Here is a 57,671-nt window from a genome sequence, read left to right as displayed (position 1 = left end):
GCGTGAAACCAAATTACTTTATCGTGAGAAGATATTTTTGACTCTAATTCTTCAAAAACATGAGCTCTTCCTTCAACAAACAGTTTGAGTTTTGGACTAAAAAAAGCCAAAAATTTTAATACTAAAGAGGCTAAAATTACAAGTAGATTATATAAAAAAAGCATTTCATTTTATTTGTGTGGCTAAATTAATGTTTTTTATACAGATATAGTCTTTTATACTACAAAGTAATTGTTGTTTAGAACATTCATACACAAAAAAGCTTGAAGCATTCGGTACAAATTATTAGAAATATTATACTTTTGTGTTTCAAATTTCTATACAATGAGAAAACTACAAATGGTTGACCTTAAAAGTCAATACGAAAAAATAAAACACGAAGTAAACGCTTCTATACAAGAAGTTTTAGATACAACAACATACATAAACGGCCCTTTGGTACATCAATTTCAAGCCGATTTGGAAAAATACTTGGGTGTAAAACATGTAATTCCTTGTGCTAACGGAACAGATGCTTTGCAAATTGCCATGATGGGCTTAGGTTTAAAACCTGGCGACGAAGTGATTACTGCCGATTTTACTTTTGCAGCTACTGTAGAGGTTATAGCACTGTTACAGCTCACTCCGGTACTTGTTGATGTAGATTTAAACAACATGAACATTTCTATAGAGGCCATCAAAAAAGCCATTACACCAAAAACAAAAGCTATTGTACCTGTACATTTGTTTGGTCGTGCTGCCAATATGGATGCCATAATGGAAATTGCTACCGAACACAATTTGTATGTTATTGAAGATAATGCACAAGCTATAGGCGCTGACTATACAAGTAAAGATGGTTCTAAGAAAAAGGTAGGCACTATAGGTCATGTAGGAGCTACTTCTTTTTTTCCTTCAAAAAATTTAGGTTGTTACGGCGATGGCGGTGCTATTTTTACGAATGATGATAATTTAGCACATATACTTCGAGGCATTGTAAATCATGGTATGTATGAAAGATACCACCACGATGTAGTAGGCGTAAATTCTCGTTTAGATAGTATACAAGCTGGAGTATTAAAAGCAAAATTACCTCATTTAGACACCTACAACAAGGCTCGTCAAGATGCAGCAAGAAAATATTCTATGGCTTTGAGTGTAAATTCTCATATTTGGGCACCTACCATTTGTGAAACTTGCGATTGCCATGTTTTTCATCAATATGTAATTAGAATTATGAATGGCAAACGCGATGATCTATTAGCCCACTTGCAATCAAAAGGTATTCCGTGTGCTATATACTACCCTATTCCACTTCATAGTCAAAAAGCCTATGCCGATACAAGATACAACGAAGAAGATTTTGCTGTAACCAATTTGCTTTGTAAAGAAGTTATTGCCTTACCTATGCACACTGAATTGGATGATGAGCAAATTAAATTTATAACAGACTCGGTTTTAGAATATTTAAAATAAAAAAAAGAAGTAAGATAAAAAACAATACTAAATCTTGTATCATTTCTCTTGCTCTTTTTTATATGATCTTAAAAAAATGAAAATACTTGTAACAGGCGGTTTAGGTTTTATAGGATCTCATACTGTTGTAGAACTTCAAAATGAGGGCTTTGAAGTAATAATTATTGATAATTTGTCCAATTCTTCTATCGAGGTATTAAACGGAATAGAAAGTATTACAGGCAAAAAGCCTTTGTTTGAAAATATAGATTTACGAGAAAAAAAAGCAGTACAAGATTTTTTTAAAGCGCATAAAACTATAGCTGGTATCATTCATTTTGCTGCAAGTAAGGCTGTTGGCGAAAGTGTAGAAAACCCTTTGCTCTATTATGAAAACAATATAAATTCTCTAGTTTATATTTTGCAGGAATTAACTCAGCTTGATAACAAGAATTTTATTTTCAGCTCTTCATGTACGGTTTATGGTCAGGCGCAAGAAATGCCTATTACAGAACAAGCTTCTGTATTACCCGCTTTGTCACCTTATGGAAACACCAAACAAATTGGAGAAGAAATAATACAAGATGTGGCAAAAGCAACAGAATTGAATGCTGTTTTGCTTCGCTATTTTAACCCCATTGGCGCACACCCCACAGCAGAAATTGGAGAGCTACCACTTGGAGTTCCCCAAAATTTAGTACCTTTTATTACCCAAACGGCCATTGGATTACGTGAAAAGCTTTCGGTTTTTGGTAATGATTACCCAACACCCGACGGAACTGCTATACGAGATTACATTCATGTTGTAGATTTGGCAAAAGCTCATGTAATTGCGCTAAAGAGATTGCTAGAAAAACAAAATGCAACAAAAGTAGAAACGTTTAATTTAGGCACGGGCACAGGAAGTTCGGTTTTGGAAGTAATTACTGCTTTTGAGAAAGTTTCTAAACAAAAGTTAAACTATCAAATTGTGGCACGCCGTGAAGGTGATATTACTGAGGCTTACGCCGATACCGAAAAAGCAAATGTTATTTTAGGTTGGAAAGCCCAATTTACATTGGAAGATGCTTTGGACAGCGCTTGGAAATGGGAACAAAAAATTAGAAGTTAATTTTGAATATAAACAAAAAATCTTATACAAAATTTCCATTAAAAACATTTACAGCTACATGACCCAATCTAAACCCGATTTAAAATTAGTTTTTTCATTACTAATTGTTGGTATTGTTTGGGGCACAACCTATTTGGGTATTCGAGTTGCTGTAGAAACTATTCCGCCATGGTGGATTACTTCTATTAGACAAGGGTTTGCGGCGCTTATTGTTTTATGTATTTTGCTTTATAAAAAACAATTAGCTTGGATTGGCTGGAAAAACTTAAAATTTCAAATTATCCCTTCTTTATTAATGATAGTACTTGCAAATGGTTTTACCACAATTGCAGAGCAAACATTACCCAGCGGATTAACATCTATTATGAGTGCCTTATCGCCTGTAATTATTTTTATAGGAGGAATTTTATTTGGCATAGAAAAGCCCACTTTTAAAGGGCTGATAGGTGTAATGCTAGGTTTTCTTGGAGTTGTATTTATTTTTAGAAATGGACTTTCTGCAATTTTAGATCCGAATTATAAAACGGGACTATTATTTTTGAGCATTGCAATATTAAGTTGGTCTGTAGGCGTAATTTATTCTAAAAAACACACCCATAAATCAAACAATATTGCGCTAAATTTATTCTATCAATTTAGCATTTCTTCTATTATTCAATTTGTGTTGGCTATTTTATTTTCATCAAACACCGATATACATCAATGGAGTTCTCGAAGTGTTTTTGCACTACTCTATTTAGCTGTTTTTGGTTCAGTATTAGCCTTTTTTTGTTATTATTATGCTCTTAAAAGAGTTAGTGCATTACAAGTATCTATTTTAAATTATGTAAACACAATAATTGCTGTATTTTTGGGTTGGTTGTTGCTTAATGAAACGATTACAATAGATTTTATCATTGCAACAGCACTCATTATTTTTGGGGTTTTTATCATCAATTATAAAAAAACAACATCAAAAATGTAATTGTACTTCGTAGCCTTCAAAACTACGAACATTAAACACTGTTCCGTCTTCAAAAATTAGATACTGCCCTTTTATACCCGTAAGTTTACCCGAAAAATCATGCGTTTTTTCCAAATTTAAGCTCATTACTTTTTTTGGATAATGTAGCACTGGGTAATGTATTTCATAAATATCTTCTTTTTCTGGATGAAAAAATTCTTGCACTTCTTCTGGTAAAAAATATCGAATATCAAACCTCTCTTTAATTAAATCTACTTGAGGAATTTCGTTTTTTAACATTTTTTGCCAATTGGTTTTATCTGAAAAATGATTTTTTAAAGCAACTTCTGTAATACCTGCCAAATATCTATTGGGCACTTCTACTATAGGTATAGCTTGCACAGCACCCTGATCTATCCAACGAGTAGGTACTTGTGTAAACCTTGTTACGCCAACCTTTACCTCACTCGAAAGAGCTAAATACACAATATGCGGTTGCAATTGCACCTTTTTTTCATAGTCCAAATCGCGATCTTCTATATCCAAATGGGCTGTGCTTAATTCGGGTTTCATAATCCAATCGCCTGCCGAAGCACTATTCATAAAACAATCGTAACAAAAACCTTGTCTGAATATTTTTTTCTTTTTACCACATTCCAAACATTGGTAACCTACAAAATTTATCGCTATATTTTGTCCAAGTAATTGATTAAAATGAATAAAATTATTTTCAAAAACCAAATAATATTGTACTGGATTTTGATATTCAGTTTGCATTTTGGTAAGCACTCCTTGATATTGCATACGATAATTTGAATTTTAAACAATAAAATCAATTATTTTTCGTAAATATAAAACACCATTTAACAAATTACAAATTATGAGAAAAACATTCTTCTTTTTATTTAGTTCTTTAAGTCTCTTTAGTTTTAGTATTTATGCTCAAAACACTATAAAATTAGACCGTAAAATAAGTGTTGTAGGTTCTGGAACTGTAACTGCTTTTCCAGATGCAGCACAAATAACAATTTCGTTTTTACACATTAAGCCTACACTTAGGGAAGCAATAAACGAAAATCAACTTACCTCAGAACAGGTTTTAAAAATCGTAAAGAAATATGTTTCTGACTCTACAGAAATTCAAACAAGTTTAATATCTACCGATAAATCTTATAAATGGGACCAAAAGTTATCTAAAGAAGTTTTTGTAGGGTTTCAATCTTCACAAAAATTAATTTTTACTTTAAAAAACCTAAATAAATTTCAAGATTTTACAGAAGAATTATTAAAAACAAAATTTAATAAAATTGAGCGTATTTTTTATTTTAATACAAATTCTAAAAATCTTCTAATTCAAGCACAAGAACTTGCAGTACAAGATGCTATAGAAACTTCTGAAAGATTGGCTGCAAATAGCAAAGTAACTTTGGGCAAAATTATGACTATTGAAACAAAAAACAGTTCTAATGAAACTGTAGGAACCAACAGCAATAATAATTTTCAATCGTTTAGTAAAGGTATGGGAGGACGTGGAGTTTCCTCTAGCGGAGATTTAATAAATTATACCATAAAAGTATTTGTAGAAACCGAATTATTAAATTAAAAATGATTTTGTATTTTTATACTTTAAAAATTACTAAAGTATGCCTCTTCCAATAATAAATTCTATTGCTTCATGGGTACTTAAACAGCGTATCCATCAAATAGAATTGTTTTTAAAATATCCGCACGAAGTTCAAAATGAGCTACTTTTAAACCTCATTAGAAATTGTGAAAAAACAGTTATTGGAAATAAATACGACTTTGCTTCTATAAAAAATTACGAAGCTTTTGCCGAAAGAGTTCCTATATCGGCCTACGAAGATTTGGAACCTATGATAGAAGAAACTAGAAAAGGATATCAAAATATTTTTTGGCATACACCTATAAAATGGTTTGCTAAATCTAGTGGTACTACCAATGCTAAAAGCAAATTTATACCCGTAAGCAATGAAGCACTAGAAGACTGCCACTACAAAGGCAGTAAAGATTTGTTGTGTATGTATTTAAACAACAATGAAAACTCTGAAATGTTTCTAGGAAAAAGTTTACGCTTGGGCGGAAGTTCGCAAATTTATGAAAACAACAACACGTTTTTTGGAGATTTATCGGCTATATTAATTGAAAATATGCCTATGTGGGCAGAGTTTAGCAGTACTCCAAGCAACAAAACATCTTTAATGAGCGAATGGGAGGCAAAGCTTACTGCCATTATAAACGAAACAAAACAAGAAAATGTAACGAGCTTTGCAGGTGTACCTTCGTGGATTTTAGTATTAATGAATAGAATACTACAAGAAACAGGTAAAAGTAATTTAATAGAACTTTGGCCAAATTTGGAGGTCTATTTTCATGGAGGTGTGAGTTTTGAACCTTACAGAGAACAATATAAATCATTGCTACCAAAATCTGATTTTAAGTATTATGAGATTTACAACGCCAGCGAGGGATTTTTTGCCATTCAAGATTTAAATTATTCCAACGATTTACTATTAATGCTAGACTATGGTATATTTTACGAATTTATACCTATGGAAACATTTGGCACCACGCACCAAAAAACAATCCGACTAAACGATGTAGAGCTTCATAAAAATTATGCGGTTGTTATTACTACAAATGCTGGATTATGGCGTTATTTAATAGGCGATACAGTACGTTTTACCTCGCTAAAACCTTATCGAATAAGAGTTTCGGGAAGAACAAAACACTATATTAATGTTTTTGGAGAAGAACTTATGGTAGAAAATACCGATATGGCACTAGCAACAACATGCAAAAATTTTAATTGCGAAGTAAAAGATTATACCGTGGCTCCAATATTTATGCACGGAAAAGAAAAAGGAGCACACGAATGGATTATAGAATTTTCAAAATGTCCAGACGATGTTAAAGCTTTTGAACAAGAACTTGACAAAACTTTGCAATCTCTTAACTCAGATTATGAGGCAAAACGCTATAATAATATGACCTTAAATTTGCTTAAAATAAATGTGGCGCGTGAAAATTTATTTTATGATTGGCTTAAAACAAAAAACAAATTAGGCGGTCAAAATAAAATACCTAGACTTTCAAACCAAAGAGATTATTTGGAACAATTATTAGAAATGAATCAACAATAAATAGCTTTTGACAATAAAAAACTATGAAAAAACTAATCATTATCTTATATCTCGCTTGTTTTATAGCTTCTTGTGGCCCTAAACGAGCTTGTTATAAAAGATGTGCCAACACCACTACAGCACTATCAACAACTTGCTAGAAAATTCAATTCTGTAAAAGGTTCAAGCTCTTGAGGTTCTTTGTTTTGCAAAAACAAACGAGCTGTAAGGTTTCCTTTTAATACAATATGATTACCTTTTACATCAAGCCAACTACCTTCTCGTAAACCTAATACAGGCTGTTTATTGTAGACTAAAAACTCTTGTATTCTCGTTTCTCTTGTTTCGCCATTGTGTTTTAAATCTGGATTAGGATCTAAATAATGCGGATTTATATTAAACGGTACAACCCCCAATGTTTCAAAACTCGGCGGATATACAATAGGCATATCATTTGTAGTTTTTATTGAAACTCCTGTAATATTACTGCCTGCACTACAACCCAAATAAGGTGTACCATTTTCAATTACTTCTTTTAAAGTATCCATCAAATTATAGCTATACAAATCGTTTACAAGTACAAAGGTATTTCCTCCTCCCACAAAAATCGCTTCTGCTTCATACAATGCTTTTTGTTTATCTTCAAATTCATGCAAACCAATAACTTTTTTGTTTATTTTTTTTAATGCGTGAGCTACTTTTTGGGTATACTCGTTATGAGAAATACCACTAGGTCTTGCAAATGGAATAAACGTTACAACAGATACATTTGCAAAATGATGTGCCAACTCGGGCAATAAATATTCTAAATATTCTTCTCCAAAAAGCGTAGATGTACTTGCTATAATTAAATTTTTCATCGGAATACTATATTTTTATCAAAAATAAGAATTAACAAAATATTATAGCCTATTTGTGATTTTTTTTAGACCACACAAAATTATTTTTACAAAAAAAACATCTTGAACTACAAACTAATAGCTGTCTTTTTACTGCTTGCTTTTTTTGGCAACGCCCAGCAAAACGCAAACCGTCAATTTATTAGAGGAAAAATTATTTCTACTGCCAAAGATTTAGAAAACATCAATATAGTAAACAAAAATACCAATACTATTACAACTACAGAAATTGGCGGCTATTTTGAAATTAACACCAAAGAAGGCGATACTTTGCAATTTTCTTCTGTTCAATTTCAAACAAAAACAGTTATTGTAACACGAGAGAACGTTACTTCAAAGGAGTTGTTTTTTGTTGAGCTTATTTCTTTAACTAGAAATCTAGAAGAAGTAATCATTAAACAATATCCAAACATCAATGCCGTTTCACTTGGTATTTTAAATAAAAGTCCGAAAGAATATACTGTAGCCGAAAGACGCTTGTACACAGGCACCAATGGCACAAAAAATCTATATGGCTTAAACACGTCTATTTCATTTGATAGAATTTTAAACGGAATTACAGGTAAGACCAAAACACTCAAAAAAGATATTGAGGTAGAACAAAAAGAAACTGCAATAGAAAAACTAGAGCATGAATACGACGACTACATACTACAAACCAAATATAAAATTCCTAAAGACTACATTATGGGGTTCAAGTTTTTTTTGGTCGAAAATGAAACGTTTCTAAAAGCATTATTATCCAACAACAAGTTGAACACTTCTTTTTATATAACACAATTGGCAAGTGATTTTCTAGAAACCATTAAACCATAATCTATATATATTTGTATATGATATTTCGATATACATTGTGTGTTTTAATATTTGCTATTGCAACTATTCTTGGTTATTCACAAAACCAAATACACGGCATTGTGGTAACCGATAGAAATAATGCCTTAGAAAACATTAATGTAACCAATTTAATATCAAAAAAACAAACGGTAACCAATGAAAAAGGAATGTTTACTATTGCTGCAGAACTTAATGATGCTATTAAAATAAGCTCTGTACAATATGAAGATTATTATATAAAAGTTGATCAAAAAACAATAAACAACAACAATATAGTAATAAAGTTAATCGCCAAAAGCTATGAGCTTCAACAAGTAAACATTGTAAAACTCGATGCTTATAAAATGGGCATTATAAATTACAAACCCAAACAATATACGGTAGCACAACGCAGGCAATATTCAAACTCTTTTGCTGGAGGCGGACTTGTAGTAGGTCTTATCAATGCCATAAATGGAAAAAGCAAAATGCTTAAAAAAATTGTTGCCGAAGAAAAACGCTATGATATTATAATATACTTAAAAACGGTTTTTCCTGATGATTATGTTGTTCAAAATTTTAAAATTCCGTTAGAATATAGTAACGGTTTTCGATATTATGCGTCGTATAATCAAGAGGTAGTAGAACTTTGTAAACAAAAAAAAGTAATGGATTTACAATTTTTATTAACTAAACTTGCAGTAGATTACCTACAAACAATTAAAGAATGAAACTTTGGAGCTATCTAATTTTCTTGATTTCGATATCTATGTTTTCTCAACAAACCATAGCTCTTAACGGTTTAATTACTACACAACGAAATAATTCTGTAACTCAAGCCAACATTGTCAATTTATCTACCAATGCTACTGCGGTAAGCAACGAAAATGGTTATTTTACCATAGAAGTAAAACTCAATGATGCCTTAAAAATAAGCCACATACAATATGAAGAGTTTTATATAAAAATAGACGAGACAACATTAAAAAACAAAGCCATTACCATAAAACTCAACGCTAAAAATTATGAGTTGGATAATGTAAATATTGTAAAACTCGACGCCCAAAAATTAAGAATCATCAATTATACGCCAAAAAAATATACTGTTGCCGAAAGAAGATTACGCACAGCAGGTCAATTTAAACCTTATCAACTTATTTTAATTCCCTTTGGAGGAATGCCTCTAGACCCTGTATTTAATGCTATATCGGGCAGAACTGCTATGCTCAAAAAAGAAGTAGAAATAGAGAAAAAAGAAAAATTAGTAGAGCAACTCAACCAATCTTATACAGATGCTGTTTTACAAACCAAATACCATATTCCGCAAGAATACACAGAAGGGTTTCGGTATTTTTTGGCTGAAAATGCTGAGTTTTCAAACCTATACAAGCTAGGCAATTCTATAAAAACAGATTTAAAAATGAGTGAATTATCTGTAGAATATTTAAAAATTATCAATGAAAAATAAAATATTTTTACTACTATTAACATTAGTATTAAGCGGCTTTGGCTTACATAAATTTTATGTGGCTATGTACCAAGTAAGCTACAATAAACCACAAAAAAGAATAGAAATTACCACACGTATTTTTGCAGATGATATAAGTGTAGCAATACAAAATGAGTTTCATCAAAAAATAGATTTTACCAAAAATAATAGCCCACAAGAAATTGAATTTTTAAAAAAATATTTCAGTTCTCATTTAAAATTTTCGGTAAACAATAGCACTAAAAATTTGATTTTTATTTCAAAAGAAATCGAAGACAATACACTTATTTGTTATTTAAAAATTAACGATGTTACTAAAATTTCTGCCTTAAAAGTAGAAAACACTGTATTAACAGATGTATTTACCGAGCAACAAAACATCGTTCAATCAAATATTAATAATGATAAAAAAACGCTGCTACTTTCTGCAGAAAATTATAAAGGATTGTTAAAATAAATCATTAAAAAATTACTTTCGCATTTTTTAAATTATTTTTATTGCAAAAATCTGTATTACAATAACGTATGACAAAATATCTTAGCCTTGTTGTAGCTCTAAACCTATTTGTGGCTCACGCACAACAAACCCCTCAAAAAGTTTCAGAAAAAAATGTAGACAAGTTTGCCCAAATGTACGATTTGCTTGCTACTCCAAATATGTACCGTACAGCCTCTGGAGCACCTGGGCCAGAATACTATCAACAACAAGCCGATTACAAAATAAATATTGAACTTGACGATAAAAACCAAAAACTTTTTGGCGAAGAAACCATAACCTATACCAATAATGCCAAAGAAACACTCGATTATCTTTGGGTACAATTAGACCAAAACCAACAAGCAAAAAACTCATTATCTCCTTTACAAAATGGAGAAAAAACAGACCCCGCAATCTCTGCACAATCATTTTCTAGAAAATATTTAGAAGAAGACTTTGATGGTGGTTTTCGCATAGAATTTGTAAAAGATATGACAGGAAAACCAATGACTTACACCATCAATCAAACCATGATGCGTATAGAAATACCCAATGGTTTAAAACATAAAGAAAAAATAAGTTTCTCTATAAAATGGTGGTACAACATTAACAACTATCTATTAGATGGAGGTCGTTCGGGATATGAACATTTTGACACAGATGGTAACAATCTTTACATTTTGGCACAATTTTACCCTCGAATGGCGGTTTATAATGATGTAGAAGGTTGGCAAAACCAGCAATTTTGGGGCGCAGGAGAATTTGCGCTACCTTTTGGAAATTTTGAAGTAAATATTACCGTACCTGCAGACCACATTATGGAAGCAACGGGCACTTTGCTTAATAGAAATGAAGTATTTACACCTGCTCAACTTACACGATACGCTCAAGCCGAAAAATCGTTTGACAAACCCGTTGTAGTAGTTACACAAGATGAAGCTATAGCTGCCGAGAAAGGGTTTGCAACACAGAAAAAAACATGGAAATTCAAAGCCGAAAACGTACGTGATTTTGGTATTGCTACCTCTAGAAAATTTATTTACGATGCTATGGCTGTACAGCTAGGAGGTAAAACAGTTATGGCTGTATCGGTATATCCAAAAGAAGGAAACCCGCTATGGGGTGAATATTCTACTCGCGTTGTAGCACATACTTTAAAGAGTTATTCTGCACATACTTTTGATTATCCATACCCAAAAGCAGTTTCTGTACACGCACAAGACCAAGGTATGGAGTACCCTATGATTTGCTGGAATTGGGGACGACCAGAACCAAACGGAACTTACTCTGATAGAGTAAAAAACGGAATGATAAGCGTTATTGTACATGAAGTAGGGCACAACTTTTTTCCAATGATTGTAAATAGTGATGAACGTCAATGGACTTGGATGGACGAAGGTTTAAACTCTTTTTGCGAATATATGGCATTAAAAGAATGGGATGCAAACTTCCCTGCCGATAGAGGTCCTGCCAAAAAAATTGTTCCTTATATGAGTGGCGACCAAAAAGGGCTAGAACCCATTATGACTAATTCAGAAAACATTCGACAGTTTGGAAACAATGCCTATGGAAAACCAGCTGCTGCTTTAAATATTTTAAGAGAAACTGTAATGGGAAAAGAGCTTTTTGATTATGCTTTTAAAACCTATGCAAATAGATGGAAATTCAAACACCCTACTCCAGAAGATTTTTTTAGAACGATGGAAGATGCCTCTGCTTTCGATTTAGATTGGTATTGGAGAGGTTGGTTTTATACTACCGACAATAATGATATTGCAATAAAAGCAGTAAAACGCTATTTTGTAAGTAATGAACCTAGCCAAAATGTACAAGAATTTTTAAAGAAAAAAAGACAGCGAAATGCACCACAAGGCGAAATGGTTTACATGATTGACGAAACCTCAACCGACATGAAACCTCAACTTAATAAAGAGTTTCAAATAAAAGACTTTCAAGCATTAGACCAATATGTAAACCAACATTTTAGTGTAGAAGAAAAGGCAAAACTAAATCAGCCTAAGTATTTTTATCAGATAGATTTTGAAAAATTGGGAGGCTTGGTTATGCCTATACTTGTTGAACTTACTTTTGAAGATGGAACAAAAGAAACTCATAAATTTCCAGCACAAATTTGGCGTATGAACGACAAAGAAGTAAGCAGAACTTTTGCTACAAAAAAGCAAATTTCGAAAATTGTAATAGACCCACAAGAAGAAACTGCCGACGTAGACACAACCAACAATGTATGGCCTAAACAAGAAATAAAATCAAAATTTGAGTAAATTACAGTAAACAAGTCAATTTATTATAAATTTGCACTATAATATTTAAGTTATGTTTGGAATAAGCGGCGGAGAATTGGTTTTTATAATTATTGTGGGTATTATGTTACTTGGTCCTGATAAAATACCTGGTGCTATGCGTACTTTTGGCAAATTTATGGCCAATGTAAAACACGCTACCAACGAAATTAAAACCGAAATACAAAAAAGTGCCGATATACAAGACTTACAATCTTCTATAAAAAGTATTTCAAACCCTATCGAAAACGAAGTTGAGCGCATAAAATCGAGTGTTGGTTTACCCGATTTGAACAACATTACAAGCGATATTACACAACAAATAACACAAGAAGCAAAACCACTTCAAGAAAACATTGAAGACATTACTGGACCTATAAAACGACAAATGTAATGTTTGAAAAAATTATAGCACTAGACAAACAGCTTATTGTTTACCTCAATAATCTAGGTTCTAAAAATTTTGACTGGTTTTGGCTTTTGGCTACAAAGCAATTTAATTGGGCTCCAATATTTATTTTTGTTTTTTATCTTTTATACAAAAAAATAGGACTTAAAAAATTTGGATGGGCGATATTTTTTATTGCTCTCATTATACTTTTTGCCGATCAAACTGCCAATTTATTTAAAAATTCGTTTGAGCGAGTACGCCCTTGTAATGATTTATCTATTGTAAAAAATTTGAGGATTTATTGGGACAAGAGTGGCTCTTTCAGTTTTTTTTCTGGGCATGCTACCAACTCTATGGCTACTGCACTATTTGTATATTTGCTATTAAAACCATATTATAAAAATGCGTTTTTACTTTTTTTATTTCCATTAATTTTTGCATATAGCCGCATTTACCTTGGATTGCATTTTCCATTAGACATTCTTACAGGTTACTTATTTGGAGCGATTTATGGTTTTATTTTCTATAAAATATTTCAAAAGAAAATACTATTTCGTTAATTATTTTACAAAACTCTACTTACAGTAAGCCCATCTCTAATGGGTAACAACACCGTTTCTACTCTTGGATCTTCATTAACCATTTTATTAAATTCCAACAATGCTTTTGTACTCTTGTCGTTTGGTTTAATTTCTTCAAGAATTTTACCGCTCCAAAGCACGTTATCTGAAAGTATAACACCTCCTTTATTCATCATAGGAACAATTAAATTAAAATAGTTACTATAGTTTTCTTTATCGGCATCTATAAAAACCAAGTCGTATGTTTTGTTTAGGTTTGGTATAATTTCTAAAGCGTTTCCAAGATGTTGTTTAATTTGAGTTCCAAATAACGAAGCATCAAAAAAACTACGCTGAAAGTCAAACAATTCTTCATTATTATCTAACGTATCTATGATACCTTTTTCTTGAAGCCCTTCGGCTAAACAAAGTGTAGCGTAGCCTGTATAGGTTCCTATCTCTAAAATATGTAAAGGCTGCACTAGCTTTGAAATCATACTTAACACTCTTCCTTGAAAATGACCACTCAACATGCGAGGCTGTAGTATTTTTTGATGAGTTTCTTTGTTAAGTTTTGCCAACAATGCGGGTTCTGGTTGCGAGTGTTTGGCAACATAATCTTCCAACTCTTCAGATATAAAGTGCATAACGTTTATTTTAAACAACAAAAATAGTAATTTCAATTTCAATGACAATTTCAATGACAATTTCAATGGCAAACTCAATAGAAATGGCAATAGAGATTTGAATAACGAAAATGCTACAATGCTAAATTATGTAGAGAAATTGGGTATTAATATCATTAGTAGTATTTTTGCAACATGGTAGATAAAAAAGACATCAGAAGTTTAACCAAAGATCAATTGCGTGATTTTTTTGTAGCACAAGGAGACAAATCCTTTCGTGGTAACCAAGTATATGAATGGCTTTGGAGCAAAGGTGCGCATAGCTTTGATGATATGACCAATTTATCTAAAACTACCCGTTTGCAGCTAGAACAAAACTTTGTAATCAATCACATAAAGGTAGATACCATGCAACGTAGTGAAGATGGTACGGTAAAAAATGCTGTTCGCCTACACGATGATTTGGTTGTAGAAAGTGTACTAATACCTACCAACACTCGCACTACAGCTTGTGTATCGAGCCAAGTGGGTTGTAGTTTGGATTGTAATTTTTGTGCCACGGCGCAACTCAAAAGAATGCGTAACCTAAACCCTGATGAAATTTACGACCAAGTAGTAGCTATAGACAGGGAAAGTCGCTTGTATTACAACCGTCCTTTGTCTAACATTGTTTTTATGGGAATGGGAGAACCTTTAATGAACTATCCAAACGTTATAAAAGCAATAGATAAAATCACATCGGAAGAAGGGTTGGGTATGTCTCCAAAACGAATTACAGTATCTACATCTGGCATATCTAAAATGATAAAAAAAATGGCAGATGATAATGTAAAATTTAAACTGGCTGTTTCTTTACACTCTGCTATAGAGGAAACCCGAAACCAAATAATGCCGTTTACTAAAAACTTCCCGCTTATAGAACTTAGAGAAGCTTTGAGCTATTGGTATAAAAAAACAAAAAGTAAAATAACATTTGAATATGTTGTATGGAAAGATATTAACGACGATAAAAAGTCTATAGAGGCTCTTGTTAAATTTTGTAAACACGTACCTTGTAAAGTAAACCTTATAGAGTACAACCCGATAGACGATGGCATGTTTCAGCAAGCCAATCAAAACGCTTTGGAAGCTTATATTAAAGCGCTAGAAGACAATCAAATTGTAGCAAAAGTACGCCGTAGCAGAGGAAAAGACATTGATGCTGCTTGCGGACAACTGGCAAATAAATCTTAGTACAACGATAGGTTTTTTATCGTAAAAATTCAATTTCTAAAAAAAGAAATCAAACTCATTACCAAATAATTGATTTTTATACCAATAAAAAAATCCCGAAAATAATTCGGGATTTTTAGTCATTATTAAGTAAGAATATTATTGTTTTTCTGGCATTAATATACCTATCACTTTATCTTTAGATAAATATTTTTTAGCTACATCTTGCAATTCTTTTGCTGTTAGTGCTTTAATAGTATCTTCGGCTTTTAGCACCTCATCATACGATATTCCGTAAGTATATGATTTGATAAAATTACTCATCCAAAACTTATTTTCTTTTATATTCTTTTTATAGTCTTGGAGTTCAGCTTCTTTAAATTTATCCAAATCTTTAGCTTCTGGACCATTGTCTATTATTTTTTGTAGTTCATTTAATGCTGATGCTGTTAGTTTTTCTGCATTTTCTGGACCACAAGGAAAACCTATATTAAAACTGTACGAACCGTATGGCACTTTGTTCATTGAACCACGAGCTGAAATTCCATATACACCACTTTCAGACTCACGAAGTTGTTCTATCAATTTAATAGTAAGTACCTCACCTAGAGCTCGCATAGCCAAAGCTTCTTTTGCAGAGTAAGTCGTATCTCCGTAATACATTATAGTTACATTACTTTTGGGATCAGTACCTTTGTTTACTACAATTTTTTGGTCGCCTTTTAGCATTCTGTAGCCTAAATCTTTGGCAACTTCTTTAGTTGATGTACTTGGTAAAGATGCAATATATTTTTTTGAAAACTCTTTAATTGCATTTTCATCTACATTTCCAACAAAAAAGAATTCAAAATCGCCTGCATTGGCAAATCTTTCTTTGTATTTGTTGTAGGCAAATTCGTAATCTGTTGCTTGCCAAGCTTTATCATCTGGAATTAAACCTAAAAAGCGAGGATTATCTTTATTTAATTGTTTGTAAAACTCTTGCTGAAAATAAAAGCTAGGTTGCGACGCAAAGTTTTTAAACATACCATTTTGTTTGTCTTTGTAACCATTAAATGCTTCTTTATCTAAATTCAAATCTGTAAAGTACGCATGAATCATTTGAAATAAATATTCGGCATCTTTTGGTGTAGCAGAACCTTTTAAACCTTCGGTTGTTGGGTTTACATAAGGTCGAACATTTACAATTTTACCGTTTAAAAATTTATTAATGTCATTAAGTTTTAATCCTGAATACCCTGCTTCTGGCAAACCATTCATAGCAAATTGTACTTTTTTCAAATCTTCATTAGAAATCGTGTTTGTACCTCCAAAACTTATAGCTTCAAAAAGCAATTCATCATTTTTAAAGTCGGTATTTTTGTAGGTTACTTTGGTTCCATTAGACAAGATTAAAGTATTTGTACCTGCTTTTTCATTTTTTTCTTCTTTTACTATAGTTCCAGCTGTAACATTTTTGCGCAATAAACTTGTGGCTACGGCTGTATCTTCATACGGTTTAATATCGGCATCTGATACTTTTAAGGCATCCAAAACTTGTTGTTCTGTTGGCTTATTATAACCCTCTTTTTCTGGTGCTGTAAGTACTACTACTCTATTTTCGTCAGAAATGTATTTTTTTATTATTGCATTTGTTTCTTCTAGTTTAATTGATGGCAATATTTTTTTCACCATGTCATAAGTCCATTCTATACCAGGTGTTGGTTCTTTTTCTAAGAAATGCGATTGGTATTCTTGTACATAACGCTCAGATTCTGTTTTGTTTCTGTCATTGTACATGTTTTCAAAATTTACTAAAAAGTCGGCTTTGGCTCTTTCTAATTCTCCATTGGTAAATCCGTATTTTTTTGCTTTTTCGTTTTCTTTAACCAATACTTTTAATGCGTCCAATTGTTTTGTTTCGTCCATCATTGCAAAAGACTGGTAAGCTTCTTTATTTCTGGCAAATGTACCTCCGTGGTAAGAGTATCCAAATGTAAAAGGAGGTGTTGAAGAGTTGGTTAATTCTTGTAAACGGTTGTTAAGCATTGTGGTAAAAAGCCCTTCTACAAGTTCGTCTTTTAAATCGGCAAGAGTAACAGTTGGTTTTGGTGCGTCTTTATCTTTGTATAACAATTGTACTTGTGCGTTACTCTCTTCTTTATCGGTTTCTACCGCAATAAATGTTTCTTTATGGTTTGGTACATCAAATGTTTTTCTAGGCTTTTCATTTTTTGGATTTTGATAGCCCGCAAAATGTTCTTTTATTTTTTGCTCCATTTGCGCCACATCGATATCTCCAACTACAATTACTGCCATTAAATTTGGTCGGTACCAATCTTTGTAAAAACTCGTTAATTTATCGTATTTAAAATTTTCTAGTATCTCTTTTTTTCCAATAGGCATACGTTTTGCATATTGCGAATTGTACATCATTTTGGGTAAATAACGTTCCATCATTCGCTTGTCTGCACCTAGTCCGATTCTATATTCTTCAAGTACTACACCACGTTCTTTATCTATTTCTTCTGGTGTTAAATTGGCATTGAATGCCCAATCTTCTAAAATTTGAAATCCTTTTTCAATTTTTTCTGGATTATCAGCAGGAATGGGTAAAAAATAAACTGTTTCATCAAAACTTGTATAAGCATTAAGATGCTGTCCAAACTTTACACCAATGCTTTGTAAATAATCTACAAGTTGGTTTTTTGGAAAGCGTTTGGTTCCATTAAAACACATATGCTCCATAAAGTGAGCCAAACCTTGTTGGTCGTCGTTTTCCAGTATAGAACCTGCATTAACTACAAGTCGTAAATCTACTTTTTTTTCAGGCTTACTGTTTTTTCTAATGTAATAGGTAAGACCATTTTTAAGCTTTCCTGTTTTTACATTTGGATCAAACGGAATGTTGCTCTTAAGGTCTTGGGCGATCATAGCAGCCGGAATAGCTACCCATAATAATAAGGCTTTGTTAAATAATTTCATATATCTATTTTTAGAGTGGTATAAACTTAAACTATAACTCAAAAAGTTTTATTTTATTATAAAATAATTAACACATTTATTCCGTTATAACACTATTTGGCATTAAAATAGCAGTGAATTTTTTTTATCTTTACAGAAAAATACGATGAAACATTTTAAATCTTGGTGGTTATATTTATTTTGTATTTCATTCTCCATAGTGGCGCAAGAAACTGAAGTCGCTCCTCCTTTTAATATAAAAACTGTTTCTTTTGTTCAAAGCGGTCAAAATACAGTTCCTATATTTCAATTGGGTGATAGTTTTGAATTTCAATTTGACGATTTGTATGCCAATGAAGCAGATTATTATTATACTATAACCCATTGCGATTACGATTGGAATCCTTCGCAACTTTCAAAGAATGAATACATTGTTGGATTTGACGATCAGCGTATACAAGAATATATTAATTCATCGAATTGCTTGCAAGTATATTCGCATTACAGGCTTACATTTCCGAATAAATTTACTACGGGTTTTAGAGTGAGTGGAAATTATATACTTACTATACTAAACAATGATAAAGAAGTTGTTTTAACCCGAAAATTCATACTCTATGAAAATATGGTTTCTGTGCCACTGCAAATTAAAAAAGCTCGAAATGTAAATGATATTCCCTACAAACAAAATTTAGATTTTAGTATAAAAACAGAAGCTTTCACTTTTCAAAATCCATTAAAAAATGTAAAAGTAATGTTGTTGCAAAATGGCAATATAAATTCTGCAATAACCAATATAAAGCCTATGTACACTATAGGTAATGAACTCATTTACAAATATGATGCTGAAACACAATTTTGGGGCGGAAATGAGTATTTATACTTTGACAATAAAATAATTAGAAATGCAAACAATGCCATATCGTATGTAGACACCAATGGAGGCTTATACAATGCACATTTGTACACCAACGAAGCCAGAGCCAATAAACCTTATACCTATTGGCCCGATGTTAACGGAAATTTTGTAATAAACAACGTTGGTGCACAAAACAACCAAAACGAAGCAGATTACGCTTGGGTTTATTTTTCTCTATCTGCTCCTTCAAATTACAGCAAAGGCAGTGTTTATGTTACTGGAATGTTTAATAACTATGCCCTAACAGATGAAAACAAAATGGAGTACAACACAAAATCAGGACTTTACGAAAAGGCTATATTAATAAAACAAGGGTTTACCAACTATAAGTATACTCTTGTTGATAATGCAGGAAAGATCGACCATCAAAATGCTATAGACGGCAATCATTTTCAAACCGAAAACAATTATATAGTACTTACCTATTACCGAGAAAACAACCAACGATACGACAGAATAATAGGTAGAGGAATTGCGAGTTCTACCGATATGATTAATTAACATTTTTTGAAACTAAATTAACATCGGTATTGATTGCTTTTTTGTAATTTTACCAAAACAAAACAAATGATTTCGCAAATTACAAGAGGTATTAAAATTTCTGTACTTACTGGTTTTGAAGGCACTTACTTTAAAAACCACCGCTTGCATTTTGCCTTTTCTTATGAAATTACAATAGAAAACCAAAGTAAAGATTCTGTACAACTAAATGCACGGCACTGGGAAATTTACGACTCATTAAACCATTTAGAAATTGTAGATGGCGAAGGCGTAATAGGTAAAAAACCTGTGCTAAAACCAGGAGAAAAACACACTTACTCTTCGGGCTGTTTACTCACTTCGCCTATAGGCGCTATGAAAGGTTTTTATGATATGATTAATTTCACTACATCAAAAAAATTTAAGGTAATTGTTCCGTCATTCAAACTGATGGCTCCATTTGCCATGAATTAATTATTACTATCCATTCTTTCATTAGAATAAAACGAATTACAGCACCCTGTAATACAAATTCGAAAAAACCTTTGTACTTTTGTTTTCTATATTTATATACTATAAATACAGTACTCAATTGTAAAAAAAATACACCGTATAATTAACAAAAAACAACACTATGTCTAAAGGATTTTTTAATGTACCCAAAGCAGTAAACGAACCTGTAAAATCATACGCACCTGGTTCTACAGAAAGAGAAACTGTTGCTAATGCTTATAAACAAATGTGGAATTCTCAAGTAGAAGTTCCGATCTATATAGGCAATGAAGAAATCAAAACAGGAGATACTAAAACAATGTCTGCTCCACACGACCATCAACATGTAGTGGGTATATACCATCAGGCAAATAGAGAATTGGTAGAAAAAGCCATTGCATCTGCCTTAGAAGCTAGAGCAAAATGGGCATCTCTTAGTTGGGAACATAGAGCAAGTATATTTTTAAAAGCAGCCGAACTTTTAGCAGGCCCATACCGAGCAAAAATAAATGCAGCAACAATGATTGCTCAATCAAAAACAATACATCAAGCAGAAATAGATGCCGCTTGCGAATTGATTGATTTTTTGAGATATAATGTAGAATTTATGACTCAAATTTACAAAGATCAACCCAAATCAGATTCGTCGATGTGGAATAGAGTAGAATACCGACCATTGGAAGGTTTTGTATATGCCATAACGCCTTTTAATTTTACAGCAATATCTGGAAATCTTCCATCTAGCGCTGCCTTAATGGGTAACGTAGTAGTTTGGAAACCTGCAGCAACACAAGTTTATTCTGCCAATGTGATTATGCAAGTATTTAAAGAAGCTGGTCTTCCAAATGGCGTAATCAACATGATTACAGGCGATTCTGGAATGATTTCTGACGTAATATTATCAAACCCTCATTTAGCTGGGGTTCATTTTACGGGATCTACAGGCGTTTTTAATGATATTTGGAAAACAATAGGACAAAATATTGCCTCTTATAAAACCTATCCAAGAATTGTAGGTGAAACTGGAGGAAAAGATTTTATTATTGCACACCCTAGCGCTAATGCAAAACAAGTAGCTACAGGAATATCTCGTGGTGCTTTTGAATTTCAAGGACAAAAGTGTAGTGCCGCATCGAGAGTTTACCTACCAAAAAGTTTATGGGCAGATGTAAAATCGTTCTTAGAGGCCGATTTACAATCTATGAAAATGGGTTCACCAGAAGACATGAGTAACTTTATTACAGCCGTAATTTCTGAAGCTTCTTTTGACAAACTTGCTCGCTATATAGACCAAGCGAAAAATGATAGTGATGCAGAAGTGGTTATAGGAGGAAATTACGATAAATCTAAAGGGTATTTTATAGAACCTACTGTAATACTTACTACAAACCCTAAATACGCTACTATGGAAACCGAGCTTTTTGGCCCTGTGGTAACTATTTATGTGTATGAAGATGCACAATGGCAAGAAGCTCTAAAATTGGTAGACGAAACATCAGAATATGCATTAACAGGTGCGGTATTTAGCAAATGTAGATATGCTATAGAAGAAGCTACTGTAGCTTTACAAAATGCAGCTGGAAATTTCTACATAAACGATAAACCTACAGGAGCCGTAGTTGGTATGCAACCTTTTGGAGGAGCTAGAGGCTCTGGTACAAATGACAAAGCGGGCTCGGCACAAAATTTACTGCGTTGGGCTTCTGTAAGAACAATAAAAGAAACTTTTGTAACACCAGAAGATTATAGATATCCATTTTTAGGATAATATATAAATCGAGAATATAAACCAAACGCCCGAATTTTAAGTAAAAATTCGGGCGTTGTTATTTTTGTGTAATATTCTGTTAAAGCATTACTTTTTATACTTCAAAGGCAAATGCACTACTTTTTTGGTTTCAAAAAAATCATCTTCAAAAAAATCAGACAAATCGTACAAAGTGGCTTTTGGAAAATCTTTTAATTCTTCTGATAAATCCCCTCCTTTTAAATACAAAATTCCGTTGGACAACTCGTGTGTTGATTTTTTCTTTACTTTATCTTTAACCCAATTTACAAAATCGGGCATATTGGTAACGGCTCTACTTACAATGAAATCGAATTCTTCATTTACTTTTTCAGCACGCATTTGCTCTGCTTTTACATTTTGTAAACCTAAAGCTGCTGCTACTTCTTGAACCACTTTTATTTTTTTGGCAATAACATCTATTAAATAAAAATTAGTTTCTGGAAAAAGTATCGCCAATGGCACACCTGGAAAACCTCCTCCTGTACCAACATCTAGAATATTAGCGTCTTTTTGAAACGACATAACTTTGGCAATTCCCAACGAATGTAACACATGGCGTGTATAGAGTTCATCTATATCTTTTCTAGAAATAACATTAATTTTTGCATTCCAATCTTGATACAAACCTTGCAACATAGCAAATTGTTGTAGCTGATTTTCAGTAAGATTAGGAAATTGCTTATTAATTTCTTCCATAAATATCATTTTTGCAAAAATACCACTTTTAACAGATAAATATGATGTTTATCATTTTAAAAAAAATTATATTAATTACCTTTGGCAAAATTTATATTAAAAAAATGAATACAAACACACCTGTTTTTTCAAAACAAGATAGCTTAAAGTTCTTTAGAACACTAAATAAAAGAGTAAACGATTATTTTAAAGAAAATAATATTGAAAAAACTGGAAATTGGAAATTGCATTTAAAAACCATTGTTATGTTTTGCATTTTCTTAACGCCTTATTTTTTCTTGTTGGCTATGGATATGCCTTTTTGGGTGTATTTACTATTAAATGTAGTGATAGGAATTGGTATGGCTGGCGTTGGAATGAATGTAATGCACGATGGAAATCATGGTGCTTATTCTAAAAAAAGTTGGATTAATAAAATAATGGGCGGTAGCATTTACATATTGGCTGGAAATGTTTACAATTGGCAAGTACAACACAATGTTTTACACCATACTTACACCAATATATTAGGTCATGATGAAGATTTGGAAGCGGGAAGAATATTACGCTTTAGCCAAACTTCAAAATGGTACAAACATCATAAATTCCAGCACTTTTACTCTATATTTTTATATGGTTTACTTACTTTCAATTGGGCTATTACTACCGATTTTATGCAAATGAAAAGGTACCTAAAAAGAAAGTTATCGTATGGTGAATTTAAAAGTCCGGCTATTAGATGGACAACCTTAGTGATTACCAAAGCCATTTATTTTTCAATTTGGATTGTTGTACCTATTGCCATTGGAGGTATTTCTTGGTGGAAAGTAGTATTGGGCTTTATTGTAATGCATTATACAGCTGGGTTAATATTAAGCGTTGTATTCCAATTAGCTCATGTGGTAGAACATACCGAAAACCCTATGCCAAATGAAGAAGGAGAAATGCAAAATACTTGGGCAGTACATCAATTGTATACTACGGCAAACTTTGCACCAAAAAACTGGTTGATAAACTATTATACAGGCGGTTTGAATCATCAAATTGAACACCATATTTTTCCAAACATTAGTCATGTTCATTACAATAAAATTGCCGAATTTGTAAAACAAACGGCAAAAGAATGTAATTTACCTTATTACGAATTTAAAACTACTCGAGCAGCTATTGCTTCACATTTTAAACATTTAAAAGAATTAGGCAAAAAACCACAAATGGCTTAATTACAACAAACTAACCTCTACTCTATTGTTATGAATATATTGTCCGATCGTATTAATCAACTTTCTACATCGCAAACCTTAGCTATGGCTGCGTTAGCTAGAGAACTCAAAGCGCAAGGCAAAGATATTATTAGTTTAAGCTTGGGAGAACCCGATTTTAACACACCCGACTTTGTAAAAGAAGCCGCAAAAAAAGCTATCGACGATAATTTTTCTACCTATTCGCCTGTAGATGGTTATTTAGACTTAAAACAAGCTATTTGTAAAAAATTCAAACGAGATAACAACCTCGATTACAATTCTGCAAACATTGTAGTTTCTACTGGTGCAAAACAAAGTTTGTACAATGTAGCTCAAGTAATGATAAACCCAGGCGACGAAGTAATTCTTCCTGCGCCATATTGGGTTTCATATTACGAAATTATTAAAATGGCTGGTGGTATACCTGTTGAAGTTCCTACTTCGGTAGAATCCAATTTCAAGATTACTCCAGAGCAGCTTGAAAATGCTATTACACCAAAAACTAAAATGATTTGGTACAGTTCTCCATGTAACCCAAGCGGATCGGTTTACAATAGAGAAGAATTAACAGAATTATCAAAAATTATACTTAAATACCCTAATTTATTTGTAGTTTCTGACGAAATATACGAACATATTAATTTTTCGGGAACTTTTTGTAGTATTGCTTCTATCGACGGAATGTTTGAACGAACCATTACTGTAAATGGAGTTGCCAAAGCTTTTGCTATGACTGGCTGGAGAATTGGCTATATAGGTGCTCCAGAAACTATTGCTAAGGCATGTACCAAAATGCAAGGTCAAGTAACTAGTGGTGCAAACAGTATTGCACAACGAGCTACTATAGCAGCTGTAGAGGCAAACCCAAATGTATTAAACACAATGGTTGCTGCTTTTAAAAACAGACGTGATTTAGTAGTGCGATTAATGCAAGATATTCCAAATTTTAAAACAAATATTCCCGAAGGCGCTTTTTATGTTTTTCCAGATGTGTCTTATTATTTTGGAAAAACACTTCGAGGAACAACCATAAATAATGCACAAGATTTTTCGATGTATCTGTTGCAAGAAGCCAATGTAGCTACCGTAACAGGTGAAGCCTTTGGAAATGCAAATTGTTTGCGACTGAGCTACGCTACTAGTGAAGAACAACTCACCGAAGCTTTAAAAAGAATAAAAGATGTTCTACAATAAATAACTATATTAGCCTCTATAAACTAGAGGCTTTTTTTATGTAATGGAACTCATACTTCAAAACATTGACACGCATGTACACCTAACCACAGAAGAACAGCGTTTGTTTTTGTCAAAAACAGAAACACTATTTGTAAAAAGTAAAACAATAGTACAAACGCCCAACAAAGTAGCTACCGAAATTTATTTTGTAAACCACGGTTTGTTACGCAGTTTTTCAGTCACAGATGGCATAGTAGAACATGTACTTCAATTTGCGTGCGAAGGTTGGTGGATTGCAGATATGTACAGTTTTATTTCCGAGAAAAAAGGAAACCTGTTTATTGAAGTTTTTGAAGACTCAGAAGTTGTAGTTCTAAACAAAGAAAATAGGGATTTACTCTATGAAAAAATACCAAAATTAGAGCGCTTTTTTAGAATATTAGCCGAAAATTCATTAGTAACTCATCAAGAAAGATTAATAGACAATTTAAGCATTACTGCCGAAGAACGATTTGATAAATTTTGCAAAAAATACCCAACCCTTATTCAAAAAGTACCCCAAAAACATATTGCATCTTACATTGGTGTCACGCCTGAGTTTTTCAGTAAAATGAAAGCAAAAATGCTTCATAAAAAATAAGCATCTAGCTAGCCCTCTACTTTCTGCTTTTTTAAACTAAATTAAAAAGTATTCAGAGTCAATATTTTATAAAGTCATTTATATTTGAACCTTTTATTTCTTAATCTACATTAAGTAACAAAACAAATAACCTAACTTACTTTTGTATTGTAATAATAGTTAAATTTATACAATATGAAAACAATAGTTCACAAAGCATCAGAAAGAGGTCATGCAAATCATGGTTGGCTTAACGCCTATCACAGTTTTAGTTTTGCAAGTTGGTACAATCCAGATAAAATTCAATTTGGAATGTTACGTGTTTTAAACGACGACACTATTGCTAGTGGTATGGGTTTTGGAACCCATCCGCATGACAATATGGAGATTATTACCATTCCGCTAGAAGGCGATTTGGCCCACAAAGACAGTATGGGAAATGCCTCAACTATAAAAAGTGGAGATATACAGGTAATGAGTGCTGGAACAGGAATTTTGCATAGCGAGTTTAACCCAAATCATGATATGCATACCAAATTATTTCAAATTTGGGTTTTTCCAAAATACCGAAATGTAACACCACGTTACCAACAAATTACGTTAGATAAGTCTCTTCAAAAAAACAATTTTGCTCAAATATTATCTCCAAATGTCGATGATGAAGGCGTATGGATTCATCAAGATGCTTGGTTTTATTTAAGTGATTTTGACAACGGTTTTTCAAAAAAATTAAACTTGAAAAAAGAAGGAAACGGTTTTTACATCATGAATATTGAAGGTAAAATTGAAGTAAATGGTGAAAAATTAGAAAAAAGAGATGCAGTTGGAATTTGGGAAACCAATGAAATCGAAATTAAAGCAAACACAAATGCAAAATTTTTAGTTATGGAAATTCCTATGGAACAATAAATTAATCATTTCAACATTCAAAATTCCTTGTTGAATATTTGAAATTCAAAATGTTGAATGTTCAATTTTGAAAAACGAATGTTGAAATTTAAAAACGATAATTATGAACGAAGTACAACTAAAAATCAACGATAAAAACGGAGTTTTTTATATTGATGTAAATGGAAAACACGAAGCCATGATGACTTTTGTTTTTGCAGGTCAAGACAAAATAATAATAGATCATACCGAAGTAAATACAGGAAACAATGGTAAAGGATTTGGTAAAAAAATGGTAACAAAAGCCGTTGAATTTGCTAGAGAAAAAGGTATTAAAATAATTCCGCTTTGCCCTTTTGCCAAAAGTGTTTTTGATAAAACCCCAGAATTTAAAGATGTATTATAAAAATGGAAAATCTATTAGATAAAAACATAACTGCTTTTATTGGTTCCCAAAAATATCTTTGCACCGTAACTTGGAGAAATGGTATATTAATAATGGATGAACCAAATTCTATTGGAGGAAAAGACTTAGGCCCCGACCCCTATTCTACATTATTAGCATCATTAGCAGGATGTACTTTATCAACATTAAGAATGTACATAGATAGAAAAGGTTGGCAAATTCCAGAAATAAATATTTCTTTAAATTTTACACAAAATAATTCAGAGGAAATAGAAACTGTTATTACAAGAGAAATATCCTTCCCACAGCAAGTTACTGAAGAGCAACAAGAACGCTTAAAAGTTATAGCAGAAAAATGTCCTGTCTCAAAAATTTTAAAAAACAAAATAACTATTAACACAAAAATATAAAGTATGGATTCAAAAGACTTAACTAAAGAATACACAAATGGTGAAGTAACCATAATATGGAAAAACGCACTGTGCCAACATGCAGCAGAATGTGTTAAAAACAATCCTGATGTTTTTAAACCAAAAGAAAAACCATGGATACACCCAGAAAACAGTAGTACAAAAAAAATAATTGATACTGTAAACAAATGTCCTTCGGGAGCATTAACCTATAAAATGAACAATCATGAATAAAAAAATAATTGCTTTTGGAGCATCATCTAGTAAAAATTCCATCAATAAGCAACTCGCAAATTATGCTGCACATTTATTTGAAAATGTAGAGGTAGAATTACTAGACTTAAACAACTATGAAATGCCTGTTTTTTCAGTAGATAAGGAAAAAGAAAATGGCATTCCTCAAGTTGTTCAAGACTTTTACACAAAAATTAGCAATGCAGATTTGGTTGTTATTTCGTTTGCAGAACACAACGGGGCTTATGCAGCAGCTTTTAAAAATATTTTAGATTGGGCATCTCGCATTAATGCAAAAACTTTTCAAGAAAAACCCATGCTTATTTTAGCAACATCACCAGGTGCTAGAGGCGGAAGTAGCGTTTTGGAAATAGCAAAAAACCGTATGCCTTTTCAAGGAGCTGTGGTTAAAGGTAGTTTTTCATTACCAAGTTTTTATGAAAATTTTGATGTTGTTAGCGGAATTATCAATGAAGATTTAAAGAACGAGCTGTTGCATATTATAAATTCTATTGAATTCTAAAAAAATAGTATTTTTGTCATTCAAGAAAAACTTGAAACTATAAACTTGAAACAAAAATTATGAAAGCATACATATTTCCAGGACAAGGAGCCCAATTTACAGGAATGGGGAAAGATTTATACGAAAATTCACCATTGGCTAAAGAATTATTCGAGCAAGCCAATGAAATTCTAGGTTTTAGAATTACCGATGTTATGTTTGAAGGAAGCGCCGAAGAACTCAAAGAAACCAAGGTTACGCAACCTGCAGTATTTTTACATTCGGTTATTTTGGCCAAAGTTTTGGAAATAAAACCAGATATGGTTGCTGGACATTCTCTTGGTGAATTTTCGGCATTAGTAGTAAATGGAACTCTATCTTTTGAAGATGGATTAAAACTAGTATCACAACGTGCCATGGCTATGCAAAAAGCCTGCGAAATTACACCCTCAACCATGGCGGCTGTTTTAAATTTGGAAGATAAAATTGTAGAAGATATTTGTGCTTCTATTGATGGTGTTGTGGTTGCTGCAAACTATAATTGCCCTGGACAGTTGGTTATTTCTGGAGAATACAAAGCTGTAGAATTAGCTTGCGAAAAAATGAAAGAGGCAGGAGCAAAACGAGCTTTAATACTACCTGTTGGAGGTGCATTCCATTCTCCTATGATGGAACCCGCACGAGAAGAACTTGCTGCGGCAATTGAAGCAACAACATTTGCTACACCAACTTGCCCAGTATATCAAAATGTAACGGCAAATGCTGTATCTGATGCCGAAGAAATAAAGAAAAACTTAATTTCGCAATTAACAGGAGCTGTAAAATGGACACAATCTGTAAATCAAATGATAGCCGATGGTGCTACAAGTTTTACAGAAGTAGGCCCTGGCAAAGTATTGGTTGGTTTAGTAAATAAAATTAACAAAGAAGTCGAAACTTTTTCGGCTAGTTTATAAAATATAGATATGAAAAAAATAATTTTATCTTTTGCTTTAATTGCTTTCTTATTTTCTTGTAAAGAAGAAACACAACAAAAAGTTAAAGAAGCTTCTAAGGCAGTAGCCACAGATGTAAAAGCGGGTGCTAAAAAAGTAGAAAACAAAGTTGTAAAAGTTATCGATACTGCCAAAGTAAAAAAATCGGTAAAAAAAGTAGTTCGATATAGCGCTGAAAAAGTAGAGCAAGGAGCTAAAAAAATTAGAGAAAAAGCAGAAAAATAACACTGTAAATGAAAAGCGTTAGAGAATCATTTATTAAAGATGTTTGGGATGTTATTCTAGCCACATTTTCTGAATTTGGAGAACATAAAATCATGAAGATGAGTGCTTCTTTAGCATACACTACTGTATTCTCTATGGGGCCAATGCTTTTGGTTATTTTATTTGTAATAGGTTCTGTTTGGGGTAGAGATGCTATAGAAGGCGCTATCTTTAACCAAGCAAAAGATTTTGTAGGTGTAGATGCTGCCAAACAAATTCAAGAAATAATAAAAAATATTGCAATCGCCAACAATGGAAATCTCACAGCCTATATAGGTATTATTACTCTGTTAATTGGAGCCACTTCTGTTTTTGCAGAAATTCAAGATTCTATCAATACAATTTGGGGCATACGACCTAAAAAACGCTCTGGTTTTTGGATGTTCTTAAAAACACGGTTGCTTTCTTTTGGCGTAATAGGCAGTCTAGGCTTTATATTACTCGTTTCGTTATTTCTTTCGGCTATTTTAGAGAGTTTAAACTCAAAATTATTTTCTCATTTTTCCAACCATACCATTTACCTTGTATTTGCAAGTCAAAACTTAATAAATTTATTTATAATTATGCTACTTTTTGGCGTAATTTTTAAGGTTTTACCCGATGCTAATGTGACTTGGAAACAAGTAAGAGTTTCTTCTTTAACTACAGCAGTATTATTTATGTTTGGAAAATTTTTAATCAGCTATTACATATCCAATTCACATTTAGGAAGTGCCTATGGAGCGGCAGGTTCTTTAGTAATTATAATGGTTTGGGTATATTATTCATCTATAATACTTTATGTAGGAGCATTGTTTACAAAATGTTATGCTGTAGAATTTGGAGCACCAATACGTCCTTCAAAATTTGCCGAAATTGTTCAAACTGTTCACATAAAATCTGAAGCAGAAACCATACAAGAGGCTACCGCCGAAAAGAAAATTTTAAATCAAAACAACACATAATTATTTTAGAAAAAAATTAAGAAATTTTTAAGTTTTTAAATTTTTGGCATTCAATTTGTATAACACTCAAAGAAGTTTAATCAATTATTAATTCAAAAATTAAAAAAAATGAAAAAAGTATTTTTAGGTTTAGCTGTTATGGCTTCATTATTGGTTGTATCTTGTAAAGAAACTACACAAGATAAAGTAGAAGATGCTACAGAAGCAGTTGGAAACGAAGTTGAAAACGCTACAGAAAATGCAGGTAAAGAAATTGACTCTGCTGCTACTGAAGTTAAAGAAGAAGTAAAAGACGCTGCTACCGAAGTTAAAGAAGGAGCAAAAGAAGCTGCTGCAAAAACAGCTGGTGCTGTAGAAAATGCTGCTAAAGATGTAAAAGAAGCTGCTAAAAAATAAATTCCAGTTTTCTTTAAAAAACGAACCCCAAGCCTATAACTTGGGGTTTTTTATACTATTAATTCCCTATTACTACTGTATAGCTATTTCCGTTTACTGTAAACTGTGCCGTGTTATCACAATCGCCATTTCCGTAATCTAGTGTTGCTGTAGTATTGTTTCTCACAAAAGTTATTACCCCAAAAACAATAAGTGGCTTATTCACTGCCATACAATTCATTTTTATATGCAATGGTGTAGTAATACTACTGCTCATTGTTGTAGCATTTGGGTAAGTGGTAGTCCAACTACCTGTTATTTTGTAAACATTATCTAAAAGTGCTGGCGTACCAATACCTTCAATTATCTCTCTCGTTCTAGTACCTACTCTATGGTACACATTCCCATTTGGAAAAATAGCATACAAATCCATATTCATTACTACAATAGGATGTGCTAAAGTAGTAGCGGTTTCGGCAACCATAGTGCGAGTAAACGTTTTATTTCCTTCAAGTTTAATAGCATTATGATAAAAATTCACAAACTGATAATTTATAGTTTGAGAAGTTGCCGTAGGTTGGTATGTAAATGTAATTACTATTTTACCTTTTACAACATTACCGTTTGAAAGTGTACAACCTGTTCCAAAATCTATGGTTTTCGTTACCAAATCACCAGCAACAAGTGGTGTTCCAAAAGCAGGAACCCTAGTAATAACCGCACATTGAGAAAAAGGAGTTTCAATACTTTTATTTGCAAAAGTATTTGTGTTCATGTTTTCATACTGATCGTCCACAATATTGGCGACATCATCATTTGCCATATCTATTTTTGCACTTACAGAAGCATCATCTTGCGAAATGGTTTTCTCTTCTGTTTCATTTTTGTTACAACTTACAATAAGCATTGCAATGGCAACTCCCGAAATAATTTTTTTTAAATTCATATTCTATACTTTTTGGGTTTTGGTTTTTTGGTTTTTTGATTTTATATTCTAAAAATAGTAAAATTTTATCTATAAGACTCTTAAAAATTAGAAAGGTTTAATAGATCACAATTTTTTTTAAAATAACTACAAAGTTGTATCTTTGAACCTAGATGAATATTACTTCACAAATAAAACAGCCTATACAAGAAGAAATGGAACTTTTTGAAAAAAAGTTCTACGAATCTATGTCGTCTAGAGTAGCTTTACTCAACAGAATTACACATTATATTGTAAACCGCAAAGGCAAACAAATGCGCCCAATGTTTGTTTTTTTGGTGGCTAAAATGGTTTCTGAAGGAAAAATAAACGAACGAACGTATAGAGGCGCTAGTGTAATCGAGCTGATTCACACCGCCACATTAGTACATGATGATGTGGTAGATGACAGCAATCAACGTAGAGGTTTTTTTTCAATAAATGCACTCTGGAAAAATAAAATAGCGGTTTTGGTTGGCGATTATTTATTATCAAAAGGATTACTACTCTCTATTGATAATGGTGATTTTGATTTGTTAAGAATCATTTCGGTAGCTGTACGTGAAATGAGTGAAGGAGAACTTTTACAAATTGAAAAAGCAAGAAGACTTGATATTACAGAGGATATTTATTACGAAATAATTCGTCAAAAAACAGCTACGTTAATAGCTGCTTGCTGTGCACTTGGCGCCAAATCGGTTTCTGACGACGAAGTTGTTGTAGAAAAAATGCGAAAATTTGGCGAACTTATCGGCATGGCATTTCAAATAAAAGATGACCTTTTTGATTATACCGATGATGCCATAGGAAAACCTACTGGAATTGACATTAAAGAACAAAAAATGACTCTTCCTTTAATTTATGCTTTAAACAATTGTTCTGAAAAAGAAAAAAGTTGGTGCATCAATTCGATTAAAAACCACAATAAAAACAAAAAAAGAGTAAAAGAAGTAATCGAATTTGTTAAAAACAAAAACGGACTTTCGTATGCCGAGCAAAAAATGAGTACTTTTCAAAATGAAGCTCTCACGCTATTAAATTCTTTTCCTACTTCTGCTTACAAAGATAGCCTTACCCTTATGGTGAATTACGTTATTGAGCGTAAAAAATAATGTTTATTAGAATTATTATTGAAAAGCTAATTATTTTTAAAAACATCTGAATTTAAGCTTTTTACAACTTAAATCATCTTGCTTTCAAACCTTTATTGAATTTTATTTTAGAAAAAAATTACAACTCCCATGCAACCTTTCTTTTAGTTGTGTCGTCTATAAAAATAGAAGCCCTACAAAACAATCTTTTAATCAAAATGAAAGTCATTAAGCTACATACCGAAGAACAACAACTTATAGAACACGCCATACAAAACAACAGGCATGCTCAACATCAGTTGTACAACACTTATGCAGCCAAAATGTTGGGCGTATGCCGCAATTATATCAAAGATATACACGAAGCCGAAGATGTTATGATTTCTTCTTTTATGAAAGTATTTACACATTTGGCAGCATTTGAAAACAAAGGTAGTTTTGAAGGTTGGATAAGGCGGATAATGATAAATGAATGCCTATCGTACCTACGGGTAAAGAAAAAAGTAAATTTTATTGAAGACCAAACACAAAGCGAATTTAGCTACCAAGAACATGAATTACAATTTACAGCCGAAGAATTACAAGCATTAATAGACAAATTACCCGAAGGATATAAAATGGTTTTTAACTTATATGTAGTAGAAGGGTATAAACATCATGAAATTGCAGAATTGTTACATATTTCTGAAGGAACAAGTAAATCGCAACTATCACACGCAAGAAAATATTTGCAAGAATTAATAGAAAAAACAACAAACTACCAAAATGGCACCAAATAAATTTGAAAATCAAATAAAAAAAGAGCTTTCTAATAGATCGATTGCTCCTTCTGCTCAAGCTTGGGACAGGCTCGATGCCATGCTTGCTGTTGCAGAAAACAAAACAACTAAAAACAGCAACACAGTTCTATACAAATGGATTGGGATAGCTGCTCTAATTACTATTGTATTTTCTATTGTTGTATGGAACACCTCACAAACCAGCCAAAATAGTACCACACCGAACCAAAATATAGTTACCACACAAAAATCATCTATTGAAAAATACGATAGTTTGCCTAATGCAATACCTACTAAAATTGAAAACACAGTAGCAAACCCATTTTTTAAAGAAAAAAGAAAAATAGCCTATAAAACAACAACAGAAAATATAGTTCAAGAACATAATAGCCTTTCGAACACACAGCAAGAAATTAAAAATACACCCATAGCCGAAAACAATATAAACACCAATACTATAAGCACAAAAACAGTAACAGTAGATGCCGATGAACTTTTATTAAGCGTAGAACAAAACCATACAAAAAAAACAAACTATCGAGTTAAACTAAACGCCAATACACTTTTGGCTCATGCCGATAAAGAAGTAGAATTAACTTTTAGAGAAAAAATGCTACAAAAAATAAATAAAAATTATCAAGAAGTAAAAGTAGCCATCATCAATAGAAATAAGGAGTAATCAATTATCAATCAAAAAAACAAAAATCATGAGAAATTTATTTTACTACACCGTTTTCTTGCTATCATTTATGATAAGCAAAACATTTGCTCAAAACACTTTTGAAAAAAAAGTAAGTGAACTGTCCAACAAAATGGAACAAATAACCAATCAAGAAAAAGAAACACTTAAAAAAGAAATTGAAGAAGTTAATATACAATTGGACAAAGGCTTAATTACCAATGAAAAAGCAGTCGAAAGAAAAAAACAACTAGCCGAAGCACGTGCTACCATTATTGAAAATAAAATTGCCGTTGTACAACAAGAATTAAACGCATTGATACAAGATAAAATTGATGGGAAAATTGCTGAAAAAGACTCAGTATTAATTGATTATGGTTATGGCAAAATTTATAAAAAAAGAATATATGCACATAAATCAAATCTAAGAACAACCACTCAATTTGTTTTTGCTGCGGGTTTAAACAACATAATTACAGACGGCAAAGACCTAGAACATTCAGATTATCGTGTTTGGGGTTCCCATTTTTACGAGTGGGGCATAACCTACAATACCCGAATTTTTAAAAATGATAATTTGCTTCATTTTAAATACGGATGGTCTGTTATGTACAACAATTTGCGTCCTACAGACAATAGATATTTTGTAAAAAATCAAGAAATAACCAGGTTAGAAACCCATCCATTAGACCTAAAAGAATCTAGATTAAGAAATGTATATTTAGTTTTTCCAGCTCATTTAGAATTTGATTTTACACCAAAAAAACTTTCAAAAGATGGAACAAAAACTCATTTTAGAACCCACGAATCTGTTAGATTCGGAATAGGTGGATATGCAGGTATTAGAATAAAATCTAAACAAATTTTAAAATACAAATTAGACGGTGATAACGTAAAAGACAAACAAAAAGGCAATTTTAACGCCTCCGATTTTTCCTACGGATTAAGCGCCTATATTGGCCATAGAGCAACCAGTTTATACCTAAAATACGATTTGAATACTTTGTTTAAAGACAATGCCGTAAAACAAAACAATGTTTCGCTAGGTGTTCGATTTGATTTCAACTAAAAATTTGTTGAGTTATTTATACTTTAAACCTAACAGACCTTAAAACCTGTTAGGTTTTTATTATAACTTTGTATCTTAGCAAAATTTCACAAGAATTACAATTGATTTCCAAAGATACCATAGACAAAGTTTTTGAAACCGCTCGCGTAGAAGAGGTAATTGGCGATTTTGTACAACTAAAGCGTGCTGGGAGTAATTACAAAGGTTTGAGTCCTTTTTCCAACGAAAGAACTCCATCTTTTATGGTATCGCCAGTAAAACAAATTTGGAAAGATTTTAGTACAGGAAAAGGAGGCAGTGCCATTACTTTTTTAATGGAACACGAGCACTTTACCTATCCAGAAGCTATAAAATATTTAGCTCAAAAATACAACATAGAAATAGAAGAAACCATAACTACCGATGAGCAAAAAGAAATTGCCAACGAAAAAGAAAGTATGTACTTGGTTTCTGAGTTTGCTGCCAAATATTTTCATAACACCCTATTAAACACCGAAGAAGGAAAAGCTATAGGACTTAGTTATTTTAAAGAAAGAGGTTTTACTTCCGAAACCATACAAAAATTCAATCTAGGTTATTCTCCCAATATTTGGGATGCTTTTACCAAAGAAGCTTTGCAAAAAGGATATGCTTTAGAATATCTTGAAAAAACAGGACTTACTATTGTTGGAGAAGACAAACAATTTGACCGTTTTAAAGGCAGAGTAATGTTTCCTATACAAAGCATGAGTGGGCGCATACTCGGTTTTGGTGGGCGTATACTAAGTCAAGATAAAAAAGCAGCAAAATACCTCAACTCACCCGAAAGCGACATTTACCATAAAAGTAAAGTACTGTACGGCATTTTTCAAGCCAAACAAGCCATAGCCAAACAAAACAATTGCTATTTGGTAGAGGGTTATACAGATGTTATTCAAATGCACCAATCGGGTATTGAAAATGTTGTAGCTTCTTCTGGAACAGCACTTACTCCAGATCAAATAAGACTTATAAATAGATTAACCAAAAATATTACTGTTTTATTTGATGGCGATGCTGCTGGTATGAGAGCTTCTATAAGAGGTATCGACTTAATTTTGGAAGAAGGCATGAATGTAAAAGTGTGTACTTTTCCAGAGGGTGAAGACCCTGATAGTTTTGCTAAGAAAAATTCATTTGAAGATGTAAAAAATCATCTAGAAAATTCTTCTATGGATTTTATTCAGTTTAAAGCATCGTTGCTCATGAACGATGCAAAAAACGACCCAATAAAAAAAGCCGATCTTATTAGGGATATGGTAGTAAGTATTTCTAAAATTCCCGATAGAATAAAACGTGAGATTTACATACAAGAAACTTCCAAAACTATGGAAATTTCTGAAGATGTATTGTTTAACACCTTAGCTCAAATTTCTCAAAAAGAAATTCAAGAATTAGGAAAAAAACAAAAAGAAGAACAAAAAGAAAAAGCTTTTGAGGTTCACAAAAACGAACAAACAGCATTACAAAACAGTGTAGATATACAATACGAACTTGAGCATCGTATTATAGAAATTCTTTTGCTTTATGGTACCAAAACAGAAGAATTTGAAGATACAATGCTTGCTTTGAATGAAAATGGAGAAACGGTAGAAGTTACTGAAAAAAAAGAATACAAAGTTTTTGAGCGTATATTTTTGAGTTTACAAGAAGATGAAATAGAATTATCAAACCCTTCATTTAAAAGTATTTACGAACACGTAATAGAACATTTTACCCAAAATCAATCTTTTGAACTAGATGCTTATTTAAATTCTTTGTCGGTAGATATGGCACAACAAGTAACTTCTATTTTAATGAATGATGAAAAAGAAACGTTGCATAATTGGGAAACCAAACAAATTTACGTAAAAGACAAAACAAAATCTGTAAGTCAATATGTTACAGAAACTATACTTACATTAAGATGGTTTTGGGTAAACAAAATTATCGATGAATTAAAGCAAGAAATTACCCCCGAAAACGACAATTCGGAATACCTAAGTACGATTATGGATTACTTGGGGCTTACCAATGTTTTTTCTAAAAAGTTAGGCAGAGTAATTTCGAGACATAATTAAAAAATGACTCTTTCGAGTCATTCTTTTTAAACTATATCAAGCGTTTTGGCTTTATTGATAAGATCTACTATATTATTTACATCCAACTTTTGCAACAATCGAAGCTTGTAAGTACTAATCGTTTTTTCATTAAGATCTAAAATTCTAGAAATTTCATTATTTTTTTTGCCTTCACTCAAAAAACGAAGTACTTCTACTTCCCTATTAGAAAGTTTTCTGTAAACCCGTTCGCTTTTATTTTGTTTTGATATTAATGCCAAATTGCGTTTCAAGCTTTCGCTAAGCATAACTAATCCTTGATGCACTCGTACAATGCTTATGCCTAGCGACTCTAATTTGACAGATTTATGAACGTAACCTGCTGCTCCTGCTTTAATGGCATTAGGTGCATAAATTTGTTCGTTCAAACTACTAAAAACTAAGATTTTTGTAGTTGGAAATTTATTTATTATTGCTTTAATTTCATAAATACTTTTCAAACCTTCGAGCTCAAGATCAATAACTAAAACATCTATTTGTTTGTTTCGTAAAGCATCTGGAACCATATAAAAGTTTGAAACATTAGAAACAACACTTATTTCGGGATGATCTCTAAAGTAAGACTTTACACCGTAATGAACCACAGGATAATTATCTGCAAGACATACATTAATCATAATTTTTCGTATTAATAGGTTAAGTTTGGTTTAATAAGGGAGCTTAATTTGGGAAGGTATCATGCAAACAGGTATAGGTTGCATTTTATGTTGATTTATTTCGTGTAAACGTTTGTAAATTTTATATACTTGTTTTTGTCTATCGGTAAAATTTTCTTGTAACTCATGATTATTATATACATTCATGGCCCATTCTAGTTCATCGTAACTTGCACCTAGTTGGTCTTCATCGGTTCTATTATCGCCAAACAAACCGTCTGTAGGTGCAGCTTGTTGTATAGAATTTGGAACGCCTAGATGTTTTGCTAGTGCGTAAACCTCGCTTTTTACTAAATCGGCAATTGGGCTTATATCTACACCTCCGTCGCCATACTTGGTATAAAAACCAACACCAAAATCTTCTACTTTATTTCCTGTGCCAGCAACCAACAAACCATACAAACCTGCATAGTAATACAGGCTCGTCATTCGTAATCTAGCACGGCTATTGGCTAAAGCTAAATTTGTTTTCGCAACATCATCTGTGGCTTGTACTTGGCTTGTAAAAGAATTGTATACCGGTGTTAAATCTACTACAAGACTTTCTACATTTGAAAAATTATTCTTCAAATAAGCAATATGTTCTTTAGCTCTGTTCACTTGAATTTCAGCCTGATGTATAGGCATTTCTACACATATTGTTTTTAACCCTGTTTGGGCACATAAGGTAGAAGTAACTGCGCTATCAATTCCGCCAGAAACTCCTACAATAAAACCATTAACTCTTGCGTTATTAGCATAGTTTTTTAACCAATCTACTATATAGGTAGCAACTTCTTGCATTTTTATTGCAGTATTTTTAGCCATTAGTTTAATATTAATTGTGGCTAACGTATATTTGCAAAAGTAATAATTTATTGCAAATTCTAAACCAATAAACAAAAAAGACCAAATATTTTTTTATAAAATAAACCTTTTTAATAAAAATTATCAATCACTTTAACAAGAGTTCTTGTAAATATGAAAAAAATAATCGTAATTGCATCATTGGGTATTTTGCTTTTTTCTTGTAATGAAAAAACTAAAATTGAACAAAAAGTAAAAGAAATTCCTGTAAAAATAAATGTAATCCGTTTTGAACAATCTTTCTTTGAATGTAAGCCCAACGATTTACCAAAATTGAAGGAAAAGTTCCCTGAGTTTTTCCCTATTCAAACTCCAGATGCTGTTTGGCTAGACAAAATAAAAAATCCGCTTTGGCAAGAATTGTACCAAGAGGTTGAAAAAAACTACAAAGATTTTACCCCGCAACAAGACGAAATTGTTTCTATATTCAAACATATAAAATACTACTTCCCTACTGTAAAAACACCCAATATATATACTGTAATTGGCGATATGGATTATATGAACAAAACAATCTACGCCAAAGACAAACTTATCATTGCTTTAGAAATGTATCTTGGAAAAGACCATAAATTTTATGCTGATATTCCGCAATACATAAAAAATAATTTTGAAAAACGACAAATGATGCCCGATGTAGTTTCGAGCTTTGCCTTTGGCGTTGTGCCTCCTGCTTCAGACAAAACCTTACTAGCACAAATGATTACTAGCGGAAAAGAATTGTATTTAAAAGATTTATTATTACCCGAATATAATGATGCGGAAAAAATAGGTTACCAACCCGAACAAATTAAATGGTGCGAAGAAAATCAAGGCTATATATGGGAATATTTTATTCAAAACAAACTACTTTATAGCAACGATTCTAAACTAACTAATCGATTTATTACTTTGGCTCCTTTCTCTAAATTTTATTTAGAAATAGACAACGAAACACCAGGCAGAATAGGTCAATGGATAGGTTGGCAAATTGTACGAGCTTATGTGCAAAACAATCCAGATATAAGCGCTACACAATTGCTTAAAACAGATTATAAAACTATCTTTGAAAAATCGAAATACAAACCGAAAAAAGATGAGTAAAACTTCCGAAATAAAATTTGAAATCGCATTAGACGAAAATCATATTCCTGAAAATTTGCATTGGACTGCAACAGACGGCGGTGTAGAAAATGAACAAACCAAAGCTATATTAGTTTCTGTTTGGGACAATATTAATAAAGAAACCCTTCGTATTGACCTATGGACAAAAGATATGCCTGTAGATGAAATGAAACAATTTTTTCATCAAACTCTAGTAGCTATGGCAGATACGTACCAGCGTGCTACTGCCGATGATAAACTGGCCGATACGATGCGTGATTTTTGTGACTTTTTTGCAGAAAAAATAAAATCATAAACAAAGTATTAATATGAGTTGTAACATTTGATTGATTTTTGATACTAATTGAGCATCATCAATCAAAATTATTCTCATGAAAAAAATTCTATTTTTCATGTGCGGAATGGCTTTTTATTCTACACATGCTCAAGAAATTCCTCAAAAAAAGAAAGACACTATTAAAACCCTTGATGAAGTTAGTATTATTAAACAAAAAAAATACATCAAGGTAGATTCTGACAAAACAACTGTTGCCATAAAAGACAATCCTATGGTAAGCACAGGCAATAGTTTGGATGCTATTAAAAAACTTCCTGGTGTAATTACATCTCCAACAGGCGATATCACTCTCAACGGAAAAGGAGTAAGCATCTATTTTGATGGTGCACCTAGCTCTCTTTCTGGAACTGATTTGCAAAATTATTTAAGTTCTCTCCCTGCCAATGCCATAGAAAAAGTAGAACTAATATACAACCCTGGCGCTTCTTATGATGCTAATGCAAGTGGTTCTATTATAAACATCATTACCAATGCTAAACGAAAAGCAGGTGTAAATGCGAGTTTCAACATAAACTACAATTTTAATCGTTATCAAAAACCAAGCCCGCAAGTTTTACTCAACGGAAAAACTGGCAAATTAAGCTGGCAAACTATGACTGGCTATAATTATATTGATAGTGAAAACCGAACAACCACCCAACAAAATTTTACAGCGTTTAATCCAATAAAAAAATTAAATCAAGAAAATTTTGGAGTTAATACATATAGAAACTTTTATTTTAGAGGAGGAACAAACTATAGATTTAACGACAGAAGCAACTTATTATTCAATTATAATGTAAATGCCGCCAACGAACGCAATGTATTTGAAAACACATCTGTAGGAGAAAATGTTGATTATAAAAGCATAGGTACTACCAAAAACAAAAACTACAATCATGAATTAAGTTTACAATACAAACTTAAGTTGGATACCATTGGTACTTCTTTTGACATGACGGCTTACACCAACTTTTTCGACCAAACACCAAAGACAATTTCAACAGCAAAAGATTTTAATTCAGCAAATGCGTATTTTAACAACAGCGACTCTGATTTTAGCTTAAAAAATCATTATTTAAAATACGATTTTGTTTTTCCTTTTGAAAAATGGAAATTCTCATTGAGCACTGGAGGTAAGTTTAATGTACTTAACGTAACTCACAATGGAAATTATTATATAAATACCACTACACCCAATTTGATTACTTTTGATTACAAAGAAAACAATTTGGCATTTTATGCAGAGGCAAGAAAGAAAATTAAAAAATTAAATATTACAGCAGGGCTTCGTTTTGAAAATTATCATGTAGAACGTATAACTAACACACTTACAGACAAAGTAACTTTTACAAACCGCAACATTTTTCCTAATGTAAGTACTAATTACGAGTTTAACGAACAAATGAATCTTTCGGCATCTTATTCTAAAAAAATAAACCAGCCAGGTTATAATACATTAAACCCAAATAATAGTTCGAACTTTGACCAATATAATTCATCTCAAGGAAATCCGTTATTAAACCCAACTTTTGATGATAATTACGAAATAAAACTTTCTGCTTTTCAATTTGTACAACTTGGTGCTAATTATGTCGTGAGCAAAGACAGCAATTTATTTCTTTTTAGTGCAGATGCCAATGCTACAACACCTATTAGTAATGCTACTTTTCGTCAATTTGAACAATTTAGCACTTTTACAACCTTTTTAAACTTCCCTATTCCTTTGGATTATTTTTTAAAACCTAAAGATGAGTTTAAAAAACGCATGAATAATATGGATCAAATGAATTACATTTATGTAAACATTAACTATATTAAATCTGATATAAAAGGCTATACACTTCCTTATGGCAATAAAGGATTGATGAACTATGCTGCTCAATCGCAGTTTATACTTCCGTGGGGCATGAAAAATACTATGACTTATTTTATTTTACCCGCAGGTGGAAACTGGCAAATTTATAATATAAGAAAGCATATACAACAATTCGACATTTCTTTTACAAAAGATTTTATGAATAAAAAACTAAAAATGGGCTTGCATTGTTTTGATGTATTTAACCAAAATCAAGTGAGTGCATTAATTGCTGGAGAAAACTTAGATACTCATTTTAGAGAGAAAAGAGATTCTAGAACCTTTAGAATATCTTTAACATACAATTTTGGAAACAATAAGCTACAAAAAGAAGAAACTACTATCGAAACCGAGAAAGTAAAAAGTGGCGGTGGTATGATGAAATAACATTTGTTTCAAAATAAAAATCCCGATTAAAATTCTTTAATCGGGATTTAATTTTTTATGAAGCTAATTCTAAACGCTTTAATAAATTTTTATCTAAAGCATGAGCTGCATACTCTTTATCTATTTCTAATGTTTTTTCATCACTACTTGGTAGCTCATACATAGCATCTGTAAGTATAGCTTCGCAAAGCGACCGAAGCCCTCGCGCTCCAAGTTTGTATTCTAAGGCTTTATCTACAATATAATCTAAAGCTTCTGGAGTTATAGAAAAAGTAACATCATCCATAGCAAAAAGCTTTTCATACTGCTTAATTAAAGCATTTTTAGGCTCGGTAAGTATAGACCTTAAAGTGGTTCTATCTAGCGGATCCATGTGAGTTAGCACGGGTAAACGACCTATTATTTCGGGTATTAAGCCAAACTCTTTAATATCTTTTGGAATAATGTATTGCAACAAATTGTCTTTGTCTATGGCATCTAAATTTTTTGAAGTAGAATATCCTACTGCTGTTCTATTTAATCGTTTAGAAATAATACGTTCTACACCATCAAAAGCACCACCTGCTATAAACAAAATATTTTGGGTATTTACCTCCACAAATTTTTGATCGGGATGTTTTCTACCTCCTTTGGGTGGTACATTTACTACGGTCCCTTCTAATAATTTCAACAAGGCTTGCTGTACACCTTCTCCAGAAACATCTCTAGTGATAGAAGGATTATCGCTTTTGCGAGCAATTTTATCAATCTCATCAATAAAAACTATACCTCTCTCGGCCTTTGCCACATCGTAGTCTGCCGCCTGAAGTAAACGTGTTAAAATACTTTCTACATCTTCGCCTACATAACCTGCTTCGGTAAGTACAGTAGCATCTACAATAGCCAAAGGAACATCTAGCATACGTGCAATGGTTTTGGCAACCAAGGTTTTACCTGTTCCTGTTTGCCCTACCATAATAATATTTGACTTTTCTATTTCTACTTCGTTGGCTTCTGTAGGTTGCATTAATCGTTTGTAGTGATTATACACTGCTACCGACATAACTTTTTTGGTTTGCTCTTGCCCTATTACATATTCGTCTAGAAAAGCACGAATTTCTTTGGGCTTTCTCAATACCAAATCACTTCCCAATTTACTAGTAGCTTGTGTTTTTAACTCTTCTACAATTATACCATGGGCTTGTTCTATACATCTGTCGCAAATATGTGCATCAATACCTGCTATAAGCAAGTTTGTTTCTGCTTTACGTCTGCCACAAAAAGAACATTCTAATTTTTCTTTTGCCATATTTTATTTTAAAAAGTCTTAGAAATCAAAAGTTTAAAATAACGTTTTGACTCTCGACTCAAATTTATCTTCTTAAAACTTCATCAATCATTCCGTATTCTTTTGCCTCATCGGCTATCATCCAATAATCACGTTCAGAATCTTTATATACTTTTTCGTAAGGTTGTTTGGAATGATTTGATATAATTTGATATAATTCTTCTTTTAGTTTCAACATTTCTTTTAAGTTGATTTCCATGTCTGTAGCTACGCCTTGTGCTCCACCAGAAGGTTGATGTATCATTACTCTAGAGTGTGGTAATGCAGAACGCTTTCCTTCGGCGCCTGCGCAAAGTAATACAGCTCCCATAGAAGCTGCCATACCTGTACAAATTGTAGCTACATCAGGGCGTATATATTGCATGGTATCATAAATACCTAAGCCTGCATAAACACTTCCTCCTGGAGAATTAATGTAAATTTGTATGTCTTTTGAGGCATCTACGCTTTCTAAAAACAACAACTGCGCCTGAATGATATTGGCTACATGATCATCTACGCCTGTTCCTAAAAATATAATTCTATCCATCATAAGACGTGAAAACACATCCAGTTGAGAAATATTTAATTGACGCTCTTCTATAATATAAGGTGTCATGCTCGCCACAATTTTATCGTAATACATACTGTTTACGCCATGCTTTTGGGTAGCAAATTTTTTAAATTCTTTTCCGAAGTTCATATTTTTTAAATTAATTTGATAATGTTTTTGCTGTACTATTATACAGATGCTTTTTTAAGTATAATGGTTGTAAACTTACAAAATTTATTGCAATGTTTATACCATAAATAGTAGGCTGACATTATGACAAAAAACGCCAAAATCTTAGATTTTGGCGTTTTGTATTGTTATTTTTTTTGAATAATTAATTCAATTCTCCATACATAGCTTTGATAAAGTCTTCGTAGGTTACTTCTTTACTTTTTGCAGGCACTTTTTCTGCAAAAAGAGCTAAAAGTTTTTCGTTCATTACTTGCTCCGATAATCTACGTACCTCATCTTGGTTTCCTAAAACTCTCGCAACAATACCTTGAACATCCTCGTCTGTAGGATTCATTTGTCCAAACTGTGCCATTTGTTTTTTAATAAGTTCCGATGTGTAATCTTTTAATTCTTCAAACGTAATTTGTAAATTATTTTGTGTGATTATTTTAGATTCTATCAACTGAAAACGCAAACTTTTTTCAGAATTATTGTATTCTTGTTCGGCTTCTTCTGGTGTTAATTCTTTTTCTCCTGATGTTTGAATCCATTTTTTTAAGAATTCTGCAGGCAAATCAAATTTGGTATTTTCAACAAGATGTTCTGTAACATCATTTAAAAATTTTTGTTTTGTTTGTTGCTCAAATTGTTTTTCGGCATCTTCTTTTATTTTGGCTTTCAAATCTTCTACCGAAGCTACTTCGCCATTTGGAAACAATTTATCAAACAATTCTTGGTTTAAATCGGCTGGCTCATATCCTACAACCTCATCTATAGTAAAGGTTACTTCAATATCTAGCCCATGTACATCATCATGACCTATGGCTAAAACATCCATAAGTTTGTGGTCATCATTAAACAATCCTTTGGTATTAAGAGTTACTACATCACCTACTTTTTTACCTAAAAACGCTTTTGCAGTTTTTGCATCGGCAAAGGTTTCAAAGTCTAATGTAGCACGGTTGTTTATTCCTTTTTCTGCATTAGCAAAAATTCCCGAAACATCATTGCCTTCTTCTACTGTATCTTTAGAAACTACTTTACCGTATTGTTTTTGAATACGAGCCACTTGTGCATTAAGCATGGTTTCGTCTGCAATAACATTATACTGTACAAGATTATTTTTTGCAGCTAAATCTACTTCAAATTGCGGAGCTAAACCTAATTCAAAATCAAAACTAAAGTCTTCGGCATCCCAGTTAAAATCTTCGGTTACTTTTGGCAACGGATTTCCTAGTATATCTAGTTTTTCGTCTACCAAATATTTATTTAAACTTTCTTGTAATAATTTGTTTACTTCTTCCAGTAAAACAGCTTTTCCGTATTGTTTTTCAATAAGGCTCATAGGTACTGCTCCTTTTCTAAAACCTGGAATGTTTGCGTTTTTTCTGTAATCTGTTAATACTTTTGTTACTTTGTCGGCATAATCATTTTTAGAAACTTGTACCGTAACTACTGCATTTAAAGCATCTACATTGTTTTTTGTAATATTCATTGTATAGAATTTATTATATACTAAAATTGGGTTGCAAAATTATAACTTTTCTGCAACCCAACCAATTTTATTTTATTGATTTTTAAAGTATTATTTTTTATCTTCTGTTAGCTTAAAAACCAAAGATTGCGAGATTGATAATATGATGCTGAACAAAAATGCTGTAAAAAACGAATTTACATGAAATCCGTCTACCAAATAGTCGCACAACATGATTATAATGGCGTTGATTACCAGCAAAAACAAACCCAATGTAAGCACAGTAATAGGAAATGAGAACAATTTTAGTAATGGTTTTACAAATACATTAAGCAACCCCAAAACAACAGCAACAATAAGAGAGTTTGTAATGCCATCTACTGTTACGCCTGTCATAAAATGCGAAATAAGCAACACCAACCCCGCAGTAATTATTAATCTTAGTATCATAATTTATTTTTTATTAAAAGTACAAATTATTTTAAAAACGCAATGGTCTCTTCAAAAAATTGAAAAGGATTTTCTGCATGAAGCCAATGTCCAACATTTGGAATAGTTGCCAACCGAGCGTTTGGAAAATGATGTTGAATATTTTGCCAATCTGTATCTAGTATATAGTTTGAATTCCCTCCTCGAATAAACAACGTAGGCTTATCAAAATGATTTTCGTTGGGCAATGCCTCTCCAATAGATTCTTTATTGTTATTAAAAACAGGTAAATTAAAGCGAAAACCTAACTGCTCTGGAGTTTTCCAATACACACTTTTCATTAAAAATTGTCGAGTACCAAAGTCTGGAATATAAGAAAGCAATATTTTTTCTACTTCCTGACGTGTTTTTACTTCATTAAAATTTACAGCATTCAACGCCGTAAAAATAGCTTGGTGATGCGGTGCATAATATTTTGGGGCAATATCGGCTACGACTAATTTTTCAACTTTGTCTGGATAGGTCGTTGCAAACAACATAGCCACTTTGCCACCCATAGAATGCCCTATTATAGAAATATTATTCAATTGGTAATGATTGCAATATGCTAACACATCATGACACATAACTTGATAGTTAAACTCATTTGAATGAAAGCTCTTGCCGTGATTGCGCAAATCTAAAAGATGCACTTGATAACCTTGCGCAGCGTATTTATCTGAAAACGATTTCCAATTATCACTCATTCCCAAAAAACCATGAATGATGAGCAAAGGATTACCTTCTCCTTCAATTCTTGAAAACAACAAATTACTCATTATTTTAACTTACTTAAATACATATTTACTGTGTTGTCTAATCCAAAATAGAGTGCTTCAGAAATTAATGCATGCCCTATTGACACTTCTAATAAATTAGGAATGTTCTCTTTGAAAAATTTAATGTTATCTAAACTCAAATCGTGCCCTGCATTAATACCCAACTCCAATTCAAATGCTTTTTCGGCTGCTTTTGTATAAGGCTCTATTGCTTTGTAGTTACCTAATTCAAATTGTTTTGCAAATGCTTCTGTATAAAGTTCTATTCTATCTGTTCCTGTGGCTTTGGCTCCTTCTACCATATCTAGTAGAGGATCTACAAAAATTGAAGTTCTTATTCCGTTTCGCTTAAATTCGCTTATCACTTCTGTTAAATAACTCTGGTTTGCAATTGTATCCCAACCTGCGCTAGAAGTAATCGCCCCTATTGCATCTGGCACTAGCGTAACCTGTGTGGGTTTGCACTCAAGAACCAAATCTATAAAATTGTGTTTTGGATTACCTTCTATATTAAACTCTGTATAAACTACGGGCTTTAAATCTCGGGCATCTTGGTAGCGAATATGTCTTTCGTCTGGACGTGGGTGTATGGTAATACCTTGCGCTCCAAATTTTTGAATATCTTGAGCTACTTGTAATAAATTGGGTACATTTCCGCCACGAGCATTACGCAAAGTGGCTATTTTATTAATATTTACACTAAGTTTTGTCATTTTAAAAAAAATATTTCAACAAAAATAGAGAAAAACAAGCACATACAAATGATTTGCATTATTTAGAAAAATATAGCTACAAACGTGAGTTTTTTTGTTACTTTGCATATTCAAAACAAAGCCATGCAACAAATACAAGAACTCATTACTAAAGATTACAAAGCGCTACATAGTGAAGAAACTATTGGCAGCGTGCAAGATTTTTTTCTGGAAGTGCCTTTTTCTCATTTTCCAGTACTTAATGATGACGGTGTTTACATTGGCTCTATTTCTGCCGATGATATTGAAACTTTTGATACCGAAAAAAAACTGCATGATTATCGGTATGTTTTGGAAGGTTTTTATGCTCGTGAAAAAATGATATGGCTTGATGTATTGGAAGTTTTTGCAAAAAATCACACCAATATTACTCCTGTTTTAGACCAAGATAACAACTATCTCGGATATTATGAACTAGAAGATGTAGTAAAAATATTTCACGAAACTCCATTTTTAAAAGAGCAAGGCGCTATTATTGTGGTTAAAAAACCTATTGTAGATTATTCATTGAGTCAAATAGCACAAATTGTAGAAAGCAATAACGGAAAATTGCTAGGCATTTTTATTTCAGATGCTGATGCTACAGATGTTCAAATTACAATAAAAATAGCCTTAGGAGGCGTGAATGATATTGTTCAAACTTTTCGTAGATACAACTACGAAATTGTTTCTGAACATCACGAAGACAGTTATTTGGACAACCTAAAAGAACGATCGGCTTATTTGGATAAATACTTAAACATATAAGACCTATTTTATAAAAAACACTTCTATAAAAGTTGTAAAAAACATTAAAAATGAAAGTAGCAATTTTCGGACAATATTATCAAAACGACACACGTCCAATTATACGAGACATTTTTGAATTTTTCTTGAACAAAAAAATAGAACTCATTATAGAAGAACATTTTTTAGATATATTGTATGAGCAAAATTTGGTAGAAAATAAATACCAAACATTCAAAAGCTATGCGTGCATTAAAAATTCGGTAGATTTACTCATCAGTATTGGAGGCGACGGAACGATATTGAGATCTATTACCTATGTGCGCGATAGCGGTATTCCAATTTTGGGTATTAATGCTGGGCGATTGGGCTTTTTAGCAAAAGTTCAAAAAGAAGATATTGCTTCATTTTTGGAAAAAATTATTCAAAAAAAATATACCTTATCCAAAAGAACTTTGTTGTGTGTAGAAACAAATGACAATTCTATTGACACTGAATTTAATTTTGCTTTAAATGAAATTACTGTAAATAGAAAAGACACTACCTCTATGATTACAGTAGAAACACATTTAAACGGAGAATACCTTACATCTTATTGGGCAGACGGTTTAATAATATCAACCCCAACAGGCTCTACTGGTTATTCACTAAGTTGTGGCGGGCCTGTACTCACTCCAGAAGTAGAAAGTTTTGTAATTACTCCTATCGCTCCGCACAATTTAAACGCCAGACCCCTAGTAATACCAAACAATACTGTAATAAAACTTAAGGTATCGGGTAGAGAAGAACAGTTTTTAACCTCTTTAGATTCTAGAATTACGGCTGTAAAAAATGAAGTTGAACTTACTATCAAAAAAAATCATTTCGATATTAATATGATAGAGATAGCTCATGAAACTTTTCTATCTACACTTCGCAACAAACTTTTATGGGGCGAAGATAAGAGAAACTAATCAAGGCCATACTATACAGCATTTTTTAGCGTTACATACATGAATTTAATTTACATATTGTTTCATGTGTTTGGTATTATAATAGTAAATATGAGTATAGGTATTATAATCGTATGTATTATTGTTATATTTGCACGCTATTTTTTATTTTAATGAAAAAATATCTTTTGGTAATTATTGCTTTATGTACTTCTTTGGCTTATGCACAAATTAATGAAATTGGTGTGTTTGCTGGAGGAAGCAATTATGTTGGTGATATTGGTAACACTCAATACATTCATCCAAACGATTATGCCTTAGGACTACTGTACCGCTGGAACAAATCGCCTAGACACGCCTACAGGTTTAGCATTACCACTTCTCAGCTCAAAGCAAAAGATAGCGATTCTCCCAATTTTGCAAGGCAAGAACGCAATGTAAGCTTCAATACAAATTTAACAGAACTTTCTGCCGGAATGGAATTCAACTTTCTTGATTTCAACTTACACGAACTTACTACCAAAGTAACACCATACGTTTATTCTGGATTATCATATTCGTTTTACAAAGCCTCTTACTTTGATAGCTACAAAAAACAGCATTTTTTGGGCACTCAAAGAACACTAGCTATCCCAATAGTATTGGGAATCAAAACCACATTAACACCAAAAATGGTATTAGGCTTTGAAGTAGGCGCTCGATATTCTTTTGCAGACGATATAGATGGTAGCAATCCTGTAAAACAAGAATATTCTAAATTTCGTTTTGGCAATTTAAACAGCAACGATTGGTATGTATTTTCAGGATTTGTACTTACCTATACTTTTGGAGAAAAACCTTGTTATTGTACCGATTAAAACATGAGCAATTTAAACCATATAGCATTGAACAATTTACCCAACCATATTGCAATAATTATGGATGGCAACGGAAGATGGGCAAAAAAGAAGGGTTTTCTTCGGGCTTTTGGACATGAAAACGGAACAAAATCGGTACGAACTACTGTAGAAGCTTGTGCAAAATTGGGTGTTAAAAATCTCACATTATACGCATTTTCTACAGAAAACTGGAACCGCCCAAAACTAGAAGTAGAAACCTTAATGAAACTTTTAGTTTCTTCATTAAGAAATGAATTGCCTACTCTACAAAAAAACAACATTCGTTTAAATTCTATTGGTAATCTAAGCTTATTGCCTTCAAGCATACAAAAAGAGCTTGAAGATGTAATAAGCAAAACCAAAAACAACACACACATGACGCTTACTCTAGCTTTAAGTTATGGTTCTAGAGAAGAATTATTAAATGTTGTTAAAAAAATAAGTGATAAAGTTAAAAATAATATAATTTCAACAGATGCTATTGATGAATCAATTATAAATCAGCATCTTTACACCCACGATTTACCCGATGTAGATTTACTTATTCGCACCAGTGGAGAACACAGAATAAGTAACTTTTTGCTTTGGCAAATAGCCTATGCAGAATTTTATTTTACAGAAGTATTGTGGCCCGATTTTACAGAAGAAAATTTATATGAAGCCATTATTAGCTATCAAAAAAGAGAAAGAAGATTTGGAAAAACAAGCGAACAAATTGACACAAAAAGCACAAAATAATTTTACCAAAATTACACTGTTTTTGGTTTTTTTATGCAGTTATATCACTCATGCTCAAACCAATCCCGATTTTGAGCAAGGAAAAAAATATTTTCTCAAAAAAGTCAATGTTACAGGTAAAGTAAGTTATAACGAACAAACCGTTGTTACTTTTGCTGGACTAGAAAAAGGTCAAGAAATCACAATTCCTGGTGAAGAAATAAGCAATGCTATTAAAAAACTCGGAAAATTAGGTTTGTTTAGCAACATTGATTTTTATGTAAACACTGTAGAAGGCGATAGTATTTCATTAGATTTAGACATATTTGAACTTCCAAAATTAAACGAGGTAAAAATTACAGGAGTAAGAAAAGGAAAAATCGATGAACTTGTTAAAGAAAACGCGCTTACAAAAGGTAAAATAGTTAATGAAAACCTGATTACTACTACCAAAAATTATTTGGAAAACAAATACAAAAAAGACGGTTACTTTAATACAAAAGTAGTTGTAAGAACCATTCCCGATAGCACTGACAACAGTGTAAACATGCTGGTAAACATAGACAAAGGCAGTAAAATGAAAATTGCTAAAATTAACTTTGATGGCAATGAAAAACTTACAGACAAGCAATTAAGAAAAGCTATGAAAAACACAAAAAGGCAAAACCCTATTCGTGTTTTTAAAGCTTCAAAATATGTAAAAAGCAAATATAAAGAAGACTTAAACACCATTGTAGACAAATACAAAGAAAAAGGATTTAGAGATGCTCGCGTGATTACCGATTCTGTTTGGATAGACAAAAAGAAAAACAAAATAGCTATAAATGTTAAAGTAGAAGAAGGAAAAAAATACTATTTTGGAAACATTAAATTCTTAGGAAACTCTGTTTATTCAGATCAATTATTAGGTCAAATTTTAGACATCAAAAAAGGAGATGTATATAACGGTGTATTGTTGGATAAAAAAATAGCCGATAAAACCAAGCCAGATAGTGAAGATTTAACCAATTTATACCAAAACAACGGATACCTATTCTCAACTATTAATGCTGTAGAAACCAAAACCGAAAATGAATCTATCGATTTTGAAATACGCATTATAGAAGGGCCTGTTGCTTATTTCAACAAAATCTCTGTAGTTGGAAACGACAAAACCAACGATAAAGTTATTTATAGAGAATTACTCACACGCCCTGGTGAAAAATACAGTAAAGAAGACTTGGTACGTACTGTACGAGAAATTGGACAACTTGGATTTTTTGATCCAGAGTCTATAGATCCGAAATTTAAAAACGTAGATCCAACCGCTGGTACAGTAGACATAGAATACCATTTGGTAGAAAAAGGAGCAAGCCAAATTGAACTTCAAGGAGGTTATGGCGGTGGAGGTTTTATTGGAACTCTAGGACTTTCTTTTAATAACTTTTCAATTGGAAATATATTTAAAAAAGAGGCCTACAAACCATTACCAATGGGTGACGGTCAAAAATTATCATTAAGAGCTCAAGCGGCGTCTTATTTTAAAACATTTAGTTTTTCTTTTTCAGAACCATGGTTTGGAGGTAAAAAACCAGTAAGTTTAAACGGTTCTATATCATACAGCAAGCAATATTTATATACAGGATATTCTTCAAGCATCGACAAATCGAAAAGTTTCAATATTATTGCATTATCATTAGGAACATCAAAAAGACTTACAGTTCCCGATAGAGATTTTTATTTCAGTAATGGTATTAGTTTTCAATACTATAATCTACAAAATTATTATTCTGGTTTGTTTACATTTGGAAATGGTAGCTCAAGAAACTTATCATTTAACTTAGGATTAACAAGAAACAACAAAGGTATAAACCCTATTTACCCTACACAAGGAGCAGAATTTAGCATTTCTACTAAATTTTCATTGCCTTATTCGTTATTTAATAAAATAGACTATGCCAATTTGGGTAACGAAAAAGAATACAAAAAAACACAAGCAGCAGACGCTTGGGGTATAGACGGTAATTACATACAAGCTGGCGATTTTATCAAACTTACAACTATAGTAGATGGCAACACAACCAAAACAGGATATGTAAAAGTAGATGATTATACCCAAGCAGATACCGATCAAGGAAAAGTAGACCAAAAAAGATTTAATTGGCTTGAATATTACAAAGTTAAAGGAAAATTTGATGCTTATACCAAATTAATGGGTTCTCAACAACATGCTTTAGTATTACGTACTTTGGGCGAATTTGGCTATTTGGGTGCTTATAATTCTGATAGAGGTGTTATTCCGTTTGAAAGATATTATTTGGGCGGAGACGGACTCGCAAACTATTCATTAGACGGTAGAGAAGTAATACAACTAAGAGGTTACAGCAACCAATCATTAACGCCACTAGATGCCGATGGAGTACAAAGAGGTAATGGAGCGGCGCTATATAATAAATTTACTATGGAATTGCGATATCCTATTACACTAAAACAAGCGGCTTCTATTTATGCTCTTGGATTTTTAGAAGGTGGTGCTTCATATAGAAATTTTAAAGCTTACAATCCTTTTGCATTACAACGTTCTGCTGGATTTGGAATTCGTATATTTATGCCTGCTTTTGGACTCTTAGGTATCGACTTTGCACATGGTTTCGATCCAGTTCCAGGAGACACTGTAAAAAGTGGTTGGCAAACACATTTTATTATCGGACAACAATTTTAGTATATTTGTTTCCGTTATAAGTAAAAATAACATAGTATGAAAAAATATAGTTTACTCATTCTTTGCTCCCTATCGCTTTCTTTTTTTAACATCCATGCTCAAAAAGGCGCCCGAATTGGTTATATAGATATGGAATATATCTTAGAAAAAATGCCTGCTTTTGCCGAAGCAAACAACCAATTAGAGCAAAAAGCACAAAAATGGAAGCAGGAGATGGAAGAAAAAAGGAATGAAATAACCAAACTAAAAGAATCTCTTAAAACAGAAAAAGTATTACTTACCAAAGAATTGATACAAGAAAGAGAAGAAGAAATTGCTTTTCATGAAAAAGAACTTTCAGACTATCAACAAAAACGCTTTGGGCCAAATGGCGATTTAATATCTCAAAAAGCTGTACTTATAAAACCCATTCAAGATCAAGTTTTTAATGCGGTACAAGACATAGCCGAAGCTAAAAACTACGACTATATTTTTGACAAATCATCTGATTTAACCATGCTTTTTGCTAAGAAAAATTTAGATATTTCCGATAAAGTGGTTACTGTTTTACTACGAGCAGAAAGAAAAGAAAAACTTACCAAAAAACAACTTGCAGACGAAGCAGAAAAAGAACGAAAAGAAGAAGCTGCTTCAGAAAATCCGCAACTTGCCGAACGTCAGAAAAAACTAGAAGAGAAAAAAGAGCAAGCTCAAAAACTAGCCGAAGAAAGAAAATTAGCCAACGAAGCTAAAAAGAAAGAATTCGAAGAAAAAAGAGCAAAATTATTAGAAGAAAAAGCCGCGAAAAAAAATGGCACAGTTTCTGCTACTTCAAAAACAGAAACACCAAATACTGTTGCCAATGAAGATAAAAAACAAAATCAAGAACTAAAAAAACAAGAGCTTGAAGATAAAAAAGCAGCTCAACAAGAAGCTCGTCAAAAATTAATAGACGAAAGAAAACAAAAACTTGAAGAGCAGAAAAAAGCACTTGAAGATAAAAAGAAAAAAATTCTTGAAGATCGTGAAGCAGCAAAAAAAGCCCGTGAAGAAGAATTAAAAAACAAAACCGAACAGAAAAAACCTTAAAACAATAATTTTAAAAATCAAAGTAAGAATGAAACAATTAAAAACTTTAGTATTTGCTATCGTAGCATTTTTAGGATTTCAAACAGCAAATGCTCAGGCAAAAGTTGCGCATGTAGATGTAAACGAATTAATGGGTAAAATGCCTGCAATAATTGAAGCTCAAAAACAATTACAAACGCTTAGTGATACCTATAGTGCCGAATACAAAAAAATGATTGATGAATATCAAGCAAAAATAAAAAAATACGATGCTGAGGCTGCTACTGTAACTGATGCTGTAAACCAAACTCGCCAACAAGAAGTACAAGATATGGCTAAAAGAATTGGTGATTATCAAGAAAACGCTCAAAAAGATTTACAGAAAAAAGAAAGTGATTTAATGAAACCACTTACCGAAAAAATAAAAGCTTCAATACAAAAAGTAGGAAAAGCAAAAGGTTTTCAATATGTAATTGATATTAATACAGCTTTACTTGCAGACGGGCCAGACCTTACTGCCGACGTAAAAAAAGATTTAGGGTTTTAATAAAAAACCTTTAAAAACTGCTCAAAAAATTGAGCAGTTTTTTTTTACATTTGTTTTATGGCAAACAACAACCCAATAGGATTATTCGACTCTGGCATAGGAGGCACTTCAATATGGAAAGAAGTTCATAAACTAATGCCTTATGAAAACACAATCTATCTAGCCGACAGCAAAAATGCACCTTACGGAAACAAATCCAAAGAAGAAATTCTATCCCTAAGTTGTAAAAACACAGAATACCTACTCAACCAAAATTGTAAACTTATTATAGTAGCTTGCAACACCGCTACTACCAATGCCATAAAAGAACTTCGCGCAAAATACAAAGTCCCATTTATTGGTATAGAACCCGCTATAAAACCCGCAGCACTACACTCAAAAACTCAAAAAATAGGAATTCTAGCAACCAAAGGAACGCTAAACAGCGAATTATTCCATAAAAACCTAGAAAAATACCAAGACATCCAAATTATAGAACAAATAGGATATAACCTCGTAGAACGCATAGAAAACGGCTTTATTGACGACAACGAAATGTTTAAACTACTACAAATGTATGTACAACCCATGATCCAAAAAAACATAGACTATTTGGTACTCGGGTGTACACATTACCCATACCTTATCCCGCAACTTCAAAAAATTGTCCCAGCACACATCAAAATAATCGATTCAGGCGAAGCTGTAGCCAAACAAACGCTTCATGTGTTAGAGCAACAAAACCTTTTAAAACGCAACCAAACAGCGCCAACCCTACAATTTATTACCAACGGAAACCCTACAATAATTTCAAATATATTGCAAAACCAATACACTGTAACTTTCAAAGATTTTTAGTAGCGCATACTACAATGCAATTGCTATACGTAATTCCTGCCCTTACTATTAGTCCCGTTGCTCACGCACGGGAGCTAGCCGTTCGGTCAGGGCTAGTAAGCAAACCATAAAAACCCTATCTTTGCAAAAACATCAGCACTCATGCAAAAACCAAACAACAATAAAAACAAGAATACTTTTTCTTCAAAAAAAGAAACTAATTATTCAGGAAAACCAAAATCCGCATCAAAACCATTTCAATCAAAACCCAAACCAAAAAGTAATCTTCCAAAAAACACCGACGAAATAAGGCTTAACAAATACATTTCAAATTCTGGTGTATGTTCGCGTCGTGAAGCAGATATATACATTCAATCGGGCAACGTAAAAGTAAATGGCGAAGTCGTTACCGAAATGGGCTACAAAGTAAAACCAGGAGACGTAGTAAACTTTGACGGCTCTACACTTACACCCGAAAGCAAGATTTATATTTTACTCAATAAACCTAAAAACTTTACCACATCGAGAGAAGAAGCCGAAAAATCTGTATTCGATTTAGTAAAAAATGCCACCAATGCAAACTTACAAAGCATTGGTAGAATGGATAAAAACACCACAGGCTTATTACTCCTTACAAACGATAATGATATGGTAGTAAAATTTAACGCTCCAAATCAAAAATCGACCAAAATATACCAAGTATCTCTTGACAAAAATTTAAAATTTGAAGATTTAGAAAAAATTTCTGGAGGTGTTACCCTCGATGAACACCGCCTATTTGTAGACGAAATTACCTATATAGAAAACCAACCAAAAACCGAAATTGGCTTAAAACTTCGAACTGCCAATGTAAAAGTAGTGCGCTCTATATTTGAAAAATTTGGATACGATGTACTCAAAGTAGATAGGGTTTCTTTTGCTGGGCTTACCAAAAAGAACCTTCCTAGAGGAAACTGGCGTTTATTAACCGAGCAAGAAGTGATAAATTTAAAAAACATATAAAACAAAAAAGAGCAACAAATTGTTGCTCTTTTTGTTTTATATAAATTTTTCTGTTGCCGTTAATTATTTGCTGGACAATTACAATCGTATTTATCAGGAGAGCAAAACAAATTAAACCCAAGCGTTATTTGATGAAACCCACCGTTGTCAAATTTCACATTTCCTAATAAATGAGAATACGT

Annotated in this window: 60 protein-coding genes and 1 pseudogene (1 of these 61 running past the window's edge); 45 read left to right on the top strand and 16 right to left on the bottom strand. The window is 32.3% G+C overall.

The window, feature by feature from the left end:
* A protein-coding gene (locus Q361_RS08655) for a 3-deoxy-D-manno-octulosonic acid transferase (RefSeq protein WP_103726328.1) crosses the window boundary here: on the bottom strand, window positions 1-164 show its start. The gene continues 1,078 nt to the left of window position 1, outside the view; the window shows 164 of its 1,242 coding nt (coding positions 1-164); the start codon lies at window positions 162-164; its stop codon lies off the left edge, out of view.
* A 160-nt stretch (window positions 165-324) separates the two neighbouring features.
* Between Q361_RS08655 and Q361_RS08650 the strand changes: the two genes are divergently transcribed.
* The 3 genes from Q361_RS08650 to Q361_RS08640 all read left to right on the top strand — a co-directional run bounded on the left by Q361_RS08650 (window position 325) and on the right by Q361_RS08640 (window position 3,509).
* Complete coding sequence (locus tag Q361_RS08650) at window positions 325-1,455, top strand: DegT/DnrJ/EryC1/StrS family aminotransferase (RefSeq protein WP_103726327.1); 1,131 nt, start codon at window positions 325-327, stop codon at window positions 1,453-1,455.
* A 76-nt stretch (window positions 1,456-1,531) separates the two neighbouring features.
* Window positions 1,532-2,545 (top strand): UDP-glucose 4-epimerase GalE, encoded by a 1,014-nt coding sequence (gene galE / locus Q361_RS08645; protein ID WP_103726326.1) that lies wholly within the window; start codon window positions 1,532-1,534, stop codon window positions 2,543-2,545.
* Between the two features lie 58 nt (window positions 2,546-2,603).
* The gene (locus tag Q361_RS08640; protein WP_103726392.1) at window positions 2,604-3,509 is read left to right on the top strand and encodes a DMT family transporter; all 906 of its coding nucleotides are present in this window, start codon (window positions 2,604-2,606) and stop codon (window positions 3,507-3,509) included.
* On the opposite strand, the gene Q361_RS08635 is transcribed toward Q361_RS08640, so the two are convergent.
* The gene (locus tag Q361_RS08635; RefSeq protein ID WP_103726325.1) at window positions 3,498-4,292 is read right to left on the bottom strand and encodes a DUF2797 domain-containing protein; all 795 of its coding nucleotides are present in this window, start codon (window positions 4,290-4,292) and stop codon (window positions 3,498-3,500) included. The two genes, Q361_RS08640 and Q361_RS08635, sit on opposite strands and share 12 nt — an antisense overlap.
* 76 nt (window positions 4,293-4,368) lie before the next feature.
* On the opposite strand from Q361_RS08635, the gene Q361_RS08630 reads away from it, so the two are divergent.
* The gene (locus Q361_RS08630) at window positions 4,369-5,091 is read left to right on the top strand and encodes an SIMPL domain-containing protein (RefSeq protein ID WP_103726324.1); all 723 of its coding nucleotides are present in this window, start codon (window positions 4,369-4,371) and stop codon (window positions 5,089-5,091) included.
* A gap of 40 nt (window positions 5,092-5,131) precedes the next feature.
* Window positions 5,132-6,649: a GH3 auxin-responsive promoter family protein gene (locus tag Q361_RS08625; protein WP_103726323.1), complete on the top strand. Its 1,518-nt coding sequence runs from the start codon at window positions 5,132-5,134 to the stop codon at window positions 6,647-6,649.
* 125 nt (window positions 6,650-6,774) lie between these two features.
* Here Q361_RS08625 and pepE read toward each other — a convergent pair whose 3' ends face one another.
* Window positions 6,775-7,488, bottom strand: coding sequence for a dipeptidase PepE (gene pepE, locus Q361_RS08620; protein ID WP_103726322.1), 714 nt, complete (start codon window positions 7,486-7,488; stop codon window positions 6,775-6,777).
* A gap of 102 nt (window positions 7,489-7,590) precedes the next feature.
* On the opposite strand from pepE, the gene Q361_RS08615 reads away from it, so the two are divergent.
* From Q361_RS08615 to Q361_RS08585, 7 genes are all read left to right on the top strand, one after another.
* The gene (locus Q361_RS08615; protein ID WP_169929285.1) at window positions 7,591-8,343 is read left to right on the top strand and encodes a carboxypeptidase-like regulatory domain-containing protein; all 753 of its coding nucleotides are present in this window, start codon (window positions 7,591-7,593) and stop codon (window positions 8,341-8,343) included.
* Window positions 8,344-8,360: 17 nt separating this feature from the next.
* Window positions 8,361-9,074 (top strand): carboxypeptidase-like regulatory domain-containing protein, encoded by a 714-nt coding sequence (locus Q361_RS08610; protein WP_103726320.1) that lies wholly within the window; start codon window positions 8,361-8,363, stop codon window positions 9,072-9,074.
* Entirely contained in the window at window positions 9,071-9,811 is a 741-nt protein-coding gene (locus Q361_RS08605; RefSeq protein WP_103726319.1) for a carboxypeptidase-like regulatory domain-containing protein, read from the top strand. The genes Q361_RS08610 and Q361_RS08605 overlap by 4 nt, the downstream gene beginning before the upstream one ends.
* A complete protein-coding gene (locus Q361_RS08600; protein ID WP_103726318.1) occupies window positions 9,801-10,289 on the top strand; it encodes a DUF6702 family protein in 489 nt (162 codons plus the stop codon). Before Q361_RS08605 ends, Q361_RS08600 begins: the two co-directional genes overlap by 11 nt.
* A gap of 68 nt (window positions 10,290-10,357) precedes the next feature.
* A complete protein-coding gene (locus tag Q361_RS08595; protein WP_103726317.1) occupies window positions 10,358-12,592 on the top strand; it encodes a M1 family metallopeptidase in 2,235 nt (744 codons plus the stop codon).
* Between the two features lie 52 nt (window positions 12,593-12,644).
* Window positions 12,645-13,004 (top strand): Sec-independent protein translocase protein TatB, encoded by a 360-nt coding sequence (gene tatB, locus Q361_RS08590; protein ID WP_103726316.1) that lies wholly within the window; start codon window positions 12,645-12,647, stop codon window positions 13,002-13,004.
* Window positions 13,004-13,561: a phosphatase PAP2 family protein gene (locus Q361_RS08585; RefSeq protein ID WP_103726315.1), complete on the top strand. Its 558-nt coding sequence runs from the start codon at window positions 13,004-13,006 to the stop codon at window positions 13,559-13,561. The genes tatB and Q361_RS08585 overlap by 1 nt, the downstream gene beginning before the upstream one ends.
* Before the next feature lie 5 nt (window positions 13,562-13,566).
* Here the strand turns inward: Q361_RS08585 and Q361_RS08580 are convergent, their stop codons facing one another.
* Window positions 13,567-14,208 carry an O-methyltransferase gene (locus Q361_RS08580; RefSeq protein ID WP_103726314.1) on the bottom strand — a complete coding sequence of 214 codons (642 nt, stop codon included), beginning with the start codon at window positions 14,206-14,208 and terminating at the stop codon, window positions 13,567-13,569.
* A gap of 174 nt (window positions 14,209-14,382) precedes the next feature.
* Between Q361_RS08580 and rlmN the strand changes: the two genes are divergently transcribed.
* Window positions 14,383-15,420, top strand: a complete 1,038-nt coding sequence (gene rlmN, locus Q361_RS08575) for a 23S rRNA (adenine(2503)-C(2))-methyltransferase RlmN (protein WP_103726313.1) — start codon at window positions 14,383-14,385, stop codon at window positions 15,418-15,420.
* Between the two features lie 138 nt (window positions 15,421-15,558).
* Here the strand turns inward: rlmN and Q361_RS08570 are convergent, their stop codons facing one another.
* Window positions 15,559-18,363, bottom strand: coding sequence for a M16 family metallopeptidase (locus Q361_RS08570; protein WP_103726312.1), 2,805 nt, complete (start codon window positions 18,361-18,363; stop codon window positions 15,559-15,561).
* Window positions 18,364-18,508: 145 nt separating this feature from the next.
* Between Q361_RS08570 and Q361_RS08565 the strand changes: the two genes are divergently transcribed.
* The 3 genes from Q361_RS08565 to pruA all read left to right on the top strand — a co-directional run bounded on the left by Q361_RS08565 (window position 18,509) and on the right by pruA (window position 22,001).
* Window positions 18,509-19,762 (top strand): type IX secretion system plug protein, encoded by a 1,254-nt coding sequence (locus Q361_RS08565; RefSeq protein ID WP_103726311.1) that lies wholly within the window; start codon window positions 18,509-18,511, stop codon window positions 19,760-19,762.
* Between the two features lie 66 nt (window positions 19,763-19,828).
* A complete protein-coding gene (gene apaG / locus Q361_RS08560) occupies window positions 19,829-20,215 on the top strand; it encodes a Co2+/Mg2+ efflux protein ApaG (protein ID WP_103726310.1) in 387 nt (128 codons plus the stop codon).
* 160 nt (window positions 20,216-20,375) lie between these two features.
* On the top strand, window positions 20,376-22,001 hold the full coding sequence (gene pruA, locus Q361_RS08555) for an L-glutamate gamma-semialdehyde dehydrogenase (protein ID WP_103726309.1): 1,626 nt from the start codon (window positions 20,376-20,378) through the stop codon (window positions 21,999-22,001).
* 87 nt (window positions 22,002-22,088) lie between these two features.
* Here pruA and rsmG read toward each other — a convergent pair whose 3' ends face one another.
* Window positions 22,089-22,718, bottom strand: coding sequence for a 16S rRNA (guanine(527)-N(7))-methyltransferase RsmG (rsmG, locus tag Q361_RS08550; RefSeq protein ID WP_103726308.1), 630 nt, complete (start codon window positions 22,716-22,718; stop codon window positions 22,089-22,091).
* A gap of 104 nt (window positions 22,719-22,822) precedes the next feature.
* Between rsmG and Q361_RS08545 the strand changes: the two genes are divergently transcribed.
* The 12 genes from Q361_RS08545 to Q361_RS13845 all read left to right on the top strand — a co-directional run bounded on the left by Q361_RS08545 (window position 22,823) and on the right by Q361_RS13845 (window position 30,775).
* Entirely contained in the window at window positions 22,823-23,920 is a 1,098-nt protein-coding gene (locus Q361_RS08545) for a fatty acid desaturase family protein (protein ID WP_103726391.1), read from the top strand.
* A gap of 30 nt (window positions 23,921-23,950) precedes the next feature.
* Window positions 23,951-25,135: a pyridoxal phosphate-dependent aminotransferase gene (locus Q361_RS08540; protein WP_103726307.1), complete on the top strand. Its 1,185-nt coding sequence runs from the start codon at window positions 23,951-23,953 to the stop codon at window positions 25,133-25,135.
* A 43-nt stretch (window positions 25,136-25,178) separates the two neighbouring features.
* A complete protein-coding gene (locus tag Q361_RS08535) occupies window positions 25,179-25,757 on the top strand; it encodes a Crp/Fnr family transcriptional regulator (RefSeq protein ID WP_103726306.1) in 579 nt (192 codons plus the stop codon).
* Between the two features lie 174 nt (window positions 25,758-25,931).
* Window positions 25,932-26,645: a pirin family protein gene (locus Q361_RS08530; protein WP_103726305.1), complete on the top strand. Its 714-nt coding sequence runs from the start codon at window positions 25,932-25,934 to the stop codon at window positions 26,643-26,645.
* 103 nt (window positions 26,646-26,748) lie between these two features.
* Entirely contained in the window at window positions 26,749-27,030 is a 282-nt protein-coding gene (locus tag Q361_RS08525) for a GNAT family N-acetyltransferase (protein ID WP_103726304.1), read from the top strand.
* Window positions 27,031-27,032: 2 nt separating this feature from the next.
* Window positions 27,033-27,440 carry an OsmC family protein gene (locus Q361_RS08520; protein ID WP_103726303.1) on the top strand — a complete coding sequence of 136 codons (408 nt, stop codon included), beginning with the start codon at window positions 27,033-27,035 and terminating at the stop codon, window positions 27,438-27,440.
* A 3-nt stretch (window positions 27,441-27,443) separates the two neighbouring features.
* Window positions 27,444-27,674, top strand: a complete 231-nt coding sequence (locus Q361_RS08515) for a (4Fe-4S)-binding protein (RefSeq protein ID WP_103726302.1) — start codon at window positions 27,444-27,446, stop codon at window positions 27,672-27,674.
* Window positions 27,667-28,197 carry an NADPH-dependent FMN reductase gene (locus tag Q361_RS08510; RefSeq protein WP_103726301.1) on the top strand — a complete coding sequence of 177 codons (531 nt, stop codon included), beginning with the start codon at window positions 27,667-27,669 and terminating at the stop codon, window positions 28,195-28,197. Before Q361_RS08515 ends, Q361_RS08510 begins: the two co-directional genes overlap by 8 nt.
* Before the next feature lie 59 nt (window positions 28,198-28,256).
* The gene (gene fabD / locus Q361_RS08505) at window positions 28,257-29,132 is read left to right on the top strand and encodes an ACP S-malonyltransferase (RefSeq protein WP_103726300.1); all 876 of its coding nucleotides are present in this window, start codon (window positions 28,257-28,259) and stop codon (window positions 29,130-29,132) included.
* A 9-nt stretch (window positions 29,133-29,141) separates the two neighbouring features.
* Window positions 29,142-29,396, top strand: coding sequence for a hypothetical protein (locus Q361_RS08500; RefSeq protein ID WP_103726299.1), 255 nt, complete (start codon window positions 29,142-29,144; stop codon window positions 29,394-29,396).
* A gap of 8 nt (window positions 29,397-29,404) precedes the next feature.
* On the top strand, window positions 29,405-30,379 hold the full coding sequence (locus Q361_RS08495; RefSeq protein WP_103726298.1) for a YihY/virulence factor BrkB family protein: 975 nt from the start codon (window positions 29,405-29,407) through the stop codon (window positions 30,377-30,379).
* Between the two features lie 108 nt (window positions 30,380-30,487).
* Window positions 30,488-30,775 (top strand): hypothetical protein, encoded by a 288-nt coding sequence (locus Q361_RS13845; RefSeq protein ID WP_211290372.1) that lies wholly within the window; start codon window positions 30,488-30,490, stop codon window positions 30,773-30,775.
* Between the two features lie 58 nt (window positions 30,776-30,833).
* Here the strand turns inward: Q361_RS13845 and Q361_RS08485 are convergent, their stop codons facing one another.
* A complete protein-coding gene (locus Q361_RS08485; RefSeq protein ID WP_103726297.1) occupies window positions 30,834-31,700 on the bottom strand; it encodes a hypothetical protein in 867 nt (288 codons plus the stop codon).
* A 152-nt stretch (window positions 31,701-31,852) separates the two neighbouring features.
* Between Q361_RS08485 and Q361_RS08480 the strand changes: the two genes are divergently transcribed.
* The 5 genes from Q361_RS08480 (at window position 31,853) to dnaG (ending at window position 37,414) form a co-directional block, all read left to right on the top strand.
* Complete coding sequence (locus tag Q361_RS08480; RefSeq protein ID WP_103726296.1) at window positions 31,853-32,830, top strand: polyprenyl synthetase family protein; 978 nt, start codon at window positions 31,853-31,855, stop codon at window positions 32,828-32,830.
* A 197-nt stretch (window positions 32,831-33,027) separates the two neighbouring features.
* The gene (locus tag Q361_RS08475) at window positions 33,028-33,588 is read left to right on the top strand and encodes an RNA polymerase sigma factor (protein WP_103726390.1); all 561 of its coding nucleotides are present in this window, start codon (window positions 33,028-33,030) and stop codon (window positions 33,586-33,588) included.
* Entirely contained in the window at window positions 33,575-34,267 is a 693-nt protein-coding gene (locus tag Q361_RS08470; RefSeq protein ID WP_103726295.1) for a hypothetical protein, read from the top strand. Before Q361_RS08475 ends, Q361_RS08470 begins: the two co-directional genes overlap by 14 nt.
* Before the next feature lie 28 nt (window positions 34,268-34,295).
* The gene (locus Q361_RS08465) at window positions 34,296-35,336 is read left to right on the top strand and encodes a hypothetical protein (protein ID WP_103726294.1); all 1,041 of its coding nucleotides are present in this window, start codon (window positions 34,296-34,298) and stop codon (window positions 35,334-35,336) included.
* Between the two features lie 101 nt (window positions 35,337-35,437).
* Window positions 35,438-37,414 carry a DNA primase gene (gene dnaG, locus Q361_RS08460; RefSeq protein ID WP_103726293.1) on the top strand — a complete coding sequence of 659 codons (1,977 nt, stop codon included), beginning with the start codon at window positions 35,438-35,440 and terminating at the stop codon, window positions 37,412-37,414.
* A 26-nt stretch (window positions 37,415-37,440) separates the two neighbouring features.
* Here dnaG and Q361_RS08455 read toward each other — a convergent pair whose 3' ends face one another.
* Window positions 37,441-38,070, bottom strand: a complete 630-nt coding sequence (locus Q361_RS08455; protein WP_103726292.1) for a response regulator transcription factor — start codon at window positions 38,068-38,070, stop codon at window positions 37,441-37,443.
* A gap of 30 nt (window positions 38,071-38,100) precedes the next feature.
* Window positions 38,101-38,916, bottom strand: a complete 816-nt coding sequence (gene nadE / locus Q361_RS08450) for an NAD(+) synthase (protein ID WP_103726389.1) — start codon at window positions 38,914-38,916, stop codon at window positions 38,101-38,103.
* Window positions 38,917-39,069: 153 nt separating this feature from the next.
* Here nadE and gldB point away from each other — a divergent pair, with 153 nt between their 5' ends.
* From gldB to Q361_RS08435, 3 genes are all read left to right on the top strand, one after another.
* A complete protein-coding gene (gldB, locus tag Q361_RS08445; RefSeq protein WP_103726291.1) occupies window positions 39,070-40,038 on the top strand; it encodes a gliding motility lipoprotein GldB in 969 nt (322 codons plus the stop codon).
* Window positions 40,031-40,354, top strand: coding sequence for a gliding motility protein GldC (gldC, locus tag Q361_RS08440; protein ID WP_103726290.1), 324 nt, complete (start codon window positions 40,031-40,033; stop codon window positions 40,352-40,354). The genes gldB and gldC overlap by 8 nt, the downstream gene beginning before the upstream one ends.
* A gap of 76 nt (window positions 40,355-40,430) precedes the next feature.
* A complete protein-coding gene (locus Q361_RS08435; protein ID WP_103726289.1) occupies window positions 40,431-42,620 on the top strand; it encodes a TonB-dependent receptor domain-containing protein in 2,190 nt (729 codons plus the stop codon).
* 55 nt (window positions 42,621-42,675) lie between these two features.
* Here the strand turns inward: Q361_RS08435 and clpX are convergent, their stop codons facing one another.
* The 6 genes from clpX to Q361_RS08405 form a co-directional block, all read right to left on the bottom strand.
* Window positions 42,676-43,908 carry an ATP-dependent Clp protease ATP-binding subunit ClpX gene (gene clpX, locus Q361_RS08430; RefSeq protein ID WP_103726288.1) on the bottom strand — a complete coding sequence of 411 codons (1,233 nt, stop codon included), beginning with the start codon at window positions 43,906-43,908 and terminating at the stop codon, window positions 42,676-42,678.
* 64 nt (window positions 43,909-43,972) lie between these two features.
* On the bottom strand, window positions 43,973-44,629 hold the full coding sequence (gene clpP, locus Q361_RS08425) for an ATP-dependent Clp endopeptidase proteolytic subunit ClpP (RefSeq protein WP_103726287.1): 657 nt from the start codon (window positions 44,627-44,629) through the stop codon (window positions 43,973-43,975).
* Window positions 44,630-44,813: 184 nt separating this feature from the next.
* Window positions 44,814-46,145 (bottom strand): trigger factor, encoded by a 1,332-nt coding sequence (gene tig / locus Q361_RS08420; RefSeq protein ID WP_103726286.1) that lies wholly within the window; start codon window positions 46,143-46,145, stop codon window positions 44,814-44,816.
* A 90-nt stretch (window positions 46,146-46,235) separates the two neighbouring features.
* On the bottom strand, window positions 46,236-46,574 hold the full coding sequence (locus Q361_RS08415) for a phage holin family protein (RefSeq protein ID WP_103726285.1): 339 nt from the start codon (window positions 46,572-46,574) through the stop codon (window positions 46,236-46,238).
* A gap of 26 nt (window positions 46,575-46,600) precedes the next feature.
* Window positions 46,601-47,371: an alpha/beta fold hydrolase gene (locus Q361_RS08410; RefSeq protein WP_169929284.1), complete on the bottom strand. Its 771-nt coding sequence runs from the start codon at window positions 47,369-47,371 to the stop codon at window positions 46,601-46,603.
* Window positions 47,371-48,084, bottom strand: a complete 714-nt coding sequence (locus Q361_RS08405) for a pyridoxine 5'-phosphate synthase (protein ID WP_103726284.1) — start codon at window positions 48,082-48,084, stop codon at window positions 47,371-47,373. Before Q361_RS08405 ends, Q361_RS08410 begins: the two co-directional genes overlap by 1 nt.
* A gap of 123 nt (window positions 48,085-48,207) precedes the next feature.
* On the opposite strand from Q361_RS08405, the gene Q361_RS08400 reads away from it, so the two are divergent.
* The 9 genes from Q361_RS08400 to Q361_RS08360 all read left to right on the top strand — a co-directional run bounded on the left by Q361_RS08400 (window position 48,208) and on the right by Q361_RS08360 (window position 57,489).
* Window positions 48,208-48,870 carry a CBS domain-containing protein gene (locus tag Q361_RS08400; protein WP_103726387.1) on the top strand — a complete coding sequence of 221 codons (663 nt, stop codon included), beginning with the start codon at window positions 48,208-48,210 and terminating at the stop codon, window positions 48,868-48,870.
* Window positions 48,871-48,920: 50 nt separating this feature from the next.
* Complete coding sequence (locus Q361_RS08395; RefSeq protein WP_103726283.1) at window positions 48,921-49,802, top strand: NAD kinase; 882 nt, start codon at window positions 48,921-48,923, stop codon at window positions 49,800-49,802.
* A gap of 152 nt (window positions 49,803-49,954) precedes the next feature.
* Entirely contained in the window at window positions 49,955-50,638 is a 684-nt protein-coding gene (porG, locus tag Q361_RS08390; RefSeq protein WP_103726282.1) for a type IX secretion system protein PorG, read from the top strand.
* A 3-nt stretch (window positions 50,639-50,641) separates the two neighbouring features.
* Complete coding sequence (locus Q361_RS08385) at window positions 50,642-51,397, top strand: isoprenyl transferase (RefSeq protein ID WP_103726281.1); 756 nt, start codon at window positions 50,642-50,644, stop codon at window positions 51,395-51,397.
* The gene (locus Q361_RS08380) at window positions 51,315-54,077 is read left to right on the top strand and encodes a BamA/OMP85 family outer membrane protein (RefSeq protein WP_103726280.1); all 2,763 of its coding nucleotides are present in this window, start codon (window positions 51,315-51,317) and stop codon (window positions 54,075-54,077) included. The genes Q361_RS08385 and Q361_RS08380 overlap by 83 nt, the downstream gene beginning before the upstream one ends.
* Window positions 54,078-54,113: 36 nt before the next feature.
* Window positions 54,114-55,145 carry an OmpH family outer membrane protein gene (locus tag Q361_RS08375; protein WP_103726279.1) on the top strand — a complete coding sequence of 344 codons (1,032 nt, stop codon included), beginning with the start codon at window positions 54,114-54,116 and terminating at the stop codon, window positions 55,143-55,145.
* Window positions 55,146-55,173: 28 nt separating this feature from the next.
* Window positions 55,174-55,671 (top strand): OmpH family outer membrane protein, encoded by a 498-nt coding sequence (locus Q361_RS08370; RefSeq protein WP_103726278.1) that lies wholly within the window; start codon window positions 55,174-55,176, stop codon window positions 55,669-55,671.
* A 57-nt stretch (window positions 55,672-55,728) separates the two neighbouring features.
* Window positions 55,729-56,508 carry a glutamate racemase gene (murI, locus tag Q361_RS08365; RefSeq protein ID WP_103726277.1) on the top strand — a complete coding sequence of 260 codons (780 nt, stop codon included), beginning with the start codon at window positions 55,729-55,731 and terminating at the stop codon, window positions 56,506-56,508.
* A 141-nt stretch (window positions 56,509-56,649) separates the two neighbouring features.
* Complete coding sequence (locus tag Q361_RS08360) at window positions 56,650-57,489, top strand: pseudouridine synthase (protein WP_103726276.1); 840 nt, start codon at window positions 56,650-56,652, stop codon at window positions 57,487-57,489.
* Between the two features lie 59 nt (window positions 57,490-57,548).
* Here Q361_RS08360 and Q361_RS14035 read toward each other — a convergent pair.
* Window positions 57,549-57,671 (bottom strand): annotated as a pseudogene (locus tag Q361_RS14035) (PorP/SprF family type IX secretion system membrane protein); the annotation flags it as partial.

It is taken from the genome of Flavobacterium croceum DSM 17960 (genome assembly GCF_002917885.1).
GTDB lineage: Bacteria > Bacteroidota > Bacteroidia > Flavobacteriales > Flavobacteriaceae > Flavobacterium > Flavobacterium croceum.
The sequence above is the reverse complement of the archived record's forward strand: the minus strand, read 5'-3'. Positions and strand labels throughout refer to the sequence as shown.

Bases quoted from the DNA above. Each gene is read 5' to 3' on its own strand.
- Q361_RS08650 (WP_103726327.1), top strand. From the start codon at position 325: ATGAGAAAACTACAAATGGTTGACCTTAAAAGTCAATACGAAAAAATA.
- galE (WP_103726326.1), top strand. From the start codon at position 1,532: ATGAAAATACTTGTAACAGGCGGTTTAGGTTTTATAGGATCTCATACT.
- Q361_RS08640 (WP_103726392.1), top strand. From the start codon at position 2,604: ATGACCCAATCTAAACCCGATTTAAAATTAGTTTTTTCATTACTAATT.
- Q361_RS08635 (WP_103726325.1), bottom strand. From the start codon at position 4,292: ATGCAATATCAAGGAGTGCTTACCAAAATGCAAACTGAATATCAAAAT.
- Q361_RS08630 (WP_103726324.1), top strand. From the start codon at position 4,369: ATGAGAAAAACATTCTTCTTTTTATTTAGTTCTTTAAGTCTCTTTAGT.
- Q361_RS08625 (WP_103726323.1), top strand. From the start codon at position 5,132: ATGCCTCTTCCAATAATAAATTCTATTGCTTCATGGGTACTTAAACAG.
- pepE (WP_103726322.1), bottom strand. From the start codon at position 7,488: ATGAAAAATTTAATTATAGCAAGTACATCTACGCTTTTTGGAGAAGAA.
- Q361_RS08610 (WP_103726320.1), top strand. From the start codon at position 8,361: ATGATATTTCGATATACATTGTGTGTTTTAATATTTGCTATTGCAACT.
- Q361_RS08605 (WP_103726319.1), top strand. From the start codon at position 9,071: ATGAAACTTTGGAGCTATCTAATTTTCTTGATTTCGATATCTATGTTT.
- Q361_RS08600 (WP_103726318.1), top strand. From the start codon at position 9,801: ATGAAAAATAAAATATTTTTACTACTATTAACATTAGTATTAAGCGGC.
- Q361_RS08595 (WP_103726317.1), top strand. From the start codon at position 10,358: ATGACAAAATATCTTAGCCTTGTTGTAGCTCTAAACCTATTTGTGGCT.
- tatB (WP_103726316.1), top strand. From the start codon at position 12,645: ATGTTTGGAATAAGCGGCGGAGAATTGGTTTTTATAATTATTGTGGGT.
- Q361_RS08585 (WP_103726315.1), top strand. From the start codon at position 13,004: ATGTTTGAAAAAATTATAGCACTAGACAAACAGCTTATTGTTTACCTC.
- Q361_RS08580 (WP_103726314.1), bottom strand. From the start codon at position 14,208: ATGCACTTTATATCTGAAGAGTTGGAAGATTATGTTGCCAAACACTCG.
- rlmN (WP_103726313.1), top strand. From the start codon at position 14,383: ATGGTAGATAAAAAAGACATCAGAAGTTTAACCAAAGATCAATTGCGT.
- Q361_RS08570 (WP_103726312.1), bottom strand. From the start codon at position 18,363: ATGAAATTATTTAACAAAGCCTTATTATTATGGGTAGCTATTCCGGCT.
- Q361_RS08565 (WP_103726311.1), top strand. From the start codon at position 18,509: ATGAAACATTTTAAATCTTGGTGGTTATATTTATTTTGTATTTCATTC.
- apaG (WP_103726310.1), top strand. From the start codon at position 19,829: ATGATTTCGCAAATTACAAGAGGTATTAAAATTTCTGTACTTACTGGT.
- pruA (WP_103726309.1), top strand. From the start codon at position 20,376: ATGTCTAAAGGATTTTTTAATGTACCCAAAGCAGTAAACGAACCTGTA.
- rsmG (WP_103726308.1), bottom strand. From the start codon at position 22,718: ATGGAAGAAATTAATAAGCAATTTCCTAATCTTACTGAAAATCAGCTA.
- Q361_RS08545 (WP_103726391.1), top strand. From the start codon at position 22,823: ATGAATACAAACACACCTGTTTTTTCAAAACAAGATAGCTTAAAGTTC.
- Q361_RS08540 (WP_103726307.1), top strand. From the start codon at position 23,951: ATGAATATATTGTCCGATCGTATTAATCAACTTTCTACATCGCAAACC.
- Q361_RS08535 (WP_103726306.1), top strand. From the start codon at position 25,179: ATGGAACTCATACTTCAAAACATTGACACGCATGTACACCTAACCACA.
- Q361_RS08530 (WP_103726305.1), top strand. From the start codon at position 25,932: ATGAAAACAATAGTTCACAAAGCATCAGAAAGAGGTCATGCAAATCAT.
- Q361_RS08525 (WP_103726304.1), top strand. From the start codon at position 26,749: ATGAACGAAGTACAACTAAAAATCAACGATAAAAACGGAGTTTTTTAT.
- Q361_RS08520 (WP_103726303.1), top strand. From the start codon at position 27,033: ATGGAAAATCTATTAGATAAAAACATAACTGCTTTTATTGGTTCCCAA.
- Q361_RS08515 (WP_103726302.1), top strand. From the start codon at position 27,444: ATGGATTCAAAAGACTTAACTAAAGAATACACAAATGGTGAAGTAACC.
- Q361_RS08510 (WP_103726301.1), top strand. From the start codon at position 27,667: ATGAATAAAAAAATAATTGCTTTTGGAGCATCATCTAGTAAAAATTCC.
- fabD (WP_103726300.1), top strand. From the start codon at position 28,257: ATGAAAGCATACATATTTCCAGGACAAGGAGCCCAATTTACAGGAATG.
- Q361_RS08500 (WP_103726299.1), top strand. From the start codon at position 29,142: ATGAAAAAAATAATTTTATCTTTTGCTTTAATTGCTTTCTTATTTTCT.
- Q361_RS08495 (WP_103726298.1), top strand. From the start codon at position 29,405: ATGAAAAGCGTTAGAGAATCATTTATTAAAGATGTTTGGGATGTTATT.
- Q361_RS13845 (WP_211290372.1), top strand. From the start codon at position 30,488: ATGAAAAAAGTATTTTTAGGTTTAGCTGTTATGGCTTCATTATTGGTT.
- Q361_RS08485 (WP_103726297.1), bottom strand. From the start codon at position 31,700: ATGAATTTAAAAAAAATTATTTCGGGAGTTGCCATTGCAATGCTTATT.
- Q361_RS08480 (WP_103726296.1), top strand. From the start codon at position 31,853: ATGAATATTACTTCACAAATAAAACAGCCTATACAAGAAGAAATGGAA.
- Q361_RS08475 (WP_103726390.1), top strand. From the start codon at position 33,028: ATGAAAGTCATTAAGCTACATACCGAAGAACAACAACTTATAGAACAC.
- Q361_RS08470 (WP_103726295.1), top strand. From the start codon at position 33,575: ATGGCACCAAATAAATTTGAAAATCAAATAAAAAAAGAGCTTTCTAAT.
- Q361_RS08465 (WP_103726294.1), top strand. From the start codon at position 34,296: ATGAGAAATTTATTTTACTACACCGTTTTCTTGCTATCATTTATGATA.
- Q361_RS08455 (WP_103726292.1), bottom strand. From the start codon at position 38,070: ATGATTAATGTATGTCTTGCAGATAATTATCCTGTGGTTCATTACGGT.
- nadE (WP_103726389.1), bottom strand. From the start codon at position 38,916: ATGGCTAAAAATACTGCAATAAAAATGCAAGAAGTTGCTACCTATATA.
- gldB (WP_103726291.1), top strand. From the start codon at position 39,070: ATGAAAAAAATAATCGTAATTGCATCATTGGGTATTTTGCTTTTTTCT.
- gldC (WP_103726290.1), top strand. From the start codon at position 40,031: ATGAGTAAAACTTCCGAAATAAAATTTGAAATCGCATTAGACGAAAAT.
- Q361_RS08435 (WP_103726289.1), top strand. From the start codon at position 40,431: ATGAAAAAAATTCTATTTTTCATGTGCGGAATGGCTTTTTATTCTACA.
- clpX (WP_103726288.1), bottom strand. From the start codon at position 43,908: ATGGCAAAAGAAAAATTAGAATGTTCTTTTTGTGGCAGACGTAAAGCA.
- clpP (WP_103726287.1), bottom strand. From the start codon at position 44,629: ATGAACTTCGGAAAAGAATTTAAAAAATTTGCTACCCAAAAGCATGGC.
- tig (WP_103726286.1), bottom strand. From the start codon at position 46,145: ATGAATATTACAAAAAACAATGTAGATGCTTTAAATGCAGTAGTTACG.
- Q361_RS08415 (WP_103726285.1), bottom strand. From the start codon at position 46,574: ATGATACTAAGATTAATAATTACTGCGGGGTTGGTGTTGCTTATTTCG.
- Q361_RS08410 (WP_169929284.1), bottom strand. From the start codon at position 47,371: ATGAGTAATTTGTTGTTTTCAAGAATTGAAGGAGAAGGTAATCCTTTG.
- Q361_RS08405 (WP_103726284.1), bottom strand. From the start codon at position 48,084: ATGACAAAACTTAGTGTAAATATTAATAAAATAGCCACTTTGCGTAAT.
- Q361_RS08400 (WP_103726387.1), top strand. From the start codon at position 48,208: ATGCAACAAATACAAGAACTCATTACTAAAGATTACAAAGCGCTACAT.
- Q361_RS08395 (WP_103726283.1), top strand. From the start codon at position 48,921: ATGAAAGTAGCAATTTTCGGACAATATTATCAAAACGACACACGTCCA.
- porG (WP_103726282.1), top strand. From the start codon at position 49,955: ATGAAAAAATATCTTTTGGTAATTATTGCTTTATGTACTTCTTTGGCT.
- Q361_RS08385 (WP_103726281.1), top strand. From the start codon at position 50,642: ATGAGCAATTTAAACCATATAGCATTGAACAATTTACCCAACCATATT.
- Q361_RS08380 (WP_103726280.1), top strand. From the start codon at position 51,315: ATGAAGCCATTATTAGCTATCAAAAAAGAGAAAGAAGATTTGGAAAAA.
- Q361_RS08375 (WP_103726279.1), top strand. From the start codon at position 54,114: ATGAAAAAATATAGTTTACTCATTCTTTGCTCCCTATCGCTTTCTTTT.
- Q361_RS08370 (WP_103726278.1), top strand. From the start codon at position 55,174: ATGAAACAATTAAAAACTTTAGTATTTGCTATCGTAGCATTTTTAGGA.
- murI (WP_103726277.1), top strand. From the start codon at position 55,729: ATGGCAAACAACAACCCAATAGGATTATTCGACTCTGGCATAGGAGGC.
- Q361_RS08360 (WP_103726276.1), top strand. From the start codon at position 56,650: ATGCAAAAACCAAACAACAATAAAAACAAGAATACTTTTTCTTCAAAA.